Raw genomic sequence first — 41,561 nt, 5'->3', positions numbered from 1 at the left:
AAGGCCTGGAGAAATTGCTGGGCCGATGGGAGCTTTCGGCTGATCGTTGTGTGTTCGTCGGCGCCCGGGACGACAACCTGACGGCGGCATACGAGGCCGGCGTTCCTTCACGGCTATTTCCAGGTGGGAAGGTTGCGGACTTTATCGCTCGGTTGCTCCAGCAGTAGCGCAGTCCCAGTTACCGGAGCTTGGGCTCCGATCCAACGAAAAACGGCGCCCGCGATAATGGGCGCCATTTTCGTTCCAGCATGCCGCCCGTCCTGGACGGCATGCTTTGGGAGGCGCGAGGACTACCGCGCGCCTTGCGTCCAGATCACCACGCGCAGGGTCTGCAGCAGGATCAGGGCATCGCGGATGATGCTGTAGTTCTTGATGTAGTAGAGGTCGTATTCCAGCTTCTTGCGCGAATCCTCGACCGAGGCGCCGTAGGGGTAGTTGATCTGCGCCCAGCCCGTCAGACCGGCACGCACCGAATGGCGCAGGTCGTAGAGCGAGATGTCCTTCGACAGCTGGGCGGTGAACACCGGCCGCTCGGGCCGCGGTCCGACCAGCGACATGTCGCCCAGGATCACGTTGAACAGCTGCGGGATCTCGTCGATGCGCGACTTGCGCAGGAAGGCCCCGACCTGGGTAACCCGCGAGTCGTTGACGTTTGCCCACTGCGGGCCGCCTTTTTCGGCGTCCTGGCGCATCGAGCGCAGCTTGATCAGGCGGAAGGCACGACCGAAGCTGGTGACGCGTTCCTGCCGATAGAACACCGGCCCACCGGACTCGAGGTACACCGCCGCCATCGCGGCCAGGAGAACCGGGAAGGTCACGGTCAGGATAATCAGGCTGAACGAGACGTCGAAGACGCGCTTCATGGCGACGTCGAGCGCGCGCCGCTGGAAGCCGTTCGAATAGACCAGCCAGGATAGTTCGAGCCAGCGCAGGTCGACGCGACCGGTTTCCCGCTCGATGAAGCTGGCGAATTCGGTGACCGGAATGCCGGCCGCCTTGCAGGCGAGCAGGCGCTTGATGGAAAGGCCGCGGCGCTCGTCGGCGGCAACGACGATCTCGTCCACGCCCAATTCCTCGGCGAGGTCCTCGATCGACTTGTTGCCGACGGCGATGACGGCGGCACCGGACACGGTTTCGGCCGGCGACGAGATGGAGTCCGCGATGCCGAGCACGCTCTGCGGCACGAACATCAGGTTCGACACGGCTTTGTGCGTCGCCTGGTTCATCAGGGACTGCAGATAGGCGCCGCGCTGCCCCGTACCGATCACCAGGATGCGCCGGCGAAACCAATGGCGGCGGATCATGAAGTAGAAGGACATGCGGCTGGCGCTGGCGGCGCCGAACGAGATGCCGGTCATGGTCAGCACGATGATCGCGCAGGCGCTGATGCTGAGGAACACCGGCTCGTGCACGTAGAGGCCGGCCAACCCGTAGTGCAGGTAAAAGAATTGCAGGCCGCCGCTGAAGATCAGTGCCACCGGCACGCGCGACATCGACCCGATCGGGTTGATCAGCGTGTCCTGGCGAAAGCAGCCGACCGCGTAGAGGAACAGCATGTTGACGAGAATGTACGGCACCAGGACCGCAACCGCCTGCAACGGCGAGGCGAGCTGCAGCCGCTCATGGACCTCACCGAAAATGAGGCTTTGTGCGAGCAGGAGAGCCGCAAGGTCCAAAATCGCCAAAACAAAACTTGAATTAGGGATATATCGCTGGTTGACAAACATTTTCTTGATCCACCGATGCTCATCGAGGGAGGCGTCGACAAAGCGTTTACAGCGCGAAAGCAATCACTCGCGCCAAAGGCACGAGTCTGGTGAAAAGCATGATCGTTATGACCCAACACTTATCACAAAAGATCTTCAAATTATGTTAATTTCGTGACCTCTGCGAAGGAGACCCGTCATGCAGGCGAGGTATCGAGTTCTGGCTGTGTTGCGTTTTCAAAACACACGCGAAGGACGAGCCAAGCTCACAGCACGTCGACCTCCCGTATTTATAACGAATTTTCATCAAAACACGTGTGATCCAGATCACTCGATTTTAGCGGAAGTTTGTATATTAGTAAGGGAACGCAGAAAGGCCTTGAGAGCTAAAGCTTTAGCGCCTGGATCTGAATCAATCATGAATACGGTTCGAGACGGATTGACATTCGGTTCGCCGAATTTTTTGAGAAATCCCAGCGACGCTCAGACAAAAGCGCTCAGTCCGCGCTGCAGGAAGATTGGGATTTGAGATAAAAGCCTCAGTCTTCCCGTGGACCCAGCGGCCAAGCGACGCTTAAAATCCGGAAAAGTCGCACTCCGTCTCAATTTTTCATTCCATTCTTCTCGCGCCGGGCGCATTCGACGAATCGCCGATTGCCCCATCCGCCCGAAGTCCTCCGATCTATTCACGGTTTCCGCGGGTAACAGGCGTTTGACCTTTGCACCCCGCCGGCTTCCCGAATAGAATGTGACGGTTAGTTAAAATTTTAGTTACAGATTTTGGATATCCCTACAAGAGACTGCGACACCCCGATGAGGTCCGGGCTTCGGCCAGGCCCACGGCATCGGACGACGATGGGCAGACCTCGAGTTTTGATATCCCTTTCGAAAAATAAACGAACAAACTGTTTCAATGGAGCAACGAATGACGCAAGCCCCCAAGAATCTTGGAGACTTCACCGGTCTCGCGGGAGACTACTCGCGCTACCGCCCTGGCTATGCGCCGAGCGTTCTGACGTCGATCCTGGCGCTGGTCAAGCCGCCGGTCGCTGAAGCGGACATCGCGGACGTCGGTGCCGGCACCGGCATCTGGACCCGCATGCTGGCGGAGCGCGAGCCCCGGTCGGTGGTGGCCGTCGAACCGAACGACGATATGCGGGAACAGGGTATCCTCGCCTCGAAGGGCACCAGCATTTCCTGGCGCAAGGGCAATGGCGAGGCGACCGGCCTGCCGGATGCTTCCGTGGATCTGGTCAGCATGGCCTCGTCGTTCCATTGGGTCGACTACGACAAGGGTTGCGCTGAGTTTCAGCGGATCCTTCGTCCGGGCGGCCGTTTCGTCGCGGTCTGGAACCCCCGGCTGATCGAGGTCAATCCGCTGCTCGTCGAGATCGAGGCGGAAATCGGCCGGCTGAAGCCGGACATCAAGCGCGTTTCGTCCGGCCGCTCCGGCCTGACCGACCGGTTGAACGACAAGCTTTGGGCCACGCCCGGCTTCGACGACGTGGTCTATCTCGAAGGCCGCCATGTCAGCCATCAGACGCCGGAGCAATATATCGGCGCCTGGCGCTCAGTGAACGATCTGCAGGTCCAACTCGGCACCGACCTGTTCGCCGCCTTCATCCGCTATATCGAGGGCAAGACCGCCGGCCTGGCCACGATCGAAACCACCTACCTGACCCGGGCCTGGACCGCGCGGCGGGTCTGAGCCGGATCGGTCGCACAACCATGAGCTACGCTTACGACGATCGCACGATCTTCGTGCTGGGCTCGCCGCGTTCGGGTACGGCTTGGCTGTCGAAACTGTTCGACAGCCATCCCGACGCGCTCTACCGGCACGAACCCGACATCGCGGTCCGCAATTACGAGATACCAACGATCTGTGAACTGCAACAAGCCGAACAGTTCATTCCCCAGACCCAGGCCTGGTTGAATGCCCTGGCCGAGCGCCGCTGCCTCAAGGCCGCCGGCCCCTTGCCGATGTTCGCAAAGAACTATCGCGGACCGGTCGCCAGCAAGCTGCGGCTTGGATTGATCGCCTTGGTCAAGGCCGCCGAGCGGACGCCGGTGGTGAGACGATTCACCAATTCGCTCGAGATTTCGGATTTCGCCGATCCCCGCTCCGCCGCCCGGCGCCGCTTCGTCATCTCGTCGGTCAGTGCCATGGGGCGAGCCGGCCTGCTGTCGCGCGCCGCCCCCGAGAGCCGGTTCATCCTGGTGTTGCGCCATCCGTGGGGACAGATCGAATCCTATCTGCGGATGCCCGAAATGGCGGGCACCGAGCGGTTCGACGAACTCATGACGGTTCTTGCCGGCACGGAACAGGGGCGTCGGCGCAATCTGGACCCCGCCAAACTGGCCAAACTGCCTCCCATGGCGCAACTGGCCTGGGCCTGGGTGATCCATAACGAGATCGCGCTGGAGCAACTGGCCGGCGCGAAGCATTTCACCGCCGAGCGCCTGTTCGACCTGACGCAGAATCCCGTCGCGGCCGGCAAGCGCCTGTTCGATTTTTGCGGCTTGTCATGGGGCGAGCAGACGGAAAAGTACATCGCCTGGAGTACGGAGGCGACCGGCAAGGAAGGCTATTACAATCTGAGGCGGAATGCGGCCGACGCGACCTGGGGGTGGCGTCGCCGATTGACGCAGGAGCAGATCGACTCGATCACCGAGGTCATCGCCGACAGCGTTCCGGGGCAGATGTTCATGAACGACCAGGAACCGAAGCCGGTGGAGGTCGCGAACGGCGGTGCCCATAGTCTAGGCGGAGAATCATGAACCCGAAACCAATAGGGTGTACCAAAATCCATCGGACGACGTCTCGGTCAATCGAGAGCAAGGACCGACGCCCTCCTGAAACTCCTTGCCAAACACCTTTCCGGCCAGGCCGGAGCGAGAGGGGCTTATCGACAACTTTAAAGAGCTCAGCTACAGCCGAGGGCAACGCATTCGGCAGGCCGCTGATAGTGAAGGATGCTTTGTAAAACTCCTTGCCCGACTAATCTTCCGCAGGCACTCGGGACTTAAGGCGATGTGAAAGCCGATGCCGAGCTTCTTGGCGGATACCCGCTCTAAAGCTGCCGATTTCCGGCTTGATCTTAACGGGATCGACCATAATTCCACGGCAGCAGCGGTTCCAGTTCAACGACGGCCTGCGGGCGTTTCAGTTGTAAGAGGATCTCCCGCAGATAGGCTTGAACGTCGAGATCGTTGAGCTTGGCGCTTTCGATGACGGTATAGGCTTGAGCCGCATGATCGCCATCTTCGCGTGAATCCGGCCCCCACCAGATGGCCCGATCCCACGACAATCCGGCCACTATACGCATAATTGCGACGTTTTCGAAATCTGTGCCGTCATGGTCGAAGATCCGGCTGAGTGAGGCACGCCGATCAAGCATATAACGGAACGCTGCGGCGAGGCCGGATTTTGGGTCGATCTGACCGCATGCGCCTTCGCTCCATGTGAAGAGCCGCTGCACGAGGACGCGCTGCGCCGCCCGCTGCGTTGCCCGTTCGGCGAGCGACGAGTATCGGGCGTCGGCATCGATCAGGAAAATATCGTCCAAGCGATCCAACGCTTCTTTGATCATCGGGAAATGGCAGGGCGTCGGCATCTCGGAAAACTTGTTCCGGCAGTGGGCCCAAGACGCGACATTAATAATCGGCCGAGACGCCCCCGCATCAGATTTCAGTTCCAAGGTCGAACTAGTCTGCAGAAACCCCGTGAAACCCGGCAGGTGACCAAGTTGGATTTCGGTACTGCGATCCGCGCTGTAAAAAACGCTCACCGCTGGCGCGGAGGCCATATCGACCGACCGCAAGTCTCGAATATAAGTCCAAACCCTCCCCTGCTTCGGCTGCCCCGTCGTATGCACCGCGACGGGTAGATCAGCGACATGAAGCATGTCGCTGGCGGCGACATGCGCTCGAATGCGGCGGACGAGCGGGTCAAGCAAGGTGAGAGCCTCGGTCATATGCACTGCAGCGGTGCCGTGACCGGCGGGAAGTTTCCCTCGCACGATCTCATCGCGGCAAAGATTGGGGATGTCCCCCGCACGATATTTGGTCAGGAGCGCCGCCACCGAAGAGTCGACATCGCCAAGATCCCGCGCACTCGCAACGGCGATTGGCACTATACTGGGCGTGCAAGCGGCAGCATCGCTCGGCGCTAGTATTGTAAAAAGCGCGGGATTTCCCCGTTTGCCAGCCGTTCGATTGCCTGCCTGTCCGCGCCGACGCCGCCAGAGCACCCCGGCGACATGTTTGACGAGAGCGACATGGCAGGCAAGAGGTCGACGGGCAGCTCGCACGGCGAAGCGAAAATCGCCCAACCTGAGCGCCGGTTTTATTTGGACCCGCAGGATGTTGCGCGCCACGATCCATTCTAGCGACATGGGAATGAACGCGAGCATGAATACTATTGACCAGCGCAAACAGCCGAAGCGAAAATGCGCTGGAGAGGGGTAGCCCCAGGCGATGAAATTCTCGTGAAATAACGAGAATAATACGGCTTGATCCCATCGACTTACACCGCGCGACGGATTATTTATTTGCGCTGGCTGGGACCCTACCCAGTCTCCTCCGGTTCGCTCGACGACATAGGGAATCCCGTTGAACGTGCTTGTGGCCAGGGATGCGCGCCATGGCAGTCCTAGCCACGCCGCCACGTTTCGCATCGTCTCCTCGGGGTGAGTCTGCAAGTCCTCGAAGCGGACCGCACTCGTGCGCGCGTCAGCATGGTCGTGCGGATGATCCAGATTCGTTAGATTGACTGCAATCGACAGAACCGCGCTGAGATAGTTCAGTTGCGGCAATCGCCCATCGGCAAGCCCCATGTACTGACTACGCTCGACGGACGACCGGAAACAGGCAATGGGATGGCGGATGGTGTGCAGGAAGCGCACCTTAGGGAAATCCCGCGACAGATACGCCGCGAGTTTGTCGGACCGATGATGCTGAAAATAGACTAGAGAGGGGCGCGGTATCGCCGGTCGATAGTCACGCGCAACATTGTAGGCTGCATAGACGAACTGAAAGAACGCGCGATGCGATGCAAGTACATCGACCGGCCGATCACCATATTTCTCGATCAACGAGTCGATGGCCGCCCGATAGTCCAATTCCGAAATGGCAAATTCCCCATGAAAGAACGGATGCCCGTGTGCATCTGTATAGGCGGGGTACGCCAGCAGCCGTTCCCACAACGACAAGTTTCGGGTTTCTTCGAAAAACTGAATAATTCGTTCGCTGGCTTCCCGTTGCAACATGAGAACATTGGTGTGACTGTCTAGATAACTTGCCAGAAGCAGCGACGCGCTTCGCCCCCACGCTACGATAGCGACGATATCGTCCATCCCGAGCACATCAAAATACTTGAGATGTTCCGCCTTCCGGGCCACACGTGCTGCATGATCGGCCGCTCGGACCTCGGCCGAAAGGGAGGTATCCCGCAGGCTCGCTTCCACTATCATAATCGTTTTCTATCGGCTTTCCGATCAACCCAGGCGAGAATTCTGAGAACTGCGGGGCGGCACTCCGCGTCGATCTTCGCGGAGTCCAATCTCAGAGAGCTCAGATCGCGGTCTTGATCCGTACCGGTGGGAGCCCGAAGTAGTTGCCGGCCAATCTCACAAAGTCGCCGTATTTCATGGTGTCCGACAAACTGATTGCTCAAAGAAGTTGCTTGCAACGAATTTCGGCAGCCGCCGCGATCGATCCTATCGCCCCGTTTCTTCGAGCTGCAGTTCGCCTTCGCGCTCCATGATCTGATAGAGCTCGGCATCCTCGGGATTGTCGATTTCGCCCCATTGCCCTTCGGTGCCGAAGGTGCCGATCGGGCACGTGCCGGCGGCGATCAGGCGACGCAGCATGCCGGTCATGTCGAGGCGGTCGCGAACCGGCGGCTCGAGCCCGCTCAGCAGCGCTTCGATCGCGGCCCAGGCGGGCGGGGTGAATTTGAGCAGTCCCATGTACTGCCCCTCGATATCCTCGATCCGCGTCGTCTTGCCGCCGATCTCGACGAGGTTGCCGGCCGCGTCGCGGCGGAATGTCTCCGCGTCGGACAGCGGATCGGCGAAGCGCCGGGTCCATAGGCGGCGCCAGGCCCGGTCATAGGCGATCACCATCTGGCCCGGCGCATCGGCCAGGCCGCGGACCAGTTCGTTGCGATAGAAGATGTCGGCATAGCTGACGACGACCGGCCCGGCCCGCAGCCATTCGGCCGCCGCGGCCAGCGACATCACCATGTTGGTCTCGGACCAGCGCTCGTTGGCGAAATAGGTCAGCCCCGGATAATCGATCATCTCGGCGCGATAGCCGCGCACGACGCCGATCTCCTCGATGCCGCCACGGCGCAGCGCCGCCATCTGGCGCTCGATCAGCGGCTTGCCGGCCAGCTGGACCAGGCATTTCGGGCGCTCGTCGCCGATTTCCTTCATCCGGCTGCCGCGTCCCGCGGCCAGGATCAGGGCGCGCATCATTCGGCCTCGAAGACGCGGCGGAACAGTGCCACGTCGCTCGGCGAGAATGGGCTCAGCCGCTCCGGATGCCACATGATGCCGGTCGTCCGCCGCCCGGGATCGCGCACCGCCTCGACCACGCCGTCGTCCGCGATCGCCCAGACATCGAGCGGCGGGCGCGAATCGAACGCGGCGAAATTATGATAGCTGTTCACTTCCTTGGATTCCCCCTCGATACGGATCATCTGTCGCGGCGTCACGTGCCCCTCGACCCGGGTGAGTGCTATTCCCTGGCGATGCTGGATCACCTGCATGCCCCGGCAGACGCCCAGGATGGGCAATCCGCGATGTTCCGCCCAGTCCATGACGGCGTTCTCCGTCTCGTCCCGCTCGGGCGCGTCGCCGCCGACCGCCACCAGGTCGTTGCCGCCGGTCAGCACCAGGCCGTCAACCCCGGCCCGCTCGCACAGCGCCACCGCCGCCTCGGCGAGATTGGGCAGCACGACGGGCAACAGCCCGCAGGCCGCCAGAAAGCAGATCCAGGCCTGGTCCAGGCAATCTCGGCGCTCGCCATAGGCCGGCACGACCGTGACCCGCTGGGTGATGGCGACCGCTTTCATGCGATGATCGAGACCTTCTGGTTCATGCAGTCGAGACTGAGCTTCTGCGCGCCCCGCCATTGTTCGAACAGAGCCTCACCCGCACCGATCACGGCGGGAATGCCCAACTCGCCGGCCCGGATCGCCATGTGGGAATTGACGCCGCCGAACTGGGTCACGAAACCGCTGATGCCGCGCGTGAAGATCCAGTCGAAGCCGGGATCGGCACTGGGCACGAACAGGATACGGCCGGCGAAGCTTTCCGGTGGATCGCCGACCTTGGCGACGGGCGCGGTGATGGTCTTGCGCGTGATGAAATTCGGTTGGCTAGGCGGCAGGTGGAAGGCGAAGACCTGCTCGGGTGCCGAAATGATCGGCGGCAGGATCAGCTTGCGGGTCAGCGCATGGCTTTCACGGCCGCGGGCGACACTCTCGCGCAGGATCTCGCTGACCGACCCGCTCTGGCTGTAGAGCGCGCGGATCGCGTCGTAGTTCAGGTAGGCGCAATCCTCGGCCGACAGGCCGTGATCGGCCCCCAGCTCGCGGATCTGCGACAGGGCGTCGCTCAGGCTGCGGGTGAACACGAACTTTGCATACTCGCGCCCCTCGATGCCCGCCTTGATGAATTCCATCAGGCTCAGCACGTCGATGTCGAGCTCGTGCTCCTTCAGCATGTGCTCGATGCGGCGCAATTGCTCGATCGACAGCGCGAAGCGCGGCGATCCGCCTTGGCACGGCTCGGCGCTCGACCAGTCGAAATAGAGATCCGGCGCCTCGTCGTAGCGCGGCGACAGGATGTCGTAGGTACCCGGTCGCAGGTGCCCGTAGCGCTCCAGGAAACCCGCCTTGTCCAGGCGGCCGAAATCATGGCCGATGCGGGAACCGACGGTGTCCACGCTCGCCATGAAGGTCGCATGTTCCTCCGCGTCGAGCACGCCGACCGCGACGAACGACTGCAGCAACTGAACCGCGATGAAGCCGGCTCGCGCCAGGCCGGCGAACGGCAGCGTGCCATAGCGCTTGCAATCTTCGATCAGCCAATAGATGCGGCTGATCTTGTCGATCTCGGCGCCGGCGATCATCGGCAGCCGCTGGGCCAGCACGTCGACCTTCGCGCGGTCGTGGCGCCACAGCGCGGTCTCGCCGTGGATGACCCGGTTGGTCAGGCGACGCAGCGCGCAGGTCAGTTCCTGGACATCCTGTTCCGAGAAGCCATGTTCCCGCAACCGCTGGAGCCGCTCCGGCAGGTCCAGCGTGTAGCAGGAGAAGATGATCTCGAATTCCACCTTGTCGTGCAGATGCGGCTCGGCGAGCAGCCGATCGATGTAATAGTTCACCAGCCGTCCGGCCAACTCGCTCGGCACATCGCTCGGCACGAAGGAATTGAAGCTGACCCGCACGTCGATGTAGGGCAGACCCTGGAAGCTGACCAGCAGAGGAAAGCTGCGCAGATTCTGGTAGCCGTAATTGTCGCGCTGATAGGCCCAGATCGCGTCGGTGATCAGCTCGCGATAGAGCGAAAGCGACAGCGGATACGGGCGCAGGCCGATGATCTCGGCGGGGTTCCAGTCCGGCATGACGCCGAAGATCGTCCGGCTGCCATGCAGGAACGGATGAGGCCGATTGAGCAGCTCCACCTTGCGCGCGATGTCGGCCAGCACGGCCTCGATCTCGGCATCCCCCGCCTTGCCATGATGATCGACGGCGAGCGGTCGAACCTGCAGCAGGTAGAGATGTCCGTCGCCGCCCTGCGCGAATTCCACATCGATCGCATTGCAGGCCAGCAGCGTCTCGAGTTCCCCCATCAGGGTCACGATCGGCGCCAGGGCCGGTGGACAGGCGTCGATGCGGGATTTCAGGCACAGGAAGGTTTCGAGCCGGTCGCCGACGCCGGCGGTCACCTGGTCGGTGCGGCCGGTGCGGTCGTCATAGTTGACGATGACATAAGGGCCGCCACCGCTGGGGCTGCGCGAGAATGCGACGCCCGCCATCGCGACGCTGTCCAGCATCGGCTGCACGAAGACCTGGTCATCGGGCCGACCGCCGTCGGTGAAGGACGCGATGACCTGGTCGATCGCCCGGGTCAACGCCACCGTGGTCCCCGCGACGCCGAGCACGGAATCATAGCGTCCGGCCTGGGAACCGGCGACACCGTCCTCGTCGCGCGCGCTGCTGCGCACGATCAGCGAGCCGGCACTCCACGGCACTGCCGCGATGTGGGTCAGCACCCCGGCAGGGTCTGCACGCCACTCCCCGACGGTCAGGCGGACCTGGGGCAGGACACGGCCATGGCGCAACAACGGCGCCAGCGCCTCGAGCGTTTCCGCTTTCGTGGTGAAGCCATGGGCCGGTCCGGCAGCCGGCGTCTTTTCGCGCAGCGCGCAAACGGCCCAGATGCGCTCGACCGCCGCCGTGGGGTCGAGCGACCCGTGATTGTCGAGGACGAGATCCGGCGTTTCTGGAACCTGTGCCGGCACGTCGAGCCCGACCACGTCGCGCAGCTCGCCGCGATGGGCACCGGCATAGATACCCTTGGTATCCCGACGTCGCAGCTCGTCGATCGGCACCTGCAGATAGATCTCGCGATAGCCTGGAATGTTTTCGCGATTCCAGCGCTGGACCTCGTGAAACAGCGAGATGGTCGCGCAGACCACGTCGTTGCCCTGGCCGGCCAACAGCTGGCACAGCCGGGCATTGCGCATCGCCGAGCGCTGCCGGCTATCCGTCGTATGGCCGAGATCCTCGGAAATGGCCGCGCGCAGCGCGTCGCCGTCGAGGAACACGACCGGCCGGCCCGCCGACCTCAATCGGTCGCAGAGCGCGCGTCCTACCGTCGTCTTTCCGGCACCGGACAAACCGGTGATCCAGAATACGCGTCCCGCGGCCTCCAACGTTTCCTGCTCCCGCTTTTTTGATTCTTCGATCGAAATTGTCAAACCAGGGCCCTCGGCGAATGACCGAACCGGTCACCGTCATTCTGTGTAAGAATTCTATCATATACGTTAATGGATCAGCCGATTAAGCTGCGCCGCCCGATCGTTTTTGGGCATTGCGGACGACCGCTCCGCGCGGAAGTTCGGGGCGGAACGGCACGGACGATCGCGGGCCGAAGAGCGGCGACAAGGATCGTTTCGAGGTTCAGCCGACAACAGACGAGTTGACGCCGATCGAACCAAAAGCCGTTAACCATTTCTTCCGATCAACTCCGTAGCTTTGTTGCGAATCGCGGAAGAGTTGTCGAAAATCGTCGATATTCGAACGGGTCCGGACCGGCGATCTTTTGCCGTCTTCGACGCATGGCCTGGATCGCCTGGAACTTTTGATCGAACAAGCCCCGACGAAGCCGTCGAGCGATCGATCACACGAGCATGACCGAGGATCGGATGGCATCGGAAGCGGCCGAGACCAAAAGCGAAGAGCTGTATCGGCTGCTGGCCGAAAACTCGACCGACATGATCCTCGCCTACAATGCCGAGGAAGGCCGTCGCCAGTATATTTCGCCCGCGTCCCTCGTCCTGACCGGCTATTCGCCTGAGGAATATCTCGCCAGCGACTTCGTCGAGAGCGTTCATCCCGACGATGCCGACCGCGTCGCCCGCGAGCGGGACGGCACGGTCAAGCATGGCGTGCCGACCCGCAGCACCTATCGGACACGACGCAAGGACGGCAGCTATCTCTGGGTCGAGGTCCGGCGCAGCCCGACCCTCGATCCCGAAACCGGCAAGGTTCGGTTGATGCACGCCGTCGTACGCGACGTGAACGATCGCGAGCTGGCCTATCAGGATCTGCATGCGAGCGAGGAGCGCTACCGGCTGCTCGCCGACAATTCGACCGACATGATCGGCCGCATCGACCTTGCGGGCCGGCAGACCTACATCTCGCCGGCCTGCCTGCCGATCATGGGCTATACGCCGGACGAGCTGGTCGGCCTTCCGGCCCAAGACCTCGCCCATCCGGACGACCGGCATCTGCTGGAAGCGGCCTGCCATCGCCTGCACGCCGGCGAGCCGACCGCATCGGTGATCTATCGTGCCAAGCGGAAGGACGGGGCCTATCTGTGGCTGCATCTGGTCATGCAGTATCTGAGGAATCGGGCCGGCGGCGAACCGGTGGAAATCGTCACGACCTCGCGCGACTTCAGCCAGCAGAAGGCGATCGAAGAACGGTTGGAGGCTGCCCGGGCCGAGGCGGAGCGCGCCAACCTGGCACGCACCGCCTTCTTCTCCAACATGAGCCACGAGCTGCGCACGCCGCTCAACGCGATCATCGGCTATTCGGAGATGATCCGCGGCGGAACCTTGGGACCGCTCGGCAACCCGAAATACAAGGAATATGCCGCACAGATCGAGGCCGGCGGCCACCTGCTGCTCAACCTGATCAACGACATCCTGGACTATGCGAAGGTCGAGGCCGGCGAGTTGGTGCTGCACGAGGAACCGCTCGACCTCGGGGCGGAATTCAGGGCGGCCGCCGGCATCGTCGAGGCGAAGGCTCTGGCCGGAAAAGTCGCCCTGAAGCTGGAGGTGGCCACGCCGGTACCCTACCTGCGCGCCGATCCCATCCGATTGAAGCAGATCCTGCTGAACCTGCTGTCGAACGCGATCAAGTTCACGCCGCCGGGCGGCGAGGTCGTGCTTTCCGCCGCCATGGACCCCGAGGGCAGCTTCGTCATCACGGTGGACGACAATGGCTGCGGCATCGAGCCCGAGGACCTGCCCAGGGTCTTCGAGGCCTTCTGGCAGGCGGACAATGCCAGGAATCGCCGGGCCGACGGTACCGGACTGGGGCTGCCCCTGGTCAAGCGACTGGCCGAGATGCACGGCGGCCAGGTCATCATTACCAGCGAAATCGACCTGGGTACCCGAGCCATCGTCACGTTCCCAGAGTCCCGGACCATGCGCCTCGGCGCCTAGAATATCGATACGAGTCCGGAACGATCGACGGATCATCCTCAGTCGACGTTGGCACCGTGCGAAGGTTCTTCCCAATATCGCGCCGGCAGCGCGCTGGTCTCCGCACTGAGCAACGGGTTCGGCACCTCGAGCCAGCGCCGGTGTTCCAGATTGGCCACGTGCCGCAAGGCGACGATGTCCGGATGGGCGTTGAAGGTCGTCATGAAGGAGCCGTCGGCATAGGCCCGTTCGAGCCCTTGTTGCAAGGCCTGGCCCAGGGCTTCGTTTGCCCGATTGACGAAGAAGAACATGTCGAAATGGAAGAAATGCAACGCCAGGTCTTGTTCCACGGCCAGACCGTCGACATCGCGATGCTGCTCCAGCAGGTCGTAGATCTCATTGGCGCCGAGCGGAAAATAGTCGATGCGCTTCAAGGCCGTGAGCCCGAACAGGTTTTCCATCGGCGCAACGCTCACCTGAAGGCCCGAATGCCGCAGGATCTCGATGTCGGCCCACCCGAAGCCTTGGCCGGCCAACAGGCTACTCAAATCGTTCAGTCTGCGGACGCGATCGAAATCCGCCTGCCGATCCTTCGCGATGAGCAGGAGCCTGACCCCGATCAACCCCCGGGTGAGCGGAATCCGCACCGGCAGAAAGCGACGCTCCGCATCGGCACTGGTGCCGAACCAGGCGACGGTGAGCGGTTGTCCGTCGGCCAGGAATTCCTGCATGCGCGCATTGGTCATCGACGAACTGTCGTAGGGCCTGATGACGTAGGGCTGCCCGGATTTCTCGAGCGCGAGGCGGAGCAGGGAAAATTGCAGCTGTCGCGTGACGTCCCGGCCGTCGAGCACCGGATAGACCACATCGAGCCGTTCCGCCGCCCCGGCGCTTGCCGGAAACAGAAGCAAAAGGAGCATGAGCAGACGGCTCGAAAGAAGTGTCATAGTTGCTGCGGCCCGAATGAACGGCGCTCCCCGGAAAACGCGGGTCCGTTTTTTCCGGACTGTACGTGAAAACTACGTGTTTGACCAATAGGTTGGCCGCGGTCGTCTCGATGATCGACCGGCGCCTGCAACCCCTGCTTTCACCGGCCGCTAGGTCGGGCGTTCCTTCCGGCCCGACTGCTCGGCCACGACCTCGTGCAGGCACGCGAGCGTGGCGGCGACCGCGGCACGGCCGGCCGCATCCTCGCGCCAATACATCGTGACCGTGCCGAAACCCGACAGGCGCAGCGGCACGATCCGCATCGCATTCATCTGGGCGAACCGCATCGCTGCCCGGTGCGACGCGAGGCCGATCATGTCGCTGTTGTTGAGCAGGGTCAGGTTGAGCGTTACCGAATTCGATTCGACATAGGGTGCGGGCAGCACCCGCCCCGCCGCGGCAAGCGCGTCGTCGAGCGAATCGCGGATCGGCGTGCCCTTGGGCCAGATCAGCCAGCGGTGGGCGAACAGGTCGTCCCAATCCACGCTCGCCTTCGCGAACAGCGGGTGGCGTGGCCGGGCGACGAAATGGATCGGCTCGACATAGAGCGTTTCCGACCGGATCGCCAGGTCGGGCAAGTTCCGGCTGGACCGGCCGACGACGACGTCCAGGTCGCCGTCGCCCAGCAGGGTCAGCAGACGGTCGGTCGTACTCTCGAACAGCTTGATCGAGGCCTGGGGCATCCGCTGCATCAGCTTGAACACGGCGAGCGGCACCGTGTCCGACGCGGAGGCGCCCGACGCGCCGATCACGACCCGGCCGCTGCCGCCGTCGCGCATCGCCGCCAGATCGTCGCGGGCGCCGTCGAGATGGGCCTCGATCCGCCGGGCGTGCGCGATCAGCGCCTCGCCGTAGGGCGTCGGCTTCAGACCGCGCGCATGGCGCTCGAACAGCGGCAGCCCGATATCCGCCTCGAGCTCGCGCAGCCATTTCGACAGGCCGGGCTGGGTCGTGTTCAAGGCCACGGCCGAGCGGCTGATGTTCTGGGTCTGCGCGAGACTGAGCAGCATCTGCAGATTGCGCAACCGCAGCCGACCGGTCCAGTCCATGCGCCCTCCTCGGCGAGCTATATCCAAAATCGTATGGATCAGATCGAATCATCATTTCTAATAACATGACTGAAAGCGGAAGGTGATCGCAACAACAGGCGCCTGAGGCGTCGCACCGCCATCCGCGAGGGAGGACCAGCATGAGCGTCGCCACAGCGCCCCAGCAACGCGCGACCTATTACGAGCAGATCGGCCATAGCCATCTGGCCCCGCTGTGGGAATCCCTGCACAACCTGGTCCCCAAGCAGCCGCAGCCCCATTGCGTTCCGGCGATCTGGAAATACGACGAAATCCGCTCGCTCGTCCTCCAGGCCGGCGACCTGATCACCGCCGAAGAGGCAGTGCGCCGTGTGCTGATCCTGGAAAACCCGGGGCTCGCCGGCACCTCGAGCATCACCTCGACGCTCTATGCCGGCCTGCAGCTGATCCTGCCCGGCGAGATCGCGCCCAGCCATCGCCATACCCAGTCGGCCCTACGCTTCGTCGTCGAGGGCGAGAGCGCCTGGACAGCGGTCAATGGCGAGCGCACGGCGATGCATCCGGGCGATTTCATCATCACGCCGTCCTGGACCTGGCACGACCATGGCAATGCGGCCGAGATCGATGGCGGCGAGCCGGTGATCTGGATGGACGGGCTCGATATTCCGCTGATCCGTAGCCTCGATGCCGGTTTCGCCGAGAATTATCCAGAAGCGGTCCAGCCGGTGGTCCGGCCCGAGGGCGACAGCTTCGCCCGCTTCGGCCACAACATGGCACCGGTCCGCCATCGGGTGGAGGATCCGACCTCGCCGATCTTCAGCTATCCCTATGCGCGGACCCGCGAGGCGCTCGACCAGCTCTATCGTCACGGCGATATCGACGGCTGGGACGGCGTCAAGCTGCGCTACGTCAATCCTTCGACCGGCGGCTGGCCGATGCCGACCATGGCGACCTTCATGCAGCTGCTGCCGGCCGGCTTCCGCGGGCGCACCTACCGCAGCACCGATGCCACCGTGTTCTGCACGGTCGAGGGCCATGGCACCGTCCGGATCGGCGATGCGCAATTCCCGTTCGGGCCGCGCGACATCTTCGTCGTGCCGTCCTGGGCGCCGGTCCAGCTCGCCTCGACCGACGACGCGGTGCTGTTCAGCTTCTCCGATCGCCCGGTGCAGGCCGCGCTCAACCTGCTGCGCGAAGAGCGGGTCTGACCGCCCTCGCCACTGCAACGCCTTTCACTTCCAGTTCCGGATCCGCCATGTCCCTCGTCATCGCCGCGCCCAAGCCCGTTCTCCTGCCGGTCACCGGGACCGCCGACCTGTTCCCGGTACGCCGGGTCTATTGCGTCGGCCGCAACTACGCCGCCCATGCCCGAGAAATGGGTTTCGATCCCGACCGCGATCCGCCGTTCTATTTCTGCAAGCCGGCCGATGCGGTGATGCCGGTCGCCGAGGGCGCGGTGCTCGACCTGCCCTACCCGTCGCTCACCGCGAACTATCATTACGAGGCCGAGCTGGTCGTCGCCATCGGCACCGGCGGCGCCAATATCCCGGTCGAGCAGGCGCTGGACCATGTCTGGGGCTATGCGGTCGGGCTCGACATGACCCGCCGCGACCTGCAGATCGGCATGCGCGAAAAGGGCCGGCCCTGGGAAATCGGCAAGGCGTTCGACAGCTCGGCGCCGATCGGCCCGCTCCATCCCGCCGGCACGGTCGACGGCATGGCGGAGGCCGGCATCTGGCTGACCGTCAACGACACCAGGAAGCAGGACAGCAACGTCAGCCACCTGATCTGGTCGGTGCCCGAGACCATCGCCGACCTGTCGCGCTATTTCCGGCTGGAGCCGGGCGACCTCATCTATACCGGCACGCCGGAAGGGGTCGGCGCGGTCGTGGCCGGTGACCTGATCGTCGTGGGCGTCGATGGGCTCGGCACGATCTCGGCCCGGGTCGTCACGCGCTGAGGCGGTCATGCAGCTCTACAGTTTCTTCAACAGCTCGACCTCGTACCGGGTGCGCATCGCACTCGCCCTGAAAGGGCTCGGCTACGACTACAGCCCCATCAACATCCGTGTCGGCGGCCATCGTGACCCGGCCTATGTCGCGGAGGTCAACCCCTCGGCCGTCGTGCCGGCGCTCGTCCCCGACGCGCACGACGAACTCGGCACGCTCGGGCAATCACTGGCGATCATCGACTATCTCGACCGGCGCTATCCCGAACCGCGCCTGATCCCGGACGCGCCGGTGCTGCGCGCCCGCGTGCTGGAACTATCGAACCTGATCGCGTGCGACATCCATCCGGTCAACAACCTGCGCATCCTGAAATACCTGCAGGATAGGCTGGGCGTGACCGCGGTGCAGAAGGACGAATGGTACCGCCATTGGATCGGCGAGGGGTTGGCCGCGGTCGAGCGGCTGCTCGTGCGCTCCGGCGAAGGACCGTTCTGCTTCGGCGCGGCGCCGACGCTTGCCGATTGCTGCCTGGTGCCGCAGATCGCCAACGCGGAACGCATGGGCTGCAGCTTCAACGCCTATCCCGCGACCATGGCGATCTATCGCCATGCCGCGGCACAGCCGGCGTTCGCTGCCGCGGCCCCCGGCCGCCAGCCGGACTTTGTCGGATAGTGGCGCAGCTGAGACAAGGAGGCTCGCATGAGTGAACGCAAGGTCATCGTGGTCGGCGGCGGCATCGGCGGTCTCGCCGCGGCGCTGGTGCTGGCCCGCCTCGGCGTCGCGGTCGAGCTGCTGGAGCAGGCCGCCACGATCGGCGAGATCGGCGCGGGCATCCAGCTCGGTCCCAACGCGTTTGCTGCACTCGACGGGCTGGGCGTGGGCGCTGCCGCCCGGTCGCGCGCCGTGTTCATCGACCGGTTGACCCTGATGGATGCGGTCGATGCCAACGAGGTCGCCTCGATCGACGTCGGCGCGCCGTTCCGGGAGCGCTTCGGCAATCCTTATGGCGTCATCCACCGCGCCGACATCCACCTATCGATCCTGGAGGCCGTGCGCGACCATCCGCTGATCCACTTCCGCACCTCGACCCTGGTCGAGAGCCTGGAGATCGACGACGGCGGGGCGACCGTGACCGACGCGCGCGGCGAGCGCCATCGCGCCGACGCGGTCATCGGCTGCGATGGCGTCAAGTCGGCGATCCGCCAGACCCTGATCGGCGACGAGGCACGGGTGACCGGACACGTGGTCTATCGCGCGGTCGTCGATCTGGCCGACATGCCGCAAGAGCTGCGGATGAACGCGCCGGTGGTCTGGGCCGGGCCGAACTGCCATCTGGTCCATTACCCGCTGCGCGGCGGCCAGCAATATAACCTGGTCGTCACCTTCCACAGCCGCGAGCAGGAAACCTGGGGCGTGCGCGACGGCAGCAAGGACGAGGTGCTGTCCTATTTCCAGGGCGTGCATCCGAAGCCGCACCAGATGCTCGACCGGCCGAAATCCTGGCGCCGCTGGGCGACGGCCGATCGCGATCCTGTGCCGTTCTGGAGCAAGGGCCGCGCGACCGTGCTGGGCGACGCCGCCCATCCGATGACGCAATATATCGCCCAAGGCGCCTGCATGGCGCTGGAGGATGCGGTGACGCTGGGTGCTGCGATCACCGAAAGCGATTTCGATTTCGAGGCGGCGTTCCGGCGCTACGAGGCCGTGCGCATCCCCCGCGCCGCGCGGGTGTTGTTGTCGGCGCGCGAGATGGGGCGGATCTACCACGCCCATGGCGTCGAACGGCTGGTACGCAATTCGCTTTGGGTCGGACGGACCCAGCCGCAATTCTACGATTCGCTGCAATGGCTCTATGGCTGGAGCGCCGAGCGCTGCCTCGGCTGACGCAAGGGCGATAAAAAGAAGTTCGACGGGAGGCACCAGGAAGAATGTTAGGCACACCGCCGCCGCAAGGCGCCCTGTCCGGGATCGCCACGCTGTTCAGCCGGTTGCTGGGCGCAGCGCTGATCGTGGCCGTCATCGTAAACGTGGTGAATGTCGTAGCCCGATACGGCTTCAACCACGCGATCACCGGCGCCGACGAATTCCAGATCTACCTGATGATCAGCATGGCGTTCCTCGGCGGCCTGGTCGCCCACATCCGGCGCCGCCACCTGCGCATGGACGTGCTGACCCGCCATTTCTCGCCGGCGGTCCGCCGCGTGGTCAATGGCGCCGAGGCGCTGCTGGCGATCGCGGTCTGCGGCCTGATGACCTGGGTGTCCTGGACCTACACCACCAAGATGTTCCGGATCGGCACCCATAGCGAGAATGCCCATATCCCGATGTGGATTCCGCACAGCGTACTGGCGATCGCCTTCACCTTGATGACGTTCGTCGGCCTGGTCCGCCTGTTCACCCGCGACGATGCGGCGCCGACGCCGCTCCCTGCCTCGACGCCGGGTGAAGAGGCCACGCCATGAGCCTGGTCCTCGGCGTCCTGCCGGTCGCCCTGCTGCTGCTGGGATTCCCGATCTTCCTGGTGCTGCTGACGGCGGTCATGGCGGCCCTGCTGCTGTTCATGCACATCCCGCTGTCGGTGCTGCACCAGACCCTGTTCGGTGCGGTCAACGCCTATACCCTGCTGGCCGTGCCGTTCTTCATCTTCACCGGCGAACTGATGGGACGCGGTTCGGTCGCCCAGCGGCTGGTCAATTTCGTCAATGCCGGCGTCGGCCGGATTCCGGGCGGGCTGGGGGTTACCACTGTCTGTTCCTCGGCTTTGTTCGGCGCGATGTCGGGCCTGAGCGCCGCCTCGGTCGCGACCATCGGCCGGGCCATGCTGCCGGCGCTGATGAAGGCCGGCTATCCCATGCGCTTCTCGGCCGGACTGCTGACCTCGATGGGCGCCATCGACGTGGTGATCCCGCCCAGCATCCCACTGCTGGTCTACGGCACGGCGGCGCAGGAATCCGTGCCGCGCCTCTATGCCGCCGGCATCGTGCCGGCCCTGCTGCTGACCGTGCTGCTGTGCTCCTATGTCGTCTGGTTCTGCTGGCGCAACGGCATCGGCGGCGAGAAGGCGTTCGATTTCGGCGAACTGGGCCGGGCGGCGGCACGCGGCATCACGGCGTTGGGCGCCCCGGTCATCATCTTCGGCGGCATCTATGGCGGCGTGTTCACGCCGACAGAGGCCGCGGCCGTCGCCTGCGTCTATGCCGCCGGCGTGCCGATGCTGATCTATCGCGAATTGGGCTGGCGCGACATCTTCGACTGCGCGCAATCGACCGCCATCTTCACCGGTCAGATCCTGGTCATCGTCGCGTGCGCGGTGCTGTTCGGCTGGGTGCTGACGGTCAACCAGATCCCGTCGGCGCTGACCGAATGGCTGACCGGCATGCATCTGCCGCTCTGGAGCATGCTGCTGGCGATCAACGTTCTGCTGCTGCTGGTCGGCTCGTTCATGGACGGCATCTCGGCCATCCTGCTTTTGACGCCCCTGCTCGTCCCGCTGGTCAAGGCGCTGGGCGTCGATCCGGTGCATTTCGGCATCATCTTCACGGTCAACCTGGGCATCGGGCTGTTCCACCCGCCGTTCGGCATCAACATCTTCGTCGCCCAGACCGTGCTTCGATTGCCGCTCAACATGATCTATCGCGGCATCGTCCCGTTCGTCTTCGTCTACCTGGTCGGGCTCGCGATCATCACCTACGTGCCGGCGGTCTCGCTCGCCGGCGTTCATTGGCTCATCCACTAAACAACAAGAACATCGGGAGGAACTGGTCATGGATATCTCGCGTCGACTGCTCATCAAGGGCGCCACCGGGCTCGCCGCCGTCGGCAGCCTCGGCCTCGCCGGCCGGGCCTGGGCCGAAGACTTCACCATGAAGCTGACGACCACCGCGTCGAACGATCTCGACAGCGAGTGGCTGAACCTGCTGAAGCAGGGCGTCGAGTCGGCCAGCGCCGGCAAGATCAAGGCGAACGTCTATCCGGCGAGCCAGCTTGGCTCGGGCGAGACGACGGTCGAGGGCGTCACGATGGGCACCGTCGAGGTCGCCCTCAACGCATCCGGCATCTACGAAGGACTGGAGCCGCGCTTCGCCGTACTGTCGGTGCCGGGCGTGGTCACGAGCATGTCCCAGGGCGCCAAGGTCTATGCGGACCCCGCCGTGCGCGAGCGCCTGGGCAAGATCGCAGCCCCCAAGGGCGTCGCCGTGATCACGGCCATGATGCATTCGCCGGTCGGCATCGTGTCGCGCAAGCCGATCACGACACTCGCCGATTTCAAGGGCATGAAGATCCGCGTACCGGGATCGGCCCTGCTGATCGCCCAGTTGAAGGAGTTGGGCGCCTCGCCGATCGCCATGTCGCTGGGCGAAGTGCTGCCAGCGTTCCAGAACGGGACGATCGACGGCGTCTATGCCGGCACCACCATCTTCTCCGCCCTCAAATATTACGACATCTCGAAGAGCCTGACCCTGCTGCCCGGCACCTTCATCGTCATGCTGGGCCTGGTGAACGGCGATTTCATGAAGTCGCTGGGCGCGCTCGAGGCGGTCGTGGTCGAGCAGGCGCACAAGGCCGACGTCGCGGGCGCCACCTGGGGCGAGACCGACGTCACCAACGCCCAGGCCGCCTGGGAAAAGAATGGCGGCAAGACCATCACCCTGCCGGAGGCCGATGCGAAGCAGTACCTCGACATCGTCGTGCCGACCGCGCTGCGCAACCTCAGCGCCGACGCGCGCGCCGACTACGAAGTCCTGAAGACGACGTCGGCCAAGTACACGTAGGCCATTTCTCATTATTCGTCATGGCCGGGCTTGACCCGGCCATCCCCGCGGCCGGGCAACGGATCTCAACCTCCGACCACGGGCGGCACTGCGTGGATCCCCAGGTCAAGGCCCGGGGATGACGTTTGGGGCGATCGCTGTCGACGCCTCGGACGAGGCCGACGTCAGGACAGGAGACACCGATGGTCGATTTCACGATTCCCCCGGGCGTGCTGCCCGATCACCGGGATCTCTATTACGGCGGCGCCTGGCATGCCCCGCTCGCCGGCCGCTATGCCGATAGCGTGGCGCCCGCAACCGGCGTGGCGATCGCTGCGGCGCCCATCGCCGAGGCCGAGGACGTGGATGCGGCGGTGCGCGCCGCCCATGCCGCCTTCAAGGCCTGGCGACGGACCACGCCGGCGGAGCGCGGCGCGCTGCTGCGCAAGGCAGCCGACGTGCTGCGCCAGCACGCCGACGCGCTGGCCCTGCTCGACGCGCTCGACACCGGCAATCCGGTGACCATGCTGGCCGGCGACGCCCGCTTCGCCGCAGGCGGGCTCGATTATTTCGCCGGGCTCGCGCCCGGGATCAAGGGCGAGACCATCCCGATGGGCGACGGGAACCTCAACTATACGGTCCGCGAGCCGATGGGCGTGATCGCGCGCATCGTCGCCTATAACCATCCGCTGATGTTCGCCGCCATGCGCATCGCGGCCCCCTTGGCGGCCGGCAATACCGTCGTGGTCAAGGCGCCGGACCAGGCGCCGCTGTCGTTGCTGCGACTGGCCGAACTGATCGGCAGCATCTTCCCGCCCGGCGTGGTCAATTTCCTGGCCGGCGGCCGAGCCTGCGGCGAGGCGCTGACGGCGCACCCGCTGGTCCGCAAGATCACGCTGATCGGCGGCGTGCCGACCGGCAAGGCGGTGATGCGCAGCGCGTCGGACTCGCTGAAGCCGGTGCTGCTGGAACTCGGCGGCAAGAACGCCCTCATTGCCTATCCCGACGCGGATATCGATGCGCTGGTCAAGGGCATCGTCCAGGGCATGAATTTCACCTGGGCCGGGCAATCCTGCGGATCGACCAGCCGGGTGTTCCTGCATGCCTCGATCCATGACCGCGTGCTGGATGCCGTCGCCGCCCTTGTGCCGGAACGCCACAAACCGGGCCTGCCGACCGATCCCGCGACGACCATGGGATCGCTGATCAGTGCCGCGCAGCTGGAAAAGGTCCAGGGCTTCGTCCGCTCCGCGCTCGACGAGGGCGCACGGCTCGTGTGCGGCGGTAAGCAGCCGACCGACCCGGCGCTGGCGCGCGGCTTCTTCTTCGAGGCGACGGTGTTCGCCGACATGCGGCCCGACATGCGCCTGGCGCGCGAGGAAGTGTTCGGCCCGATCATGTCGGTGTTCCGCTGGCACGACGAGGACGCGCTGTTCGACCAGGTGAATGCCGTCGACTATGGCCTGACCGGATCGATCTGGACGCGCGACCTGGTGACGGCGCACCGGGCGGCAGCCCGGATCGAGACCGGGTACGTCTGGATCAACAACACCAGCCAGCATTTCCTGGGCGCTCCGTTCGGCGGCGTGAAGCAGTCCGGCATCGGCCGCGAGGAATGCTTCGAGGAGTTGCTGGAGTTCACCCAGGTCAAGAACATCAACGTCAAGCTGTCGGCGGCCTGAATGGCGGTGGCCGAAGAGCGGCTCGATCATGTCATCGTCGGCGCGGGCTCGGCCGGCTGCGTGCTGGCCCACCGCCTGGGCGCGGATCCGGACGTGCGCATCCTGCTGCTCGAGGCCGGCGGCCAGGACCGCTCGCCGATCATCAAGATCCCGCTGACCTGGGGCCTGATCCTGAAGCACCGGCTGTTCGACTGGGGCTATTTCACCGAGCCCGAGCCGGGCATGGATGGCCGGCGCATCGAATGCGCGCGCGGCAAGGTGATCGGCGGCTGCAGCTCGATCAACGGCATGGCCTATGCGCGCGGCATGGCCGAGGACTACGACCACTGGGCACAGGATCTGGGGTTGCCCGACTGGTCTTACGACCGGGTGGTGCCCTATTTCAAGCGCTCGGAATCCTGGGAGGCGGGCGAAACGCCCTTGCGCGGCGGCGACGGGCCGCTGACCGTCGAGACGCTGCGCTTCGAAGACCCGCTGATCGAGGCGTTCATGGCCGCGACGGACCTCGCGGGCCACGAACGGACCGACGATTACAACGGGGCCAAGGCCGAGGGCTTCGGCCCGATGCAGGCGACCCTGCGCGCGGGCCTTCGCTGCAGCGCCGCTGTTGCCTACCTGCGCCCGGCGCTGGCACGCGGCAACGTCACGCTCCGGACCGGCGCGCTCGCGACCCAGGTGCTGTTCGAGGGCGCGCGCGCGACCGGCCTCGCCTATCGCCAAGGCGGCCAGACCCATTACGCGCGCGCCGAACAGGGCGTGCTGCTGTGCGGCGGCGTGATCAATTCCCCCCAACTGCTGATGCTGTCCGGGATCGGTGATCCGGCCGACCTCGCCCGGCACGACATCCCGGTCAAGGCCGCCCTGCCCGGTGTCGGCCGGAACCTGCAGGATCATATCGTCTGCGACGTGCGCTGGCGCCGGCGCGAGCCCGGGCCGTTGCATCGGGGCTTACGCCTCGACCGGATCGGCGTGGATCTGCTGCGCACCTTCCTGTTCGGCAGCGGCGGCCTGTCCAGCCGCATCCCGGCCGCCGCCGTCGGCCTGGTCCGCAGCCTGCCCGAGGCGACCTTGCCGGACGCGCAATTCATCCTGGCCGCCGGCCCGATGAATGCCGGTCCGCACCTCGAACCCTTCGTGAAGGCCTATACCGACGCGTTCGGCATCAAGGGTGTGATGCTGCAACCCGAGAGCCGTGGCACCGTCGGCCTCGCCTCGACCGACCCGACCAAGCCGGCCGTGATCCGGCAGAATTTCCTGGCGACCGACCACGACCGCCGAACGATCCGCGCCATGGTCCGCCGCATGCGCGAGATCGGCGCCCAGGCGCCGCTGCAACCCTTCATCGCCGAGGAATTGGCGCCGGGCGCCGGCCAGACCAGCGATGCCGAGATCGACGCCTTCGTCCGGCGCACCGCGATCACGCTGCACCATCCGGTCGGCACCTGTAAGATGGGCGCCGACGATGACGAGAGCGCCGTGCTGGACGGGCGGATGCGCGTGCGCGGCCTCGACGGCCTGCGGGTGATCGACGGCTCCGCCCTGCCGCGCGTCACCCGCGGGCCGACCAACGCGCCGATCCTGATGATGGCCGAGAAGATCGCCGACGATCTGCGTGGCCGTTCGAACCTGCCCCCCGCCTACCCGATCCCTTCCTGATGCCTGCCGGAGACCGAACATGAGTGCATCCCCCCTAGTGAACGCCAGCCCCGAGCTGTTGCAGGACCTGGTCGACGCCAACCACATCCTGTTTAACGAGGGCGTCGTCGACGCCTTCGGCCATGTCAGCGCACGCGACGACAGGCGCTCCGATCATTTCCTGCTGGCGCGCAACATGGCGCCGGGCAGTGTGGAAGTCGGTGACATCGTCGAGTTCGACCTGGACGGCAAGGCGTTGAACGGCGAGGACCGGCGCGTCTACCTGGAACGCTTCATCCATGGCGAGATCTATCGCGCGCGCCCCGACGTGATGGCGATCGTGCACAGCCATTCCCCGTCGGTCGTGCCGTTCAGCATCGTCAAGAGCGTCCGCTTCAAGCCGGCCTGCCACATGTGCGGCTTCCTCGGCCACGGCGCCGACATCTTCGAGATCCGCGATGCCGGAGGGCCTGCGACCGACCTGCTGATCCGCGACCAGCACCTGGGCAAGGCGCTCGCCGACAGCCTGGGTTCGTCGAATGCGGTGCTGATGCGCGGCCACGGCTCGACCGTGGTCGGCCCGACCCTGAAGCAGGCGGTCTACCGCGCGGTCTACACTGAGGTGAACGCGAAGCTGGTCGCCGATGCGCTGCGGCTGGGTCCGGTCGAGTACCTGTCGCTGGAAGAAGCCAATGCGGCGCTGGCCATCGAAAAGGAAATCGAGCGGCCCTGGCAGTTCTGGAAGGCGGCGGCCCGCGCGGCACGCACGAAGTAGAGCCGTGGACCGGCGCCTCTGCTTCTTCGGCGACAGTTTCGTCAATGGCACGGCAGATCCGGACGGGCTCGGCTGGGTCGGGCGGATTTGTGCCGAGGAACGTCGACGGGGCGCCGAACTGACCTGCTACAATCTGGGAATTCGCCGCAATACCAGCGCGGACCTGCGGGCGCGCTGGTCCGGCGAGGCGGTGGCGCGGCTGCCCGACATGGTCGACGGGCGCCTGGTCTTTTCGTTCGGCGTGAACGACTGCACCCTGGAGAATGGGCGCCCGCGCCTGCCACTGCCGCTGACGCTCGAACATGCGGAGGCCGTCCTGACCGCCGCGGCCGGGTGGAAGCCGACCCTGTTCATCGGGCCGCCGCCGATCGCCGAGCCGTCGGTCAACGGCCGCGTCGAGGCGCTGTCCGGCGCCCTCTCGACGCTCTGCGTACGGCTCGGCATCCCCTATCTCGACAGCTTCACGCCCCTGCTGCGGTCGGACATCTGGATGAGCGAGGTGGCATCGGGCGACGGTGCCCACCCCGGTGCGGCTGGCTACGTCGAGTTCGCGCGGACCGTGTCGGCCTGGTCCGGCTGGCGCGACTGGTTCCAAAATGACGGGACTTTGCGCGATGTGGGCAGCGCCCCTATCGAAAGCGGTGCCGAGCCCCTATAGTCGATTCCATCAGGAAGGTGCCTGAGAGCGGCCGTTGCGGCCGAATGTCGATCACGTCCGATCGATTTTCTTGTACATTCCGGTCGGTTTCCGAAATCCGCCTTTGCGAGACTTTATGTCAGGTCTGACCAACCCACCAGGAAACGACCTGCCCGCACCGAAAAGTGCCGACGACGAGGAAGCGACGCGGATCTTCGCGCCGCAGCCTTCTGCCATCGTCGCGGCCCAGACGGCGGCGGCGGCCGAGCCTACGCCCCCACCGGCGGCGAGCGTCGCCGCGACGAGCGCCCCCAGTCCGGCGCCCAAGATCGCGCCGAGCCTGGCCTCGATCACGACCGGCGCCATCCTGGCCCATACCTACGAGATCGAGGCGCTGCTGGCGCGCGGCGGCATGGGCGAGGTCTATCGCGCGCGCCATACCGAGCTGGGCAGCCAGCACGCGATCAAGGTCATCCTGCCGGCGCTCGCCAGCGAAGCCCGCTTCATCTCGCTGTTCCAGGAAGAGGCGCGCAAGCTGCGCCGGGTGCGCGACGACGCGGTCGTAGGCTACGAGGGCCTGTTCCTCGATGAGAACGGCCTGCGCTACCTGGTCATGGAATTCGTCGACGGCCCGTCGCTGGCCCAGGTCATGACCCAGCGCCGCCTGTCGACCGCCGAGCTGCTGCAGTTGCGTGACCGCATCGCGCGCGGGCTGGCCGCCGCCCACGAGAAGGGCATCTATCACCGCGACATCTCGCCCGACAACATCATCCTGGTCGAAGACCGCGCCGACCAGGCCAAGATCATCGATTTCGGCATCGCCAAATCGACCGAGCCCGGCGATCGCACCGTGGTCGGCCAGGATTTTGCCGGCAAATATTCCTGGGTCTCGCCGGAGCAGTTGGGACTCTACGGCGGCAAGGTCGACGGGCGCTCTGACATCTACAGCCTGGGCCTGGTCCTGGCCGCGGCCGTGATCGGCCGACCATTGCCGATGGGCAATTCGCCGATTTCGGTCATCGAGGCACGGCGCGCGGTGCCGGACCTGAGCCAGGTCCCCGAGGAACTGCGCCCGGTCATCGCCCCGCTGCTGGAGCCGAACCCGGAAGACCGGCCGCAGTCGATGCGTGACCTGCTGGCCGGCGTCCCGGCGCCGACCCGGCCGGTCATCACCCAGGAACCGCCGCCCGATTTCGACTTTCCGGCACCGGAACCGGCTGGCACGACGAAAACGGCCCCCGTGCCGCCGCCGAAACCGGTGGAGATCGCCACCGCCAAGCGCAGCTCGGCGCTGCCGATCGCGGCCGTCGCCGTGATCTCCTTCGCCGCCGCCGCAGGCGCCGGCTGGTATTTCCTGCGCCCCGCGCCGGAGGCCGTGCCGACCGTCGCCACGGTCAAGCCGGTCGTCGTTCCCGATGCGACCCCAAAAGTGACGCCCCCCCCGGTCGCGGCAGAAGTGTCGTCGCCGACCCCGCAATCGCCGACCCAGACCGCCACGGCGGCGGCCGGTCCGGTGCCGCGCCGCGAGGACATCCTGGCCGCCGCCCAGCAGGTGACGTCGGCCTATCAATGCGCCCATCTAACCGTCTCGCTGGGCAACGACCTCAAGGGCAATGTCACGGGTTTCGTCAGCAGCCAGCTCGACCTGTCGGGCCTGCGGGCGAGCCTGGTCGGCCTGCGCGGCGCCGAGATCGCGGCCGATGGGGTCAAGGTGTTCGAGCGGCCGTTCTGCAGCATCGTCCAATCGCTCGACACGACCACGACCGCCGGCGCGCCGGCGGTCGAGTTCAACCGGTCCTCGAAGATCTACCACAATGGCGACAAGCTGGTGCTGAACGCCCGAACCGGCGACCGGGACGGCTATCTCTATGTGGACTACATCGACAATACCGGCAGCGTGGTCCATATGCAGCCGCTGCCGGGCAAGCCCGCGGCTCTGGTCAAAGCCGGCACGCGCGTCACGCTCGGTACGGCATCGCCGACGCCCAAGGCCAACGAAAAGATCTATGAGGTCAGCGAGCCGTTCGGGTCGAACATGATCGTGACCTTCGTCTCGCCCAAGCCGCTGTTCGATCGGCCGAGACCCGAGCAGGAAGCCTACGATCAATATAGCGACGCGCTCGAGGCGGCGCTGCGTCGCACCGGCCCCGGTGTCGACAGCAGCTACAGCTTCTTCGAGACGCAGCCGTGAGGCTGCGTCCGGTCCGGATTATTCGGCGGCGATCGTGACCTGGACGCGGCGATTGACGCCGCTGTTCGGATTGGCCGGGTCCAGCAATTGCGTCTTACCATAGCCGATCGTCTTCAGGCGCGACTGGTCGATGCCGTATTTGGCGACGATGTAGTTCTTGACCGCCGCCGCCCGGCGCGTCGACAGCGCCAGGTTGGCATCGTCCGAACCGACCGCGTCAGTATGACCGGCGATCTGGAAGCTCGCGTCCTTCAGCGAGGGATCGACCAGCGCGTGGCCCAGATTGTCGAGCGCCGCCGTGGCCTGGGGAGTCAATGACACCGAGTTGAATCCGAACTCGACCTTGAGATTGGCCCCGGCCGATGCTTCGGGCGGTGCGGCCGGTGCGTTGCTGACGCGCAGGCCGCGCGTCACCGGCTGCGACGTCTTCAGACAATCGACGATCTGCGTCGCGTTGAGCGAGCCGCTGCACTTGGTCGTATTGGCCTGGGCCCAGGCAGCGCCGTTGTAGCCGACCGCCACCAGAACACTGAGCGCGGCCAAGGCCGACAGCCGATTGAAACTCGGAGCCATGAACGATCCCCTTCGGTCAAAAACCTGAGGCCCGACGGCCCCTGCATATCCGTGCGTCTCTTATCACGATCTTACTGGAATGGGCTTGTGATCTCTATCACCGACGAAGGAGATCAGCCGATCAGCACGGTCGGCTGGCCCAGGACGATCACACCGCCATGGGCCGTCGGATCGCCCATCCGGGCCGCCGGCATGCCACCGATCAGCACGGTCGGCGCCCCCATCGCGATCACGTCCGGTGGCCCGACGCAGGTGCACATGTCGCCCAGCCGGGCCGCAGGCATGCCGCCGATCAGCACGGTCGGCGCGCCTGGCGGCAGAATTGGACCGCCCACATGGGGAACGAGCACGGTGAGCATGGGACAGACATGCATGTCGCCCGCTCGTGCCGCCGGTTGACCCATTGTTCATCCCTCCCTGTCGGCCGCCGTCACGCGGTCGCCGCGTCGCGCCCGCGGCCGCCGCGGGCGATGTTGGCGCCATAGGCCAGGAATTCCTGATACCGCTGGTTCGCGTTCTGGGGCTCGATCTGGGCCGCGGCCAGCATGATCGATCCGGCCACGGCGAGCCCGGTCAGATGTTCGCCCGGCGGCACGACCGGATTGCCCGGCGGCGACATGCTGCCGCCCGACCAGAACGCGCCCACGGCTGCCCAGGCCGACGGCGTCTCGAATTTCGCGACCTCGGCCTTGGCCATGGCGGTGCGCCGGTTTTCCTCGGTCGGCTTATAGACCCAATCCTCCGCCGCCTTCAGTGCCGCCAGGATTTCGGGCGAAGCATCGTCCGGCAGCCGGTCGCGGGCGCAGAGGCAGGCCCACCAGACCGATTCCCGCTTGGGCAAGCCGCGCGCCAGGAAGCGGATCGCATCGGCATAGAGACCTTGCGACACCAATGCGTCGAACAGCGCCGGCGCCGCGGCGCCCGGCGTCTCCAGCGCCTTCGCTTCCGGCGTCAGCGCCAATCCCTTGCAAATCTCCGCCACCGGGACCGTCACCTTCTTGAATGGCTCTGACACGTGCTTCCTCCCTCGCTGCCGCCGACGGTCAGCCGATCATCGTGATGCCGCCCTGGAGCTGCAGCATGCCGCTCCCGGCGACCTTGGTCATGGCACCGGACACTTCGGTCTGCGCCGAGCCGTCGACCTTGATCATGACGCTCGAAATCGTGATCTGGGTCGGCTCGATCTTGATCGAGCTGCCGCCGCAGGTGAGTTCGATCGCCGCGGTAGCCGTGATCGACATCTTCCCGGTGCCGACGTCGATCGTGTAATTGCCGGTCGAGACCTTCGTGGTGTTGTTGCCCGTGGAAACCGTCAGGCTGTTGTTGCCCGTCGTGACCGTCGTGCTGTTGTTTCCCGTATCGACCGTCAGGGTGTTGTTGCCGGTATTGACCTGCGTCTTCCTGTTGCCGGTTTCGACCGTAAGGGTCTCGTCGCCGGTCTTGATCGTGACCGCCCGGTTGCCTTGCTTGACGGTGATCGTCTCGTCGCCCTCTTCGACCACTTCGGTCCGGTTGTTCTTGATGTCGATGGTCTGGTCATGCCCCACCTTCAAACTATCGTCGTTTTCGACGACCGTGTTGAAGTCCTTCTGGGCATGCATATAGACCTCTTCGGAACCCTTCTTGTCCTCGAAGCGCATCTCGTTCGAACCGCCGCCGCCCTTGCTCGAATTGCTCTTGATGGTCGACTGGGTCTGGTTGGCGGGCAAGGCGTAGGGCACCGTGTTGGTGCCGTTGTAGACGCGTCCCGTGACGATCGGCCGGTCCGGGTCGCCTTCCAGGAAATCGACAATCACCTCCTGCCCGATGCGCGGCAGGAACATCGCGCCCCAGGAGGCGCCGGCCCAGAGCTGAGAGACGCGCAGCCAGCACGAGCTGTTCTCGTCCTTCTTGCCCAGGCGGTCCCAATAGAACTGGACCTTGATGCGGCCGAAGCTGTCGGTCCAGATCTCTTCACCCGACTTGCCGACCACGAGGGCGGTCTGCGGCCCGCGCATCACGGCGCGCGGCGTCGCGCGCGACGGCCGGAACGCCAGATCGCCCTTGGTGGCCGTGATCGAGCAGGCGAAGGCATCTTCCGCTCCTTCGCCGGTCGTGTAGGCAGCGGCGCTGGCCGTATAGCTCGACGCGGTGATGAGATATTCCTGGTTATAGGTGTCGACCGGATGATCGGTCAGCGTGAACAGTCGGCCGACGCCCAGCCCTCGCGCGTCGCCATGGCCATGATACAGCTCGTACTGGGACTCCAGTTCCTCGAGATGGACCCGGGACAGCGGATCGCCGTCGGCCATTGCCATGTAGCCGCCCGGATAATCATAGATTTCACCGTCGGCATGGGCGTAAGGCAGCGCGTTCTTGTAGGTCGACGTCAGATCCAGGCTCGGGCTTTGGAAATTATAGTCCCGCTGGGTGTATTGCCCGCTGCGGATCTCGTTCGAAATCGACAGATCGTCCAGGCATTCCACGACCCTGCGCCCCGATTCGTCGGGCGGATAATAGGGTACCGAGTCGTAGCTGGGCGCCGTGCTGTGCGCGCCATATCCATCGGCCAGCACGAGCGTGTGCTTGCCGGTGTCATGGGTGAAGTAATAATAGATGCCTTCCGATTCCATGAGCCGGCTGACGAAATCGAAACTCGTTTCGCGGTACTGCACGCAATAGTCGCGCGGCGAATAGGTCTTGGACAGCGAGTTGGTGATGTCGGTGAAGCCGGCATCCCGGAATATTTTCAGGATGATGTCGGGTACCGCCAAGTCCTGGAAGATCCGGCAATCGGCCCAGCGCGTCAGGAACCACAGCCACGGGCGCAGCGTCACCCGATAGGATGAGAGCGTCGTGTTTCCGCCGGTATGGGCGAACCGCACTGCGAGCCCGTTGAAATAACGGGTGGTCAAGTCCTGGAGATCGACCGACACCGTAAGGCTCGTGCCCAGCAGGTCTTTGGCGGTGATCGAATGGTTGGTGCTGAGCAGGTCGAGCGTGAATTCGAACAGGCCGCTCATCTGCTCCATCCCGGACATGCGCTGGAGCAGCAGGACATCGTCACCGAGGGTGGACGTCACCGAGAATTGTCGCTCAGACTGGCTCATGGGCATTTTTACTGGCCTCTAATCGCACTATCGTAAAATTAGCGGATTTATCCGCCGCCGCCGAGCGGAGTCTTGCTGGACGAAGGACGAGATTCTTCGCAAATCAAGGAGCCGGTTGGCACCATCCCAGCCGCTGCTTATGATGGCTTCGGACGTGCCCGTCGGAAATTCTGGTTCTACGCTGAATTGAGCCCATCGGGAATTTAGGCCTCGGTAGAGATTGGTGAGGTGCGCGAGTGTCCGGTTCGGAGAATGCGTTGCGGTCGGCCGTGGCCCTGCATCGAGAAGGCGCGTTCGAGGGCGCGGAGGCCGGTTATCGGGCCATCCTAGCAGAAGATCCCGATCATGTCGGCGCGCTCCATTTTTTTGGTGTCCTGCGCCATCACCAGGGCGACGACGCGGCCGCGCTCGACCTGGTGCGCCGCGCCATCGAACGCGCGCCCGACAATATCGAGGCGTTGAACAACCTCGGCAACATCCATCTGGAAATGTCGGCGTGGAACGAAGCCGAATCGGCCTATCGGACGACGCTGAAGCTGCGCCCCGATTTCGCCGACGGCTACAACAACCTGGGCTTGGTGCTGGGGTTACTGGGCCGGCCGGAGGACGCCGAAGCGGCTTTGGAGCAGGCCATCGCGATCGCGCCGCGCCGCGCGGAATTTCATTTCAATCTGGGTCTGTTGCTGCGCCGGCGCGGTCTGATGCTCCAGGCCTTCTCCGCCTTCAAGGCCGCCGTCACGCTCGATCCCGGCCAGTCCCACGCGTTCGAGGCGATGGCCCAGGCGCAATATGTTCTGAGCCACACGCCCACCGAAGCGATCGCGACGCTGAGCGCCTGGCTGTCGCGCGAACCCAACCATCCGGCGGCGCGCCACATCCTGTCGGCATTGACCGGCACCGGCGTGGCGCCGCGCGCGGCCGACCAGTACATCAAGCATCTGTTCGACGGCTATGCCGCGAGCTTCGACAGCCATCTGGCAAAACTCGACTACAACGCGCCCCGGTTGATCGAGACGGCGATGCGTGGGGTGATAGGCGAGCCGCAGGGCGATTTGCGGGTCCTCGACGCCGGCTGCGGCACCGGCCGCTGGGGCGAGCTGCTGCGCCCGTTCGCGCGGGAATTGACCGGGGTCGACCTGTCGGGCGGCATGATCGAGCAGGCCCGGCGCGGCCGCGGTTACGACGGGTTGGAGGAAGCGGAACTCACGACGTTCCTCGCCGCCCGCCACGCCACCTACGACCTGATCTTTTCCGCTGATACGCTCATCTATTTCGGCGACCTGTCCGCGGTGCTGCCGGTGGCGGCGCAGGCGCTGGAGCCGGGCGGGACGCTGGCCTTCTCGCTCGAACGCCTGGAGGAAGATGGCCCGATCCCATCCTTCACCCTGCAATACAACGGCCGCTACGCCCATACGCGACCCTATGTGGTCGAGGCGCTCGCGGCCGCCGGCCTCACGATCGCCCGCCTGGAGACCGGCATCCTGCGGCTCGAGCGCGGCACGCCCGCCATCGGCTGGATCGTGATCGCCCAAAAACCGGCGACCTGATCCAACAGCGCTACGGCAGGGCCGATGCCGTCCCGACCGCCGCCTGGGCAACCGGAACGCCTTGCGCGGGTGCGGCCGGCGCATCCGAGCCGACGCGGGCGCCATCGCCGATCAGCACGAACGGCGCCCAGGCGAAGGGGTGGGTGAACAGCTTGCCGTAGCGTCCATTGTCGCCGTCGAGCATCTCGAGCTTCGCGGCACGCAATGCCGTCGAGGTATCGGCCCGGCGGATGCCGCCGCTGAGCGATGCCATCGTATGGGTGACGATCAGCTTCGCCGAATTATCCTCGACCGACCAATGGGTGACGAGCAGGCCGCGTGTGCCGGCAAAGAAGAACGCCCGCGCCAGGCCCGACAGGCTTTCGGCGGCACCACTGCCGCTCGGGCCCGCGGTGTTGCAGGCCGACAGGATGACGAGATCGGCATCCAGCTGCAGCTTCAGCACCTCGTCCACGCCCAGGAACGCGCCCGTCGCGTCCGGTGCATTGGGCGGATTGGACATCAGGATCGACGGCTCGGTTCGGCAATGCAGCTCGGACGGCAGCAACGCATGGGTTGCCAGATGCACGACCCGATAGTGCCTCAGGTCGTAGCTGAGGAACCGATCCTTGGTGAAGTCGGCGCCCAGGATCATCTCGTCCGGACGGGCGCCCAGCAATTGCCCGACCGACAGGATCTCGTCATGCGTCCCCGGCAGCGGGCCAAGCGACGACACGCCTTCCAGGTCGGTCTTGCAGCGGTCGGCCGGAAAGCTCGCTGCCAGCTGGTCGTGGGTCGAGGGCCGGAAATCGCCGAATCCCAGGAAGGGCCGGTCGGCGTTCGAGGCCGATTTGATGTGGCGCAGATCGACGAAGGTCTGCACCGCCGGCACGTAGCTCACCTCGAACCGGCGGATCAGGAATGGCACCTTGCCGTAGTCGCCATCGGCGACCGAGACGCCCGGCGCCGTGACCAGCATTTCGAAGGGCAGGCTGAGCAGCGGCACGCTGGGCGCGATCACCAGTTCCTTCGTGTCCTTGAGCAGCGGCTCCGCCGGCTTCAACAGATCGGCATAGAGCGTATGGGCACCGGTCAGATCGAACGCCGGGATCTTGACGTCCGCACCGCTCACATCCAGCTGGGCGCTGGTGCGCAGTGCCGTGACCATTTCCACCGTCTGGCGGCGCGTCAGCGCCACTTCGAAGCCGTTGATCGCGCTGTGCTGCACGACGAAGCCGTAGCTCCGCTCGGTACCGGCGAAGAAGGTGATGAGCGCTTCCTGGGGCCGCAGCAGCTCCTGCACGGTCTTGACCGCGGTGCCGGTCTGAAGCAGCTGACCATAGGCCGGAGCCGCCGCCTGAGCCGCGGACTCGGCATCTGCGCGGCGCTTCAGCGCATCGGCGATCGCCGCGTCCGCCTTCTTCAGGTTTTCCGCCGCATCGGCATCGCCGCTCTTCTGCTGGGCTGCTGTGTCGCGATCGGCGAACAGCTGCTTCAGTTCCAGATCGATCTGCTGCAGCCGGCGCAGCGCGCTGCTGACCTTCTGGTCGCCCGCGGCGAGGCGGGCGGCAGCCTTGGCGATATACTGCGCCGTCAAGCTGCTCTGGGTCATCTGCGCCGCTTCGAACATCTCGGCGTAAAGATCGACCGCCTTCGCAGGATCGGCCTTGGCCGCGTCGTACAGGGTGTCGAGGTAAGGCGAGACCAGGGGCTCGGGCATACCCAGGCGACGCTGCCGCACGATACGGGCGCCTTCGCGGAAGCTCGCGAGCGCGCTCTCGCGCTCGCCGTTGCGGGCGAGCGTGCGCCCCGTCAGAAAATAGGCGATCGCGGTCGGCCGCGTGTTCGGCAAGGCCTTGGTGAACAGCTCCGCCGATTCGCGGAACGTATCGCTCGAATCGCCACCGCGCCCCGCCTTGGACTCGCCCAACCCCACGACGAGCAGGGTTCGCGGCACGAAGCCGGGCTGGTTGTTGCCGCCCAATTCGGCGAGCCTGCGGCTGCGCTGGGCGCGCAGAACCGCCTCTTCCGGCTGGTTCTGCTGGTAATCGACCAGGGCCTGCGTGCGCCACACCGCCGCGAGGCCGCTGATCGCCAGCTGTGCATCGGGATCGATCAGCAGCGAATCGCCGAGGTCCGCCAGGCCGGACTGCCCCGAAACCGACCCGCGCATGGCGGCATCCTTCAATCCCGTCGGCACATAGGCGGCGAATTCACGCTCCGCTCGCGCCAGCGAGGCTTGCGCCTCCTCGAACTTGGTCTGGTTCAGGAGATGCAGGCCTAGGTAGAAATCATAGCGCGCCTGGAACAGCGAATTGGGCGTGCGGGCGTTCAGGCGTGCGGCCTGGGCGAACCAGCCGTCCGCCTCGTCGAACCGGTTCTGGTTGCTGATCTGCAGCGCCAGATTGATCTGGGTGACGCCCAGGCCCGGGTTGTTGGCGCCCAGCACGCGCTGCTGAACCGCCAGCGCGTCGCGCAGCGCGTCCTCGGCCCCGACGAAATTATCGACGGCGTTCTGTTCGGCGCCAAGCCGCATCAGGCCATAGTAGCGATCGAGATCGCCGCTGCCGAACGCCTGCCCCCCCAGCAGCGCCGCCAAGCCCTCGCGGGACGACTGGGCCGAATCCCGGTCCGGTACGCGGCGGCCGGTCAATGCCGCGACCGTCGCTTCGAGAGCCGGCTCGGCGGATGGCACGCCATCCATGGCATAGAGCGAACCGTCGACGACGGCGGCCATGGCGACATGGGGCCAGCCGCCGCTGTGCTTGGTGCAGCGCATCACGGCGGCGGAAATGCCATCGAGGATGCGGACCGATTGCGGTGCCTGGCAATCGCTCTGCTGATCGATATAGGTGCGCCAAGGCCCCTCGGACGCGAACCGGGTCGCATCCGCGCCGGCACCGTTCAACTGGAACAGCTTGCCGCTCGGCTGCACCCAGGTGCCGCAGCGCACCTCGTAGGCGGCGATCGAGGTACCGAGCTCGCTGGCATTGCCCGGCTGGTAGGTGCAGACCTCGCCGACCGCATTCTTGCCGGCCGGCTTCGCCACCAGCTTGACCGATCCGGCGGTTGCGGACGCGATGGCGTCGGGCGGCAGCTGATCGCAGGCCGACAGCATCAGGCCCAGCGAAACGAGCGCGCCGGCGGAAAACCGGATGAGGCGGCGGGCGCCGGTCATGGCGTGCATCCGGGGCATGGCGCGGCGCTCAATCTTCATCCTCGTTGCCATAGTCGAGCCGCTCCAGCGTCGGATCGTCGAAATCCTGCCGCGCCTTCGACAATTGAATGGTCTCGATCTGTTGCGGCACGGTCGGCACCAGCAACGGCAACACGACGCAGCTCGGATTGCCGATGGCGCAGCCGTTGAAGCGATAGGCGTTATCGCGCTCGCCCGACTTGGCGCCGAGCTGGGCTGCGGCCTGGCCGTCCAGGCCGTGCAGGCGGCCGCTGAGGCTGGCCGATCCCCCGGCCCCATTGATGGCGAGCTGGTTGATGTCGATCACGCCGACGAGCTTGCCCCGGCCGAGGCTGACCAGCAGTGTCGACTGCGGGGCCGAAAGATTGGCGAGCGTGACATCGCCGCTCAGCACACCTGGACCAGCCGCGGTGACCAGGGTCTTGGGCAGTTGCAGCGCCAATTGCAGGTCGGTCGACGGCGCCTGGCCGGTGGCATCGATGATGGTCAGCGGCGACTGGACCGACATCGTGCCGGTCTGGGTGAAGCTGCCGCGCAGGCTCATCAGCAGCCGGTCGGTCGCCGCGAACGATCCGCCCTGGTCGGAAATGCTGCCGCCGGAGATGAACGCCACCGTCCGGCCGCGAACCTGTACGCCGCTCAGGGTCATGGCGCTTGTGCTGTCGATCGTGACGTTGCCGCCGTCGTTGGCAACGATCCCCGTCACGCGGAGCGCGGCTCCGTCGTCGACAACGAGCGCTCCGCCGCCGCTGTTCTGCAGATTGTTGATCGCCGCGATGCGGTTGGCACCGGTGAAGCTGGCGCCACCGATCGAACTCGCCGTCAATTGGGCCGCAGCGACCGCGCCGGCCGCCGTGATGGTTCCGCCGCTGCGCAACGCGACCGTCCCGCCGCTCGACAAGGGCGCGGCGATGGACAGGCTGCCGCCGGTCGTGAACGTCAGGTCGCCGCTGCCGGCATCGATCGCTCCCGCGACGTTCAACGGCCCCGTCGTCGCGAGCAGCAGACCGCCGCCGCCCTGGTTGGCGAAGGTGCCCAGCGTCTGGATCTGGTTCGCCTGGCCGAAGCTGGCCCCACCCGCGGACGAGCCGGTCAGGGTCGTCGCAATGAACTGGCCGCCGGTCTGCTGGATCGTGCCGGACGACACGAGCGACAAGGTGGCGCCCGCTGACAGGTTGGCCGCCAAGGTGAGGTTGGCGCCCGCCCCGGCCGTCGCGAGCGACAGGTCGCCGCTGCCGGCATCGATCGGTCCGGTCACCGCGAGCGAACCCTGGTTGGCGATCGTGATGCCGCCCCCGCCGACATTGGTGAAGGAACTGATCGAAGCCGCCTCGACATTGGTCAGGCTGACGCCGCCGACCGCCGAGCCGGTCAACACCGGTGGATCGACCAGACCGCCGGTCTGCATGATGCGGCCGGCCGAATTGAGCGCCAGCGTCGTGCCGGCGATGGTATTGCCGGCGAGCGTGAGGTCGCTGCCGGCCCCGACCGTCGTCAGCGCCAAGGTGCCGGAACCACCGTTCACGGTGCCGCCGACGCTCAGGGCCTGCGCATCGGTGAAACCGGTGCCCCCGGTCCCGGTATTGGCGAAATCGGCGAGGGTCGCGACCCGGTTGGCCTGGTTCAGCGCGACCGTGCCGGCGGCACTGCCGCTCAGCAGCGCCGTCGTGATCGCGCCGGCGCTCTGCGTGATGTCGCCGCCGGCCGTCAGCACGACCTCAGTGCCGGCGGTGAGCGCTGCGGCAAGGGTGAGGTCGCGGCCTGCGCCTTCGACGGTCAAACTCAGCCGGCCGACACCGGCGTCGATGGCGCCGGCGACCGTCAAATTCGCGGCATTCGTCACGGAAACGTCGCCGCCGACATTGGTGAGGCCGGCAAGGCTGCCGATGGCATTCGCCTGATCGAGCGCGATGCCCCCTTCTGCCGCCGCGGTCAGGCTGGGCGTCGTGAGGGTGGCGCCGGCGATCTCGGTCAGGGCGCCGCCGGCGGTGACGGAGAGACTGCTCGCGGCCGCAACGGTACCGAGCGCGAGCGCGCCCGCATCGCGCAGCTGGACGACGGCACCGCTCGCCGACAGGCTGGTGCCGCCGCCGGCATCGAAATGATTGCTCGCATTGGTCAGGACGATGTTGCCCGTCGATGCCAGCGTGGTGCCGGCCGCGGTGACGCTCGATCCGGTCGCCTGGGTCAGATCGCCGCCAGCCGTGACCGATAGCGCCCCGGACGCGGCGATCGTTCCGAGCGTGAGCGCCGACCCGTTCTGAACGGTGATCGTCGTGCCGCTCGCGGTCAGGCTGGTGCCTGGCTCGTCGGTCAGATCATTGGCATGGCCGGCGAGCGTGATCGCACCGGCGGCCGACAGGACGGCGCCCGCCGAGGTGATCGCGCTGGATGCTCCCTCGGCGATCGTCCCGCTGGACGTCACGGTCAACGCGCCGGCGGTCGAGACCGATGCCAGACCGACCGGCCCGCCGCGGATCGTCAGGGCGGCCAGGTTCGACGCCGGGGCGCCCAAACTCACGGCCCCAGTGCCGGTCTCGATCGACAGGCCATGGCCGGCGCCGGCGATGGCGCCGGCGAAACTGACAGCCTGGTTGGCCGTGTCCAGCGCCGTGTCGCCGCCGAGCGTCGCGGCCCCGAAGGTCATGGCGCCGGTCGACGCCGACAAGGTCCCGGACAAAGTCACCGGCCCGCCGACGCCGGTCGTATCCACACCGCCGGTGAAGCCGAAACCCTGCGCGATCGAGAGCGTGCCCGCATTGGTGAAGGCGACCGCATTGGTCACGCTGCCGCCATCCTCGAGCGCCAGATTGTACGCACCGGTGCCGGTGACGAGCGCACCCGCGACGAGCGCGCCGGTCACGGCGCCCGTGCCGCCGGTGATGCCGGTCAGGTCGAGCGTTCCGCTGCCCAGATTGGCGGACGCGATGGTGACACCGCCCGCTCCTTGCAACGACAGGCTCTGCCCGCTGCCCGCGACCGTCGTCGCGCCCAAGGTCAGCGAGCCCGCGCCGGCATTGAACACGGTCGTGCCATCGAGCACGACCGAGCTCGTCCCGAAATCGAGCATGCCGCCGTTCGACGCGATGGTGCCCTGGACGTTTTTCACCGAGGGGGCCGTCGCCGTCACGCCGCCGGCGAAGGTGAAGCCGTTCGCGATGGTCAAGCTGCCGGTGTTCGAGAAGGTCACCGCGCCCGCAACCGTGCCGCCGCCATTGAGCGCCAGATTGGCCGTCGTGTTCGGCGTCGTCAGCGATCCCGCGACCAGCGCGCCGCTGATCGTGACGTCGCCGGCCGTGACGCCGGTCAGGTCGAGCGCGCCGGTGCCGAGGTTGGCCGAAGCAATCGTGGCGCCGCCGGCGCCTTGCAGGCTCAGGTTCTGGCCGGTGCCGGTGGTGGTGATCGGCCCGAGCGAGATCGATCCGCCACCCGCATTGAACGTCGTCGCCCCGGCCAGCGTGGCGGCACCGACCGTCACGTTGCCGCCGTGGCCGGTAATGGTTCCAAGCAGGAACAGCGTGCCGCCGAGATTGGTCGTGCTGAAGCCGCCCAGAAAATCGACGCCATTGATCGTGACCGAGCCGCCGTTCGTGAAGTTGACGGCATTTGTGATGGTTCCGCCGCCATCGAGCGCCACATCGTAGGGTGCCGTCGACGTGGTCAGGCCCTGGGCAGTCAGCGGCCCGGAGAAGATGACGGCCCCGCCCGTAACGCCGGTCAGATCCAGGCTACCCGTCCCCAGATCGGCCGACGCGATCGTGGCGCCGCCCGAGCCCAGCAGGGCGAGGGTGTGGCTGCCGGTGACGGCCCCCAGGGTCAAGGCACCCGACCCGGCATCGAGCGTCGTCGCACCGCCCAGCGTCACGGCACCGAAGTGCAATTGATTG

Annotated in this window: 29 protein-coding genes; 16 read left to right on the top strand and 13 right to left on the bottom strand. The window is 65.6% G+C overall.

All coding sequences use genetic code 11. The annotated features are described in order from the left end of the window. Positions 1 to 290: 290 nt before the first annotated feature. Entirely contained in the window at positions 291 to 1,685 is a 1,395-nt protein-coding gene (locus VGV37_RS11015) for a TIGR03013 family XrtA/PEP-CTERM system glycosyltransferase (RefSeq protein WP_326879716.1), read from the bottom strand. 946 nt (positions 1,686 to 2,631) lie between these two features. On the opposite strand from VGV37_RS11015, the gene VGV37_RS11010 reads away from it, so the two are divergent. Together VGV37_RS11010 and VGV37_RS11005 are read left to right on the top strand one after the other, a co-directional pair. After that, positions 2,632 to 3,414, top strand: coding sequence for a class I SAM-dependent methyltransferase (locus tag VGV37_RS11010; RefSeq protein ID WP_326879715.1), 783 nt, complete (start codon positions 2,632 to 2,634; stop codon positions 3,412 to 3,414). Positions 3,415 to 3,434: 20 nt separating this feature from the next. After that, a complete protein-coding gene (locus VGV37_RS11005; protein WP_326879714.1) occupies positions 3,435 to 4,484 on the top strand; it encodes a sulfotransferase in 1,050 nt (349 codons plus the stop codon). A gap of 320 nt (positions 4,485 to 4,804) precedes the next feature. On the opposite strand, the gene VGV37_RS11000 is transcribed toward VGV37_RS11005, so the two are convergent. The 4 genes from VGV37_RS11000 to VGV37_RS10985 all read right to left on the bottom strand — a co-directional run bounded on the left by VGV37_RS11000 (position 4,805) and on the right by VGV37_RS10985 (position 11,654). Continuing rightward, a complete protein-coding gene (locus VGV37_RS11000; protein WP_326879712.1) occupies positions 4,805 to 7,171 on the bottom strand; it encodes an IS66 family transposase in 2,367 nt (788 codons plus the stop codon). 252 nt (positions 7,172 to 7,423) lie between these two features. Next, the gene (locus tag VGV37_RS10995; protein ID WP_326879711.1) at positions 7,424 to 8,185 is read right to left on the bottom strand and encodes a phosphocholine cytidylyltransferase family protein; all 762 of its coding nucleotides are present in this window, start codon (positions 8,183 to 8,185) and stop codon (positions 7,424 to 7,426) included. After that, entirely contained in the window at positions 8,182 to 8,784 is a 603-nt protein-coding gene (locus tag VGV37_RS10990; RefSeq protein WP_326879710.1) for a gamma-glutamyl-gamma-aminobutyrate hydrolase family protein, read from the bottom strand. Before VGV37_RS10990 ends, VGV37_RS10995 begins: the two co-directional genes overlap by 4 nt. Then, positions 8,781 to 11,654 (bottom strand): adenylyl-sulfate kinase, encoded by a 2,874-nt coding sequence (locus VGV37_RS10985; RefSeq protein WP_326879709.1) that lies wholly within the window; start codon positions 11,652 to 11,654, stop codon positions 8,781 to 8,783. Before VGV37_RS10985 ends, VGV37_RS10990 begins: the two co-directional genes overlap by 4 nt. 477 nt (positions 11,655 to 12,131) lie before the next feature. Here VGV37_RS10985 and VGV37_RS10980 point away from each other — a divergent pair, with 477 nt between their 5' ends. Further along, positions 12,132 to 13,676 carry a PAS domain-containing sensor histidine kinase gene (locus VGV37_RS10980; protein WP_326879708.1) on the top strand — a complete coding sequence of 515 codons (1,545 nt, stop codon included), beginning with the start codon at positions 12,132 to 12,134 and terminating at the stop codon, positions 13,674 to 13,676. Positions 13,677 to 13,714: 38 nt separating this feature from the next. Here VGV37_RS10980 and VGV37_RS10975 read toward each other — a convergent pair whose 3' ends face one another. Further along, entirely contained in the window at positions 13,715 to 14,575 is an 861-nt protein-coding gene (locus VGV37_RS10975) for a hypothetical protein (RefSeq protein ID WP_326879707.1), read from the bottom strand. 177 nt (positions 14,576 to 14,752) lie between these two features. Further along, positions 14,753 to 15,691: a LysR family transcriptional regulator gene (locus tag VGV37_RS10970; RefSeq protein WP_326879706.1), complete on the bottom strand. Its 939-nt coding sequence runs from the start codon at positions 15,689 to 15,691 to the stop codon at positions 14,753 to 14,755. Between the two features lie 140 nt (positions 15,692 to 15,831). Between VGV37_RS10970 and gtdA the strand changes: the two genes are divergently transcribed. From gtdA to VGV37_RS10910, 12 genes are all read left to right on the top strand, one after another. After that, entirely contained in the window at positions 15,832 to 16,878 is a 1,047-nt protein-coding gene (gtdA, locus tag VGV37_RS10965; RefSeq protein WP_326879705.1) for a gentisate 1,2-dioxygenase, read from the top strand. 47 nt (positions 16,879 to 16,925) lie between these two features. Beyond that, positions 16,926 to 17,630 (top strand): fumarylacetoacetate hydrolase family protein, encoded by a 705-nt coding sequence (locus VGV37_RS10960; protein ID WP_326879704.1) that lies wholly within the window; start codon positions 16,926 to 16,928, stop codon positions 17,628 to 17,630. A 7-nt stretch (positions 17,631 to 17,637) separates the two neighbouring features. Then, complete coding sequence (maiA, locus tag VGV37_RS10955; protein WP_326879703.1) at positions 17,638 to 18,291, top strand: maleylacetoacetate isomerase; 654 nt, start codon at positions 17,638 to 17,640, stop codon at positions 18,289 to 18,291. Positions 18,292 to 18,318: 27 nt separating this feature from the next. Beyond that, positions 18,319 to 19,503 carry a 3-hydroxybenzoate 6-monooxygenase gene (locus VGV37_RS10950; RefSeq protein WP_326879702.1) on the top strand — a complete coding sequence of 395 codons (1,185 nt, stop codon included), beginning with the start codon at positions 18,319 to 18,321 and terminating at the stop codon, positions 19,501 to 19,503. Positions 19,504 to 19,547: 44 nt separating this feature from the next. Next, a complete protein-coding gene (locus VGV37_RS10945) occupies positions 19,548 to 20,081 on the top strand; it encodes a TRAP transporter small permease (protein ID WP_326879701.1) in 534 nt (177 codons plus the stop codon). Next, a complete protein-coding gene (locus VGV37_RS10940) occupies positions 20,078 to 21,355 on the top strand; it encodes a TRAP transporter large permease (RefSeq protein WP_326879700.1) in 1,278 nt (425 codons plus the stop codon). Before VGV37_RS10945 ends, VGV37_RS10940 begins: the two co-directional genes overlap by 4 nt. A 28-nt stretch (positions 21,356 to 21,383) precedes the next feature. Beyond that, entirely contained in the window at positions 21,384 to 22,391 is a 1,008-nt protein-coding gene (locus tag VGV37_RS10935) for a TRAP transporter substrate-binding protein (RefSeq protein ID WP_326879699.1), read from the top strand. 182 nt (positions 22,392 to 22,573) lie between these two features. Beyond that, positions 22,574 to 24,052 (top strand): aldehyde dehydrogenase family protein, encoded by a 1,479-nt coding sequence (locus VGV37_RS10930; protein ID WP_326879698.1) that lies wholly within the window; start codon positions 22,574 to 22,576, stop codon positions 24,050 to 24,052. Next, the gene (locus VGV37_RS10925) at positions 24,053 to 25,708 is read left to right on the top strand and encodes a GMC family oxidoreductase (protein ID WP_326879696.1); all 1,656 of its coding nucleotides are present in this window, start codon (positions 24,053 to 24,055) and stop codon (positions 25,706 to 25,708) included. Positions 25,709 to 25,727: 19 nt separating this feature from the next. Continuing rightward, complete coding sequence (locus VGV37_RS10920; protein ID WP_326879695.1) at positions 25,728 to 26,462, top strand: class II aldolase/adducin family protein; 735 nt, start codon at positions 25,728 to 25,730, stop codon at positions 26,460 to 26,462. A gap of 4 nt (positions 26,463 to 26,466) precedes the next feature. Beyond that, entirely contained in the window at positions 26,467 to 27,120 is a 654-nt protein-coding gene (locus tag VGV37_RS10915) for a GDSL-type esterase/lipase family protein (RefSeq protein WP_326879694.1), read from the top strand. 115 nt (positions 27,121 to 27,235) lie between these two features. Further along, positions 27,236 to 29,290: a serine/threonine-protein kinase gene (locus tag VGV37_RS10910; protein WP_326879693.1), complete on the top strand. Its 2,055-nt coding sequence runs from the start codon at positions 27,236 to 27,238 to the stop codon at positions 29,288 to 29,290. A gap of 18 nt (positions 29,291 to 29,308) precedes the next feature. Here the strand turns inward: VGV37_RS10910 and VGV37_RS10905 are convergent, their stop codons facing one another. From VGV37_RS10905 to VGV37_RS10890, 4 genes are all read right to left on the bottom strand, one after another. Beyond that, positions 29,309 to 29,863: an OmpA family protein gene (locus VGV37_RS10905; RefSeq protein ID WP_326879692.1), complete on the bottom strand. Its 555-nt coding sequence runs from the start codon at positions 29,861 to 29,863 to the stop codon at positions 29,309 to 29,311. A gap of 113 nt (positions 29,864 to 29,976) precedes the next feature. Next, positions 29,977 to 30,267: a PAAR domain-containing protein gene (locus tag VGV37_RS10900; protein WP_326879691.1), complete on the bottom strand. Its 291-nt coding sequence runs from the start codon at positions 30,265 to 30,267 to the stop codon at positions 29,977 to 29,979. 26 nt (positions 30,268 to 30,293) lie between these two features. Then, entirely contained in the window at positions 30,294 to 30,878 is a 585-nt protein-coding gene (locus tag VGV37_RS10895) for a DUF6931 family protein (protein ID WP_326879690.1), read from the bottom strand. Positions 30,879 to 30,906: 28 nt separating this feature from the next. Beyond that, positions 30,907 to 32,925, bottom strand: a complete 2,019-nt coding sequence (locus tag VGV37_RS10890) for a type VI secretion system Vgr family protein (protein WP_326879689.1) — start codon at positions 32,923 to 32,925, stop codon at positions 30,907 to 30,909. Between the two features lie 284 nt (positions 32,926 to 33,209). Between VGV37_RS10890 and VGV37_RS10885 the strand changes: the two genes are divergently transcribed. Next, positions 33,210 to 34,499: a tetratricopeptide repeat protein gene (locus VGV37_RS10885; protein ID WP_326879688.1), complete on the top strand. Its 1,290-nt coding sequence runs from the start codon at positions 33,210 to 33,212 to the stop codon at positions 34,497 to 34,499. A 10-nt stretch (positions 34,500 to 34,509) separates the two neighbouring features. On the opposite strand, the gene VGV37_RS10880 is transcribed toward VGV37_RS10885, so the two are convergent. Both VGV37_RS10880 and VGV37_RS10875 read right to left on the bottom strand, forming a co-directional pair. Beyond that, positions 34,510 to 37,656 (bottom strand): CHAT domain-containing protein, encoded by a 3,147-nt coding sequence (locus tag VGV37_RS10880; protein WP_326879687.1) that lies wholly within the window; start codon positions 37,654 to 37,656, stop codon positions 34,510 to 34,512. A 28-nt stretch (positions 37,657 to 37,684) separates the two neighbouring features. Beyond that, a partial coding sequence (locus VGV37_RS10875; RefSeq protein ID WP_326879686.1) for a hypothetical protein occupies positions 37,685 to 41,561 on the bottom strand: 3,877 nt, incomplete at its 5' end.

The organism is Aliidongia sp., from assembly GCF_035943795.1.
In the GTDB taxonomy this organism is placed as follows: Bacteria; Pseudomonadota; Alphaproteobacteria; order ATCC43930; family CGMCC-115725; genus Aliidongia.
The sequence above is the reverse complement of the archived record's forward strand: the minus strand, read 5'-3'. Positions and strand labels throughout refer to the sequence as shown.

Bases quoted from the DNA above. Each gene is read 5' to 3' on its own strand.
- VGV37_RS11010 (WP_326879715.1), top strand. From the start codon at position 2,632: ATGACGCAAGCCCCCAAGAATCTTGGAGACTTCACCGGTCTCGCGGGA.
- VGV37_RS11005 (WP_326879714.1), top strand. From the start codon at position 3,435: ATGAGCTACGCTTACGACGATCGCACGATCTTCGTGCTGGGCTCGCCG.
- VGV37_RS10995 (WP_326879711.1), bottom strand. From the start codon at position 8,185: ATGATGCGCGCCCTGATCCTGGCCGCGGGACGCGGCAGCCGGATGAAG.
- VGV37_RS10990 (WP_326879710.1), bottom strand. From the start codon at position 8,784: ATGAAAGCGGTCGCCATCACCCAGCGGGTCACGGTCGTGCCGGCCTAT.
- VGV37_RS10980 (WP_326879708.1), top strand. From the start codon at position 12,132: ATGACCGAGGATCGGATGGCATCGGAAGCGGCCGAGACCAAAAGCGAA.
- VGV37_RS10975 (WP_326879707.1), bottom strand. From the start codon at position 14,575: ATGCTCCTTTTGCTTCTGTTTCCGGCAAGCGCCGGGGCGGCGGAACGG.
- VGV37_RS10970 (WP_326879706.1), bottom strand. From the start codon at position 15,691: ATGGACTGGACCGGTCGGCTGCGGTTGCGCAATCTGCAGATGCTGCTC.
- gtdA (WP_326879705.1), top strand. From the start codon at position 15,832: ATGAGCGTCGCCACAGCGCCCCAGCAACGCGCGACCTATTACGAGCAG.
- VGV37_RS10960 (WP_326879704.1), top strand. From the start codon at position 16,926: ATGTCCCTCGTCATCGCCGCGCCCAAGCCCGTTCTCCTGCCGGTCACC.
- maiA (WP_326879703.1), top strand. From the start codon at position 17,638: ATGCAGCTCTACAGTTTCTTCAACAGCTCGACCTCGTACCGGGTGCGC.
- VGV37_RS10950 (WP_326879702.1), top strand. From the start codon at position 18,319: ATGAGTGAACGCAAGGTCATCGTGGTCGGCGGCGGCATCGGCGGTCTC.
- VGV37_RS10945 (WP_326879701.1), top strand. From the start codon at position 19,548: ATGTTAGGCACACCGCCGCCGCAAGGCGCCCTGTCCGGGATCGCCACG.
- VGV37_RS10940 (WP_326879700.1), top strand. From the start codon at position 20,078: ATGAGCCTGGTCCTCGGCGTCCTGCCGGTCGCCCTGCTGCTGCTGGGA.
- VGV37_RS10935 (WP_326879699.1), top strand. From the start codon at position 21,384: ATGGATATCTCGCGTCGACTGCTCATCAAGGGCGCCACCGGGCTCGCC.
- VGV37_RS10930 (WP_326879698.1), top strand. From the start codon at position 22,574: ATGGTCGATTTCACGATTCCCCCGGGCGTGCTGCCCGATCACCGGGAT.
- VGV37_RS10925 (WP_326879696.1), top strand. From the start codon at position 24,053: ATGGCGGTGGCCGAAGAGCGGCTCGATCATGTCATCGTCGGCGCGGGC.
- VGV37_RS10920 (WP_326879695.1), top strand. From the start codon at position 25,728: ATGAGTGCATCCCCCCTAGTGAACGCCAGCCCCGAGCTGTTGCAGGAC.
- VGV37_RS10910 (WP_326879693.1), top strand. From the start codon at position 27,236: ATGTCAGGTCTGACCAACCCACCAGGAAACGACCTGCCCGCACCGAAA.
- VGV37_RS10905 (WP_326879692.1), bottom strand. From the start codon at position 29,863: ATGGCTCCGAGTTTCAATCGGCTGTCGGCCTTGGCCGCGCTCAGTGTT.
- VGV37_RS10900 (WP_326879691.1), bottom strand. From the start codon at position 30,267: ATGGGTCAACCGGCGGCACGAGCGGGCGACATGCATGTCTGTCCCATG.
- VGV37_RS10880 (WP_326879687.1), bottom strand. From the start codon at position 37,656: ATGACCGGCGCCCGCCGCCTCATCCGGTTTTCCGCCGGCGCGCTCGTT.